The organism is Segatella sp. (assembly GCF_977051555.1).
The window spans coordinates 57,672-115,342 of sequence record NZ_CDRSSE010000003.1 but is presented as its reverse complement, the minus strand read 5'-3'; the positions used below and the strand labels follow the sequence as shown (position 1 = coordinate 115,342).

The 57,671-nt window shown below is 48.6% G+C and carries 42 protein-coding genes (2 of these 42 cut by a window edge); 21 read left to right on the top strand and 21 right to left on the bottom strand.

Annotation, left to right across the window (positions count from 1 at the left end; genetic code table 11):
* On the top strand, positions 1-445 hold the 3' portion of the coding sequence (locus ACWJAO_RS01460) for a glycosyltransferase family 2 protein (protein ID WP_449139008.1). Its footprint begins 332 nt before the window's first position; the window shows 445 of its 777 coding nt (coding positions 333-777); the start codon falls outside the window, past its left edge; its stop codon occupies positions 443-445.
* An 810-nt stretch (positions 446-1,255) separates the two neighbouring features.
* Positions 1,256-2,146, top strand: coding sequence for an Rpn family recombination-promoting nuclease/putative transposase (locus ACWJAO_RS01455; RefSeq protein WP_449139007.1), 891 nt, complete (start codon positions 1,256-1,258; stop codon positions 2,144-2,146).
* Here ACWJAO_RS01455 and ACWJAO_RS01450 read toward each other — a convergent pair.
* From ACWJAO_RS01450 to ACWJAO_RS01440, 3 genes are all read right to left on the bottom strand, one after another.
* Positions 2,143-4,428: an ATP-binding response regulator gene (locus ACWJAO_RS01450; protein WP_449139006.1), complete on the bottom strand. Its 2,286-nt coding sequence runs from the start codon at positions 4,426-4,428 to the stop codon at positions 2,143-2,145. The genes ACWJAO_RS01455 and ACWJAO_RS01450 overlap by 4 nt on opposite strands.
* 162 nt (positions 4,429-4,590) lie before the next feature.
* Positions 4,591-4,803, bottom strand: coding sequence for a hypothetical protein (locus ACWJAO_RS01445; protein WP_287819491.1), 213 nt, complete (start codon positions 4,801-4,803; stop codon positions 4,591-4,593).
* 245 nt (positions 4,804-5,048) lie between these two features.
* Positions 5,049-6,422 (bottom strand): sigma-54-dependent transcriptional regulator, encoded by a 1,374-nt coding sequence (locus ACWJAO_RS01440; protein WP_449139005.1) that lies wholly within the window; start codon positions 6,420-6,422, stop codon positions 5,049-5,051.
* Between the two features lie 300 nt (positions 6,423-6,722).
* On the opposite strand from ACWJAO_RS01440, the gene ACWJAO_RS01435 reads away from it, so the two are divergent.
* The 3 genes from ACWJAO_RS01435 to ACWJAO_RS01425 are packed head-to-tail and all read left to right on the top strand — an operon-like array spanning position 6,723 to position 9,556.
* Complete coding sequence (locus ACWJAO_RS01435; protein ID WP_264901576.1) at positions 6,723-7,286, top strand: serine O-acetyltransferase; 564 nt, start codon at positions 6,723-6,725, stop codon at positions 7,284-7,286.
* Between the two features lie 5 nt (positions 7,287-7,291).
* Positions 7,292-8,728, top strand: coding sequence for a lipopolysaccharide biosynthesis protein (locus ACWJAO_RS01430; protein WP_449139004.1), 1,437 nt, complete (start codon positions 7,292-7,294; stop codon positions 8,726-8,728).
* Positions 8,729-8,734: 6 nt separating this feature from the next.
* Complete coding sequence (locus tag ACWJAO_RS01425; RefSeq protein WP_449139003.1) at positions 8,735-9,556, top strand: LicD family protein; 822 nt, start codon at positions 8,735-8,737, stop codon at positions 9,554-9,556.
* Positions 9,557-9,584: 28 nt separating this feature from the next.
* Here the strand turns inward: ACWJAO_RS01425 and ACWJAO_RS01420 are convergent, their stop codons facing one another.
* The 4 genes from ACWJAO_RS01420 to ACWJAO_RS01405 are packed head-to-tail and all read right to left on the bottom strand — an operon-like array spanning position 9,585 to position 13,750.
* Positions 9,585-10,502, bottom strand: a complete 918-nt coding sequence (locus ACWJAO_RS01420) for a hypothetical protein (protein WP_449139002.1) — start codon at positions 10,500-10,502, stop codon at positions 9,585-9,587.
* 16 nt (positions 10,503-10,518) lie between these two features.
* Positions 10,519-11,604, bottom strand: a complete 1,086-nt coding sequence (locus tag ACWJAO_RS01415; protein WP_449139001.1) for an NAD-dependent epimerase/dehydratase family protein — start codon at positions 11,602-11,604, stop codon at positions 10,519-10,521.
* A 16-nt stretch (positions 11,605-11,620) separates the two neighbouring features.
* Positions 11,621-12,340: an IspD/TarI family cytidylyltransferase gene (locus ACWJAO_RS01410; protein ID WP_449139000.1), complete on the bottom strand. Its 720-nt coding sequence runs from the start codon at positions 12,338-12,340 to the stop codon at positions 11,621-11,623.
* 51 nt (positions 12,341-12,391) lie between these two features.
* Positions 12,392-13,750, bottom strand: a complete 1,359-nt coding sequence (locus tag ACWJAO_RS01405; RefSeq protein WP_449138999.1) for a DUF6080 domain-containing protein — start codon at positions 13,748-13,750, stop codon at positions 12,392-12,394.
* Positions 13,751-13,942: 192 nt separating this feature from the next.
* Between ACWJAO_RS01405 and ACWJAO_RS01400 the strand changes: the two genes are divergently transcribed.
* Positions 13,943-14,968 (top strand): hemolysin activation protein, encoded by a 1,026-nt coding sequence (locus ACWJAO_RS01400; protein WP_449138998.1) that lies wholly within the window; start codon positions 13,943-13,945, stop codon positions 14,966-14,968.
* A gap of 71 nt (positions 14,969-15,039) precedes the next feature.
* Here the strand turns inward: ACWJAO_RS01400 and ACWJAO_RS01395 are convergent, their stop codons facing one another.
* From ACWJAO_RS01395 to ACWJAO_RS01385, 3 genes are read right to left on the bottom strand one after another with little or no spacing between them, the layout of a single operon-like run.
* Positions 15,040-16,518: a DUF6080 domain-containing protein gene (locus ACWJAO_RS01395; protein ID WP_449138997.1), complete on the bottom strand. Its 1,479-nt coding sequence runs from the start codon at positions 16,516-16,518 to the stop codon at positions 15,040-15,042.
* A 29-nt stretch (positions 16,519-16,547) separates the two neighbouring features.
* On the bottom strand, positions 16,548-16,985 hold the full coding sequence (locus ACWJAO_RS01390; RefSeq protein WP_153080216.1) for a GtrA family protein: 438 nt from the start codon (positions 16,983-16,985) through the stop codon (positions 16,548-16,550).
* Between the two features lie 51 nt (positions 16,986-17,036).
* Complete coding sequence (locus ACWJAO_RS01385; protein ID WP_449138996.1) at positions 17,037-18,017, bottom strand: acyltransferase family protein; 981 nt, start codon at positions 18,015-18,017, stop codon at positions 17,037-17,039.
* 872 nt (positions 18,018-18,889) lie between these two features.
* Here ACWJAO_RS01385 and ACWJAO_RS01380 point away from each other — a divergent pair.
* The 3 genes from ACWJAO_RS01380 to ACWJAO_RS01370 all read left to right on the top strand — a co-directional run bounded on the left by ACWJAO_RS01380 (position 18,890) and on the right by ACWJAO_RS01370 (position 24,888).
* A complete protein-coding gene (locus tag ACWJAO_RS01380) occupies positions 18,890-22,549 on the top strand; it encodes a GLUG motif-containing protein (RefSeq protein ID WP_449138995.1) in 3,660 nt (1,219 codons plus the stop codon).
* Positions 22,550-22,566: 17 nt separating this feature from the next.
* A complete protein-coding gene (locus ACWJAO_RS01375) occupies positions 22,567-22,755 on the top strand; it encodes a hypothetical protein (protein WP_449138994.1) in 189 nt (62 codons plus the stop codon).
* Between the two features lie 711 nt (positions 22,756-23,466).
* The gene (locus ACWJAO_RS01370; RefSeq protein WP_449138993.1) at positions 23,467-24,888 is read left to right on the top strand and encodes an ATP-binding protein; all 1,422 of its coding nucleotides are present in this window, start codon (positions 23,467-23,469) and stop codon (positions 24,886-24,888) included.
* Between the two features lie 21 nt (positions 24,889-24,909).
* Here the strand turns inward: ACWJAO_RS01370 and ACWJAO_RS01365 are convergent, their stop codons facing one another.
* From ACWJAO_RS01365 to ACWJAO_RS01330, 8 genes are all read right to left on the bottom strand, one after another.
* Entirely contained in the window at positions 24,910-25,566 is a 657-nt protein-coding gene (locus ACWJAO_RS01365) for a haloacid dehalogenase-like hydrolase (RefSeq protein WP_449138992.1), read from the bottom strand.
* A 4-nt stretch (positions 25,567-25,570) separates the two neighbouring features.
* Positions 25,571-26,476 (bottom strand): decaprenyl-phosphate phosphoribosyltransferase, encoded by a 906-nt coding sequence (locus ACWJAO_RS01360; protein ID WP_449138991.1) that lies wholly within the window; start codon positions 26,474-26,476, stop codon positions 25,571-25,573.
* A gap of 30 nt (positions 26,477-26,506) precedes the next feature.
* On the bottom strand, positions 26,507-27,517 hold the full coding sequence (locus ACWJAO_RS01355) for an acyltransferase family protein (protein ID WP_449138990.1): 1,011 nt from the start codon (positions 27,515-27,517) through the stop codon (positions 26,507-26,509).
* A gap of 176 nt (positions 27,518-27,693) precedes the next feature.
* Positions 27,694-28,839, bottom strand: a complete 1,146-nt coding sequence (locus ACWJAO_RS01350; RefSeq protein ID WP_449138989.1) for an acyltransferase family protein — start codon at positions 28,837-28,839, stop codon at positions 27,694-27,696.
* Positions 28,840-28,841: 2 nt separating this feature from the next.
* Positions 28,842-30,749 carry a phosphoethanolamine transferase gene (locus ACWJAO_RS01345; protein ID WP_449138988.1) on the bottom strand — a complete coding sequence of 636 codons (1,908 nt, stop codon included), beginning with the start codon at positions 30,747-30,749 and terminating at the stop codon, positions 28,842-28,844.
* A gap of 55 nt (positions 30,750-30,804) precedes the next feature.
* On the bottom strand, positions 30,805-31,392 hold the full coding sequence (gene nadD, locus ACWJAO_RS01340) for a nicotinate (nicotinamide) nucleotide adenylyltransferase (protein WP_449138987.1): 588 nt from the start codon (positions 31,390-31,392) through the stop codon (positions 30,805-30,807).
* A gap of 103 nt (positions 31,393-31,495) precedes the next feature.
* On the bottom strand, positions 31,496-32,071 hold the full coding sequence (gmk, locus tag ACWJAO_RS01335) for a guanylate kinase (protein WP_449138986.1): 576 nt from the start codon (positions 32,069-32,071) through the stop codon (positions 31,496-31,498).
* A gap of 114 nt (positions 32,072-32,185) precedes the next feature.
* Positions 32,186-33,064 (bottom strand): YicC/YloC family endoribonuclease, encoded by an 879-nt coding sequence (locus tag ACWJAO_RS01330; protein ID WP_296081667.1) that lies wholly within the window; start codon positions 33,062-33,064, stop codon positions 32,186-32,188.
* Between the two features lie 91 nt (positions 33,065-33,155).
* Between ACWJAO_RS01330 and tsaB the strand changes: the two genes are divergently transcribed.
* From tsaB to rseP, 6 genes are all read left to right on the top strand, one after another.
* The gene (gene tsaB / locus ACWJAO_RS01325) at positions 33,156-33,848 is read left to right on the top strand and encodes a tRNA (adenosine(37)-N6)-threonylcarbamoyltransferase complex dimerization subunit type 1 TsaB (protein ID WP_153113532.1); all 693 of its coding nucleotides are present in this window, start codon (positions 33,156-33,158) and stop codon (positions 33,846-33,848) included.
* A 29-nt stretch (positions 33,849-33,877) separates the two neighbouring features.
* Entirely contained in the window at positions 33,878-34,477 is a 600-nt protein-coding gene (locus ACWJAO_RS01320; protein ID WP_449138985.1) for a DUF4290 domain-containing protein, read from the top strand.
* Positions 34,478-34,507: 30 nt separating this feature from the next.
* Positions 34,508-35,818 carry a UDP-N-acetylglucosamine 1-carboxyvinyltransferase gene (murA, locus tag ACWJAO_RS01315; protein WP_200756311.1) on the top strand — a complete coding sequence of 437 codons (1,311 nt, stop codon included), beginning with the start codon at positions 34,508-34,510 and terminating at the stop codon, positions 35,816-35,818.
* A 38-nt stretch (positions 35,819-35,856) separates the two neighbouring features.
* Complete coding sequence (rimM, locus tag ACWJAO_RS01310) at positions 35,857-36,378, top strand: ribosome maturation factor RimM (protein ID WP_117586415.1); 522 nt, start codon at positions 35,857-35,859, stop codon at positions 36,376-36,378.
* Positions 36,379-36,443: 65 nt separating this feature from the next.
* Positions 36,444-37,604 (top strand): 1-deoxy-D-xylulose-5-phosphate reductoisomerase, encoded by a 1,161-nt coding sequence (locus tag ACWJAO_RS01305; RefSeq protein WP_449138984.1) that lies wholly within the window; start codon positions 36,444-36,446, stop codon positions 37,602-37,604.
* A 103-nt stretch (positions 37,605-37,707) separates the two neighbouring features.
* On the top strand, positions 37,708-39,090 hold the full coding sequence (rseP, locus tag ACWJAO_RS01300) for an RIP metalloprotease RseP (protein ID WP_449138983.1): 1,383 nt from the start codon (positions 37,708-37,710) through the stop codon (positions 39,088-39,090).
* Positions 39,091-39,442: 352 nt separating this feature from the next.
* On the opposite strand, the gene ACWJAO_RS01295 is transcribed toward rseP, so the two are convergent.
* The 3 genes from ACWJAO_RS01295 to recG all read right to left on the bottom strand — a co-directional run bounded on the left by ACWJAO_RS01295 (position 39,443) and on the right by recG (position 43,171).
* Positions 39,443-40,393: a peptidoglycan DD-metalloendopeptidase family protein gene (locus tag ACWJAO_RS01295; RefSeq protein ID WP_449138982.1), complete on the bottom strand. Its 951-nt coding sequence runs from the start codon at positions 40,391-40,393 to the stop codon at positions 39,443-39,445.
* Positions 40,394-40,629: 236 nt separating this feature from the next.
* Positions 40,630-40,950, bottom strand: coding sequence for a hypothetical protein (locus ACWJAO_RS01290; protein ID WP_294848912.1), 321 nt, complete (start codon positions 40,948-40,950; stop codon positions 40,630-40,632).
* A gap of 124 nt (positions 40,951-41,074) precedes the next feature.
* On the bottom strand, positions 41,075-43,171 hold the full coding sequence (recG, locus tag ACWJAO_RS01285; RefSeq protein WP_449138981.1) for an ATP-dependent DNA helicase RecG: 2,097 nt from the start codon (positions 43,169-43,171) through the stop codon (positions 41,075-41,077).
* Between the two features lie 991 nt (positions 43,172-44,162).
* Here recG and ACWJAO_RS01280 point away from each other — a divergent pair.
* The 6 genes from ACWJAO_RS01280 to ACWJAO_RS01255 form a co-directional block, all read left to right on the top strand.
* A complete protein-coding gene (locus tag ACWJAO_RS01280; protein ID WP_449139014.1) occupies positions 44,163-47,627 on the top strand; it encodes an MGH1-like glycoside hydrolase domain-containing protein in 3,465 nt (1,154 codons plus the stop codon).
* A 13-nt stretch (positions 47,628-47,640) separates the two neighbouring features.
* A complete protein-coding gene (locus tag ACWJAO_RS01275) occupies positions 47,641-50,154 on the top strand; it encodes a family 78 glycoside hydrolase catalytic domain (RefSeq protein WP_449138980.1) in 2,514 nt (837 codons plus the stop codon).
* Complete coding sequence (locus tag ACWJAO_RS01270) at positions 50,084-51,421, top strand: alpha/beta hydrolase family protein (RefSeq protein ID WP_449138979.1); 1,338 nt, start codon at positions 50,084-50,086, stop codon at positions 51,419-51,421. The genes ACWJAO_RS01275 and ACWJAO_RS01270 overlap by 71 nt, the downstream gene beginning before the upstream one ends.
* A gap of 133 nt (positions 51,422-51,554) precedes the next feature.
* Positions 51,555-54,035, top strand: a complete 2,481-nt coding sequence (locus tag ACWJAO_RS01265) for a glycoside hydrolase family 95 protein (RefSeq protein WP_449138978.1) — start codon at positions 51,555-51,557, stop codon at positions 54,033-54,035.
* A 43-nt stretch (positions 54,036-54,078) separates the two neighbouring features.
* Positions 54,079-55,551 carry a glycoside hydrolase family 140 protein gene (locus ACWJAO_RS01260; protein WP_449138977.1) on the top strand — a complete coding sequence of 491 codons (1,473 nt, stop codon included), beginning with the start codon at positions 54,079-54,081 and terminating at the stop codon, positions 55,549-55,551.
* Positions 55,552-55,591: 40 nt separating this feature from the next.
* Positions 55,592-57,671 carry the 5' portion of a family 78 glycoside hydrolase catalytic domain gene (locus tag ACWJAO_RS01255; RefSeq protein ID WP_449138976.1) on the top strand. It continues 1,907 nt past the right edge of the window, so only the first 2,080 of its 3,987 coding nucleotides appear in the window; its start codon is at positions 55,592-55,594; its stop codon lies off the right edge, out of view.

Below are 57,671 nucleotides of genomic sequence, written 5' to 3'. Positions count from 1 at the left end.
CTGCGTAGGCGAAGGAGAAGTATTGCCCGGCGTGCTTTACGGCGATACTGATATCGTAAACGAGATGGGTTACTTTCTGCGTCACCGCCGCCTGGCTCCACCTAAGAAACTCACATGGCGTTCATTCATCTGGGGCATGCTGGTATGTCACCAGTCATTCTATGCCCGCACAGACATAGCCCGTGAGATTCATTACGATCTGCACTACCGTTATTCGGCAGATGTAGACTGGTGCATCCGCATCATGCGAGAGTCAGCTCGCCGCAAGTTACCGTTGCGCAATGTCCATGCCGTCCTCACCTATTTTCTGGATGGTGGCATGACCACGCAGAACCATCAAGCCTCCCTGAAGGAGCGTTTCCAGGTGATGCGCACCCATTACGGCCTTCTTCCCACCCTGGCAGTTCATGCCTGGTTTGTGATAAGAGGGGTTGTAAAGAGATAGATAGAAGAAAAATCCGTTTGGCGTTCTGGCTTTTTTCTAACGCCTATAGAGAATGTGATATTTTTCTTACGTCTTACTTACTTCCAAAGCGTGAAAAATAAAGACAAAAATAAAGGGCGTATCCTTTATGGGTGCGCCCTAATTTGTTAAACAAACTCAGTGTTTTATATTGTAGAAAAGTCCTCTTTATTAACTGTTCTTTTGCACGCAAGCGCATGCAGCAGAATACTGATATGGTTCAGTCAGCTACCTTAGATGGTTCTGTCAGCGAGTCACGACGTCTCGATAAATCGACGGATACGACTCCGTTAGCCTACGTTGTTGAATCCCTAACCCGATGCTGTCGAATCCTTAACCTTGTCCAGCCGTCTGCGTAACCCAGTTCAGCCATATCTGTAACCTGACACAGCCACATCAGTTGGTAAACGAAAGCACATCATTTTTTCACCTCATTTGAGCGATCAATGACTACCAGAGAGAATTATCCTTTTTTGATGACTACCAGAGCCAATAATAGGTACCATCAGAGCCAATAATGTGCCTTCTAATATGCCCGAATGACTACCAGGGCGAATCTTAAAAATACAAAATACTGAATATCAAGCAGTTAGGTGCCGATTTTTCTTCCCTACATTATACCAAGTATATTATATATATACATTTACATCTTTTACATTATACGTAATACGGGAGGAAAAAGATTTTTTTATCAACATTTCAGTTCATTTTGCATGAAAAAATGTCTAAAACTCTTGTGCGAATGGAAATAAAGTCGTAACTTTGCGCTATAGAATTTTAAAACAGATGGTTATGAAGTACTTAGATCCTAAGGCAGACCTCACGTTCAAGAAGATATTCGGTAATCATCCAGCAAGACTGATCAGCCTTCTGAATGCCCTCCTGCCACTCAGCGAAGAGGAGCAGATACACGAGATTGAGTATCTGCCTACAGAACTTGTGCCCGAAAATAATAGCTACAGATATGCTATTGCAAACATACTCTGTACAGATACCAAAGGCAACAAATTATGTGTTGTAATACGAATGGAATGGTCTAAATTTTTCGAACAACGAGTACAATTCCTTGCATCAGAACTCTATGTGGATCCGGCAATAAAGCAAGTGAAGTACTTTGCCCAATATCCTACATATTCACTCAATCTGATAAGTGAAACCTTTAAATATAACACTCCAGATTTCATCCACAACTATCGCATTGTGTACGGCAAAGATACCCATCAAGTGATTAATGGTCTACACTTCACTTTTATCGAACTTCCAAAATTCAATCCTCAACCCATCGCCAACAATCGTATGATGGTACTGTGGCTTAGATTCCTCACGGAAATCGATGAAGACACCAAGGAGATTCCTTCCGACCTGCTCAATGATCCGGAGATTGGAAAAGCCGTAGAGGAGCTGGAGATATCCGGCTTTACAGATGCCGAACTCCGTGCCTACGACAAATTCTGGGATTCCGTAAGTGTTGAAAGAACCCTCCTAGATGACAGATACCAGAAAGGTATAGAGAAAGGCAGAGCTGAAGGCATAGAAGAAGGAATGGAAAAAGGCATGGAAAAAGGCATGAACCAGCGTAGTCTTGAGATTGCCAGGAATATGCTGGAAAAGGGAATGGATGCATCGACAGTCTTGGAAATAACAGGACTGTCGATGGATGAGATACAACAGCTGATAGGCTAGAGGAGAGACTGCAGGTCGGTGATGACGGACTGGGTGTAGGCTCTTATCTGAGATGCTGACAGATCGCTGATATGCTCGGGAGCGAGGGCGGCGATGTGCTGGCGGGACTCCATCTCTATCATCGTGGCGATTGGGAGGAGCTTGTGGGCTGTCTTGCCGATGGCTTCTATTGATAACTCGCCTTCTGTTGCCTGCTGGAGGTTCTGGAGATGGGATGACAACTCCTGTTTTACGGTGCTGAGTATCTCGGCTTCTGCCTCCGGATCGCCTTCTGCAAAGGTCAGAAGGGGTGCAAAGCGGGAATTCTTCTCTGTTTTCTCTGTCATATCCTCTGTTTCTGATGCTGTATCCTCCAACCCGAGGATTTCCTTCAGTTTCTCTGTACTGAACGGCTTGAAGAGGCAATCGTCGAAACCGGCTTCTTTCAGCTCTCTGATGATGCTGGCATCGTGGGCGGTCATCGCTACTACCTTCATGTGGCTGTGGTTGATGTGCTGAATCATCCTGATGCCGTTCATCTCGGGCATTTCGATGTCCATCATCATCAGCGATGGATGCTCGTTGTGGAGCACGGTGAGGGCTTCGGCTACATGCAGACAGGCGAAGACTTGCCAACTGTCGCCTACCAGTTTCTTCAGCATCTCCTGAAGCAGACGGAGCTGCAACGGGTCGTCATCGAGCAACAGTATCTTGTGGTTTTCGAAATGGGGCTTGGCTGGGGCGAGCGGCTTCTGCTCTTCTGCCTCTTCTGCTGCAGGAGCGGTGCCTAAGGCTAGCGGAATGGTGACGGTGAAGGTGCTGCCCTTGCCCTTGACAGATTCCAGACGCAGGGTGCCCTGGAGCAGATTGACCAGTTCCTGCGTGATGTTCAGTCCGAGACCGGTGCCCTCGATGCCCTGGGCACTCTTCAGACGGGTGAATGCCTGGAACACCTTCTGGCGCTCTTCGGTGGTCATGCCCTTGCCGGTATCACTGACCGAGAAGGTGAGGAGGTGCTGGGGACTGATGGATGCCTGGATGGTGACGCTGCCCCGGTCGGTATACTTGATGGCATTGCTCACCAGGTTGTTGAGTATCTGACGGATACGGAAGGCATCGGCACGGTAGTAGGTCTGCGGACAGCTGATGCCATCGAGCTCCAGATGCAGTTCCAGTCCCTTCTCCTGGCTCAGGATCTGCATCTCTCCGGCACACTGGCGGAACATGTCGGCAGGCGAGAAATCTACAGGGTTCAGCTTCATCAGTCCGTTTTCCAACTGGTGATAATCGAGCAGGGCGGCAACGAGCCGGGAGAGATGGGTGGCAGAACCCTTGATGCTGTTGAGGCAGGAGATGCCCTGCGGGTTGTCGATATAATCCTTCATCAGGTCGATGAAGCCCGAGATGCTGGCAGCCGGAGCCTTGATGTCGTGGGTGATGGTGAGGAGCAGTCGTTCGCGCTGGTTCATGATGCGCCTGATTTCCTCGTTAGCTTCTTCGAGATTCTCGCGGTAGATGCGTTCCTTCTGCGTATCGCGGTAGATGTAATAGACGAGGATGACGGCGGCTGTGATGGCTACGATGGCAAGCAGACCTATCTGCCAGAGCAGATTCTGGCGCGCCTGCATCGCCTGGTTGATAGCCTGCTGCATCGCCTGACGTTCGCGCTGGTGGATATCGTTGAGCTGCTGGGAGGAGCGCAGGGCGAGGCGGGCATTGGTTATCTGCAGGTCTCTCACCTCGCGGTTGATGGCATCGTGGTTATCGTGCGTAGACTGCTTCTCCTTGCGGTCAATCTGTTCCAGGATATCGGCTACGTTTCCGGCTAAGTTGACCGGGGTAGAGAGAGTATCGGTGACAGCCTGGTTGCTGTCGCGTCTGATGCTGAGCGTTTCGGCATGTTCCTTCTTGAAGGCATCGGCAAGGCGGCGGAAGAAGCCCTTGCGGGTTTTCATCACCTCTACGGTGGTGTTCTTTGCCACATGAGTCTTGGGTGCCTTGGAATGCACGACAACGGAATCTTCGCCACTGTTGAGGCTGTTCATCTTCTCGTGCAGATAGTTGTGGGCTGACTTGCCCTGCATGGCGCGGGTAAGCTGCTGCAGATTGGTCTGTTCCTCCTTGAGCAGGTTGGACATGGTGCTGTCGGCTGCCTGTCGCTTTTCGATATAGTCGCGGGTTGCCTGGTTGATAGCGAGCACGGTTGTGGTGTTGCGGTATACCAGCCCTATCGCCAGAATCAGTACGATGGCGACGATGATGTAACCCAGGGCTACCTTGAAAGGAACGTTTGTTTGCTGCATCTTCTTATCTTTTAATGTTTTGAGTCTTTTTGCTATTTGCGTGCAAAGTTAATCAAAAATGCGATATAAACCAACGAAAACAGGAGATAAATGCCAAAATCTGGTCATCTATCTCCTGTTTCATTGAAAGCGACGCGTAATTACTATTTTCTGAAGGTGAATTTACTCTGCTACGGTTGAATCCACTGGTGTTGCAGCTGTAGTGTCTGTAGGAGTCTCTGCTGGAGTCTCAGCTGGTGTTGCTGTTGTGTCGGCTGGAGCTACTGTGTCTACTGGTTCTGAACCTGCAACGTTTACCATTCTGTTACCTGCAAATACATTGCTAACTGATACCATTGCTACTGCTGCGATAACTGCAAATACTAACTTTTTCATAATTCTTTTGTTTTTTAATTGTGAATATTATTGTTTATTAATTCTCTTGCTGAAACTCATTTGTGAGTTCGCTAAATAATATCACAATAGGCGTGCCAAAAAATGATGAATTTGGCTAAGTATCTGATAATCAGAAGAGATGATGTTTTATGCCAGAAACGGGGTGTGGGGAAAGTGGGGAAAAGGTGTAGAAAAATTCCCCAATATAGTGTGGAATATATTGGGGAATCGGGGTGTGGCATGTTCTACTCCATGCCGTATTTCTTCATCTTGTTGTAGAGAGTCTTGCGGTCGATGGCAAGCAGTTGGGCAGCCTTGCTCTTGTTGCCGTGGGTGGCTCTCAGGGCAGCGGCGATGCTTTCCTGTTCCGACTGTTCGCTGTGCAGCTGCATATTGATAGGTCGGGCTGTGGAGGTCTGTGCCATCGTCTTCTCCAGTTCCTGGGCACCGATATACTTGCCACGGGTGAGCAGGGTGGCGCGCTTCATCACATTGTTCAGTTCGCGCAGGTTGCCCGGCCAGTCGTATGAGGCAATGATTTCGGAGGCTTTGGCATCCAGTCCGAGCACATTCTTACCCAGTTCCTGGTTGGCGTGCTTGATAAAGAGGTTGGCAAAGAGGAAGATGTCGGCACCTCTGTCCTTGAGGGCAGGCATGTAGATGGTAAACTCGTTGATGCGGTGATAGAGGTCCTCTCTGAACTTGCCTTCGGCTACCGCCTGCGCCAGATTCTCGTTGGTGGCACAGATGAGTCGGATATCCACATCTATCTCCTGCGTGCTGCCCAGCGGACGGATTTTCCTCTCCTGCAAGGCTCTGAGGAGCTGCACCTGTACTTCGTAGTTGAGGTTTCCCATCTCATCGAGGAAAACCGTTCCACCGTTAGCTATCTCGAAGGCACCCTTCTTATCCTGTTCGGCTCCGGTAAAGGCACCCTTCTTATATCCGAAGAATTCAGATGCCGCCACCTCCTTAGGAATGGCGCCGCAGTCGATGGCATAGAAAGGCTTGTCCTTGCGCAGACTCTGTTCGTGGATGCTGCGCGCCACATATTCCTTTCCGGTGCCGCTGGCTCCGAGAATGAGCACTGACATCGGGGTAGGGGCAACGAGCGAAACGAACTCGTAGAGCTGTTTAGAAGCCTCGCTTTCACCTTTTATATATCTAGGCACCTCCGTAGCGCCCTGCTGCTCTTCTTGGGGCGCATTCTGCCTGGCGGCAGATTCCGCACGCTGAGGGGCAGAAACCGCAGAAGCAGCTGACTGGATAGCCTCACGGATTTTCTCTAAGAGGATTTCGGGATGGAAGGGTTTAGCCACGTAATCGGTAGCACCCGATTTCATGGCACATACGGCATTCTGAACCTCTGCATAGCTAGTCATTACGATAAAAGGCAGGTGGGCATCGGTCTTTCTGATATGTTGGAGCAATACCAGTCCGTCATGGTCGGGCAGACGCAAGTCGGAAAGAACCAGATGGAATGCATCACCGGCTCCCATCGCTTTGATGGCAGCGCCTACAGATGTTACCCTTTCTACATCGAATCCTTTCTTTTTGAGCCAAGTCTGTATCATTGTTCCGAATGCCAAATCGTCTTCTACAATCAATATCCTCTTCATGATGTTCTGTTTTATCCTCTTCTATAATATCGTTATATATAACTTTGTGCAAAGGTACGGAAAAGTTGTATGGAAAGCTATTTAATTCACATTATTTAGCAATAAAACCGACTAAAATTCTACAAACCCTGTTCTATTATCTTATTTTTAGTGAAAAGAACAATTGTTTTCGGATAAAAGCATGCTAGTTGCTTTATTTTTTGTATCTTTGCATAAGAAAAGCTGCACTCGGCAATTTGAAAGCAAGCTTTCATTGCACTCGTTTGCATTTTCTTTGCAAGATAAATAAGATTTAGAGTCATGAATCCGATAGTACAAACCATCATATTGTCAGCTTCGGCGGTGCGCATGTTGCCGCATATCGCTCTGTATCTGCTCCATAAGAAGGAGATAGATGCCGACCTGCTGAAGGTGCAGGACAGGAAGCCTACGGTGCTCAACCTGATTAAGGCATGCACCCGCGAAAGGAGTTTCCGCAATCTGTTTTATTACCGCCTGGGCGAATACCGTTCGGTTTTCATCAGCTGGCTGTTGCCTCCCGAGCGTACGATGACCATCTGGTGCCCGCATATCGGGAAGGGTGCGCATCTGGAGCACAGCTATGCCACCTATCTCAACGCAGAAAGCATAGGTGATGACTTCTACTGTCTGCAGATGGTGACGCTGGGCAACGGCAAGGGCGGCAGACCTACCATCGGGAATGACGTGAAGATTTATACCGGAGCAACGGTCTTCGGCGGCATCCATATCGGCAACCACGTGACGATAGGAGCCGGTGCCGTGGTATTCCAGGATATTCCCGACGGGGCAACCGTGGTAGGGAATCCGGGGAGAATAGTAAAACAGGAAGATAAAAAAGATTAGAAGATATGGCAGAAACACTGAAGGAGAAAACAGCCAAGGGACTTTTCTGGGGGGCAATGAACAATGGAGCGATGCAGGTTATCGGACTGGTATTCGGCATCATCCTGGGACGATTGCTGTCGAAGGAAGACTACGGAATGATGGCGATGATCAATGTGTTCCCGCTGATAGCAATTGCACTCCAGAACAGCGGATTCGCTTCTGCCATCGGTAACCTGAAGCATCCTACCTCCAATGATTACAACTCCGTGTTCTGGTTTAACATCATCGTGGGCGGTTCTCTTTATGTCATCCTTTTCCTCTGTGCCCCTTTCATTGCAGATTTCTATCATGACGACCGGCTTATCGCATTGTGCAGGCTGGCTTTCGTCACGATTCTCTTTTCCAGTCTGGGTACGGCTCAGGCTGCTTTCCTCTTCAAGAACATGATGGTGAAGCAGCAGGCGAAGGCGAGTATCACGGCGGTGCTGCTGTCGAGTAGCGTGGGTGTGCTGATGGCATGGAATGGCTTTGCCTACTGGTCACTGGCAACCCAGGGAGTGGTCTATGTGGGACTGAATACCCTGCTGGTATGGCATTATTCCACCTGGCGACCTTCGCTTAAAATAGATTTCACGCCCGTGAAGACGATGTTTCCGTTCAGCTTCAAGATAGCTGCTACAACCATCGCCACCAAAATCAACGACAACGTGATGAATATTCTTTTGGGACGTTTCTACAACAATGCCATTACGGGTAGCTACAACCAGGCTTACCAGTGGAACTCGAAGTGTTATCTGCTGCTGCAGGGCATGCTGAATCCGGTTATCCAGCCAACGCTGGTGAATCTCTCTGACGACAAGGAGCGCCAACTGATGGCTTTCAGAAAGATGGTGAGGTTTATCTGCTTCCTTTCCTTCCCCCTGCTGTTCGGACTGGGACTCGTTTCCAATGAGTTCATCATCATCACGCTGACCGAGAAATGGCAGTCGAGCGCAGAACTGCTGCGCATGCTGTGCGTGGGCGGTTCGGTGATGCCGCTATATACGCTGTTTTCCAACGTGGTAATCAGCAAGGGAAAATCTGGTGCCTATTTCTGGTGTACGGTATCGCTGAGTGTTACCCAGATCGTGCTGATGCTGTTTCTCTGGCCTTACGGCATCCGTCTGATGGTATCGGTCTACGTGGTATTGACCATCATCTGGATGTTTGTATGGTATGCGCTGGCTTACCGCTATATCAGTTACCGTCCGCTCGACTTTCTGAAAGATACCTGTCCGTTCCTGCTGGCGGCTCTGGGCGTGATGAGCCTCACCTATCTGGCAACGGCGGGCATTACCAATCTGGCATGTCTGCTCCTGGCAAGGGTCGTGATGGCTGCCGTATTATATTTCGTGGTCATGAAGATAGCCCGGGTTGCGATATTGGACGAGTGTATCCGTTTTGTATTAAAGAAAAAATAGAAGAATATGATGGAAAATCAGACAAGACAATATAGTAATGAGGAGCTGAGAGCCCGGTTCAATCCCGAAGGTTCCCAGCTGTGGAAGCATCAGCAGCGGATGGTAGAGCTGCTGCTGGCTTTTGATGCCATCTGCAAGCGCCATCACATCCGCTACTGGCTGATAGGCGGCACACTGATAGGTGCAGCCCGCCATCAGGGGTTCATTCCCTGGGATGATGACATGGATGTGCAGATGCTGCGGGAGGATTATCTGAAGATGATAGAGATTCTGCCCCGGGAACTGGACGAGACGATGGCGCTGCAATGCAGACAGACGGATGAAAACTATTTCTTCCAGTATGCCAAGTTGAGAGACCGCCGTTCGGTGCTGGATGAGAACAACGGTTATGACCGGATTTTCAAGGAGCGGGGCATCTACATAGACATCTTTCCTATCGACAAGCATCCCAAATGGCTGCAGCGGCTGTCGATGCAGACCATCGGACACACTTATAAGATATTGAAGCGGAAGAACCTGAAGGATGAGGTGATTATCGGCAAGGTGATGCGCTGGGTGCATCTGAATGAACGGGTGATTTATCCGGTGATGAGGGGAATTGCCCATCTGACCGGTGGTGCCTATCTGGATGCTTTCGGCGTGCCTTTTGTCGTAGAGCGCCATCTGGAAGACATCTTCCCGCTGACTACCCTGGAGTTTGAGGGGCATCAGATGCCTGTACCGGGCAACTACGACAAGGTGCTGACCGACCAGTATGGCGACTATATGCAGTTGCCGGATCTGGACAAGGTGAATCTGCACGTCGGCAAGTTAGAGTTTAAATCATGAACCCGTTATAAATGGAAAATTCCAGCAACTAAAGCGATTGCTTGAGTTGCTGGAATTTTTGTTGGCAGTGCTGCTTATAGCTGTAGCCGAACCATTTGCGCTGGTATTTTCTATAGGTATAGATGGCGCAGAATCTGAGGGAATCGAAGAGGGAATGTCTGCCCACCTCATAGATGGTAGGCGGAATCCTGACAAAATACAGGTCGGCCACCGTATCGAAAGCCGAGAAAGCCTTTACCCCCGGCAGACTCAGCAGCCATTCCTCAGCCATGAACCGGTTGTGCAGCTTGGTATCTTCGTCTAGGGCAGGGAGCGTTCTGAAATAAGAAGCCTTCGCCCACCAGAAGTTGCCGGCATACATCTTGTTCTTGAAAGGCGGGAAGAGATAGCTTCCGTAGGTATCATATCCCGCTTCCAGGGTGTTGACAGCCACTTTCCACTGGTTCATCAGGAAATATTCCATCATTCTTCTCCATGCCACGATCTTATCCACGAACCCCCTGAATTCCCTGTCTTCCTGATGCAGGGTAGTCTGATAGGTGATTCCCTTGGTATGGAAATAGTAGAAGAGGAAGTCTTCGTGCTGCGATTTCTCATACATATAATCGAGTGCCGGAAATTCGAATCGCTGTGGATTGGTGGTCTTGGAAACAAATTCTATCTTATCTGCCGAGTATTGTCGCAGGATATCTTCCAGTTCCATGATATCTTCGTTGTTTCTGGCGATGCAGCTGATATAGAGCCGGTTGCTAGCCCCGAGCAGTCCGCTGTCGGCGAGATGCTGCATCTGTTCCCTTACCATCTCTTTCCAGTTGGCGTCGCAGAAGATATGGTAGATGCCGTAGATGGGAGTAGAACAGGCTGGAGTATGGTTCCAGGACGACAGGTCCTTGCGTTCGTATATTCCCAATGTACTCTTGTATATTCTCTTTAGAATGGATGTCATGATGCTGATGGATGCTTTAATGAGATGCTGATGATGCTTTCAAGGAATTGATGAGACGCTGGAACATGGTTTTCATGTCGTATCTTGGCGTCCAGCCGAGCTGATGCACCTTGCTGCAGGACAGACGGAGCCGGGTCATCGGAGAATAGCCCATGCCTTCCTTCAGTTGGATAACCGGCTGGATATCCGGATTGAAAGTGTTGCAGAGGAACTTCGCCATATCGATGATGGAAATATAGGTTGACTCGTTGGCAACATTGTATGCCTCGCCGTCTTCACCCTTCAGCAGGATGAAAAGGATTGCCTCGATGGCATCAACCGTGTAGCAATAGCAGCGGCTCAGTTCACCGGTGGTATGGAGAACGATGTCTTCTCCGGCAATGATGTTGCGGGCAAACTGTGCGAAAACGCGGTTGTCATCTGCCGTAACTCCTGCTCCGAAGGTCTGGGCGAGGCGGGCTGTCTTGACATGCACCCCATATTCCTTGGCATAGGCATGGCAGAGACATTCGGCTGCTCTCTTGGCTACGGGATAGCTGCTGCGGGTATCTGAAAGATGGATGTAGCCCTGCTCTTCCTCGCTGAGCGGATGGGAATCATCATAGATGCTTCCATATACCTCCAGAGATGAAACATTGACGATAGAGGCGGTGTGCTGGCGGAGGGCGAAACGCAGGAGCTGCGCTGTGCCGTCGAAATCGGTCATCATGGTTTCTACCGGCTTGCTGACGAAGTATTGGGATGCCGTAGGACTGGCAAAATGCACCAGATAATCGATATGAACCTCCTGTGGCATTTCCTCTGTCTTGCTGAAATCATGCTTCAGAATCACGATGTTCTTGCCCAAAACCTCTGCAGAATGGGCATCTTCCTGAGGATGACCTAGTACCTGCTGCGCCTTTTCTTCGTTTCTTACGAAGCAGACGATGGTCAGGTTCAGTCCGTGCTGTCTGTCGAGTTCTTCCAGGCAATGAACCATGCAGGAGCCCAGCAAGCCCGTAGCTCCCGTAATGCCGATGGTCTTGTTTCTCAGTTGTCCGTAAAGCGGAAAGCTTTTGGCAAAGTCTTTCCAGTCTTCCTGTTCTATTTCGTTATGTTTCATTTCTTCTCTATCTTTATCAGAAACCGAAAATCTGCTGGTTCTCATGTACCATTACCATGGCACGGAACACAAAGAAATCGGTTGGCGTTGTAATCTTGATGTTCTCCATCGGACCGATGATGGTACCGAGTTTATAGCCGTAGTGGCTCATCATCGTGCAGGAATCGATGAAGTTGTGTCTGCCTTCTTCTATCGCCTTGCGGTGTGAAGAAAGGATATCTTTCAGTCGGAAACTCTGTGGTGCTCTGGCAATCAGAGAATTGTCTCGTTCCGGAATTTCCAGCGAGTTGTCTTCCTGCTTTACGATGAAAGTCTCTGTGGCTGGTATGCAGGTGATGCAGGAGCCGCATTCTTCCACCTTTCGGATATTGTCTGTAATGGTTTCCTCGGTGATGAGTGGGCGTACGCCGTCATGAATGAGCACGTTGGCATCTCTGCCGCCGGCAAATTCCTCGGTAGCACAGAGTCCGTGATAGATGGAATCCTGTCCGCTGTTGCCGCCAGGAACAATCTTCACCACCTTGCTGATTTCGAACTTGCGTATCATCTTCTCCAGGAAAGGAATCCATGATTCGATGCAGGCTACGACGATGCCATCTATCTCCGGATGATTGTCGAACAATTCCAGAGTATAGATGATGATAGGTTTGCCGTTCAGTTCCAGAAACTGCTTAGGTCTTGACTTGGTGTGCATTCTGAGGCCGGAGCCTCCTGCAAAGATGACTGCTATGTTCATAAGATTCCTTTTTTAGAGAGTTATTATAAAGAATGGGGCTTTGGGAGCCGCTTATTTCATGATCTGGGTTGCCTGGTCTGACATGTAGGTGAACAGCCAGTAGCCATTCCATGCCCAGAGATACAGGGTGAGTAACCAGCAGGAATATCTCAGGATGACCTGTCTGCCCGGTGTGAGCGACTTCATCAGATAGGCGATGGCAATAGGAATGATGAATATCCAGTGGCAAGCCATGATATACATCTCGTTCAGACCGAATCCCATCACGAAGTGGATGACGATGTCTAATCCCAGCCAGCTCAGTACCATGAGGAAGAACTTATGGCGGATGCCAACCACGATGCCGATGATGAACAGCAGCGAGATGATGGCTTCGATGACATAATTGAATGCATAGTTATACTTCACGATGGTAGGGCGGTTTACGCACATATCGTCGAGGAGATAAGAATCGTGGAGCTGGATGGATTCTCCCATCATGTTGTGAATCAGGGCATCGGTTCTGGAAGTTGACGTATCGGTCCATTTCCAGAATCCCTCCTGCTTCATCGGTTCTCCAGTATGTGCCATAACCCAGGCATGATGGATGGAATCCTTACGCTGCTGTTCCGGGTCCTTGGCATGTGCCTTTACCTCAATCTGCTTGTCTACATGGAATTGGGGTTCCCTTACTTCTGTATAGATAAGATAGGCAGTAGTTAACAGCAGGATGGCTGGCAGAATCATTGCCACGAGATTCTTAGGGGCAAAGACCTTCCTGCCGTTGGTAAACCAGGCTGCCAGATAGGTCTTGGCTATGTTGCTGAGGGTGACTCCTCCGGTCAGGAAACTGAGGATGCCGATTGTCCAGGCAGACAGTTGGCGTCTCTCCTTCATCGCCATGCCCGCCAGATACAGCGTCATGGTCAGCATGAGGAGCGACCAGCAGAAGTGGTCGGGTACCAGCATGGAAACCATCACCATACCGAAGGAATAGAGCATGGTGGAGAAAAGGATGCAGTCTTTCTTCTTCAGTTCGATGATTTCCCGGAAGATGCGGTATACGAAGATGAAGGAATAGAAGGCGCTTGCAATGAGCAGGATAGCCATGAATACCATTGCATAGTTTGTATCGCCCGAAGATATCAGTTCCTTGTTGATGAGATAGAAAGGATAGAGGATGACAGCAAAGAGCGGATGGCGCGGAATCTCGAAATAGAGTTTGCCATTCGACATAAAGATATACGACCATGCATCAAAGCCGGATACATGGAAGGTTTTGGCGAACAACTGCCAGAAACTGACATGGTGCGCTCTGAGGAAAAGGTTGCCGTATTTGTAGAAAAACAACCCGTTGAGCAGCACGAATACCAGTAGAGCCACGAGGCCCGGTATCCTTTCTTCTTTCTTTATTTTAAAAATATTCTTCATTGTCTTATTCTTATTTTGGGTGCAAAGTTAGTGTAAAAAATTGATTGTGAGAAGAAAAATGAGGAAATATTTCGTTTTGTCTGGTTTTTGTGGCGGTTTTATTTGGCGTTGTCTTCTTTTTAAGTTATCTTTGTGGCAAAAAAGGAAATGACAGTTTCCGATGATTGTGTATCGTTAACGAATATCATAAATATGAAACAGCCTGCTAAGATTGATGTCGCCGTATTGATGCTCTTCTTCAATCGTCCCGACAATTTTCAGAAAGTGTTCGACGAGGTGAAGAAGGCTCGTCCTGCCAAGTTGTTCCTTTATCAGGATGGAGCAAGGGGCGAACGTGACGTGCCGGGTATCGAGGCTTGCCGGCAGATTGCATCAGATGAGAATATTGATTGGGAGTGTGAGGTTTACCGCTCTTATCAGACAAAAAACCAGGGATGCGACCCATCGGAGTATCTCTCCCAGAAATGGGCTTTCTCGATGGTGGACAAGTGCATCGTATTGGAAGATGACGATGTGCCGAGCCAGTCGTTCTTCCCTTTCTGTAAGGAGATGCTCGACCGCTATGAGCACGATGAACGCATCGCCATGATTGCCGGATTCAATGAGGATGAGATAACGCCCGACTGCGAGGACAGCTATTTCTTTACCTCTATCTTCGCTATTTGGGGATGGGCTTCCTGGCGGCGCGTGGTGGATAAATGGGAGGGTGATTATGCCTTCCTGCGCGACAAGCAGGCTATGCAGCGTCTGCAGTCGCTGGTGAAGCAACGTGGATACCGCAAGGATTTCATTCCGATGTGCTGGGATCATGCCCATAGCGGCAAGGAGTTTTATGAGAGTATCTTCTGGGCTTCGATGCTGCTGAATTCCAGTCTGGCTATCATGCCATCCAGAAATCTCATCAATAATCTGGGTCTCTCTGCAGATTCTACCCATTTTGCGGGCAGCATGAAGACCACCCCGAAGGCTTACCGCCGTATCTTCACCATGAAGCGCCATGAGCTGGAGTTCCCGCTGAAACATCCTAAATATGTGGTGGAAAACGTAGATTTCAAAGAAAGGTTGTACAAGACCAATGCCTGGGGACACCCGCTCATCAAGATGTCGCGCTCTCTGGAGGAACTGCTGTTGAACTTGCGCTATGGCAATTTCTCAGGTATCTTCAAGGCAATGGGACGCCGCTGGCGCAAAATGCTGGGAAGTGATAAGCACGTTTAATCGCAGACTTAAAATAAATAAGCACGCCTGCTCTCTGACTTGAATGAGAGTGGGCGTGCTTATTCTTTTATTTAGCAGAAATATCCGATAATCAGGATTCCGTTATATATCAGCAGGAACAGTCCTATGGTGAGCAACAGACTCTTCAGACAGAGGCTGTAGCGCTGCTGCCTGGTTTCTTTCAGAAGGAAACCGATGGCGATAGGAATGGCGTATATCCAATGACCTGCCATGATATATACCTCGTTGAGGCCGAATCCGAGTCCGATATGCAGCAGCATGTCGAGACCGAAATACGACATCACCAGCCAGAGATACCTGCTCTTTCTGCCAGCCCAGATGCCGGCAAGGAACAGGATGATGATGAGTGCCTCTACGATATAGTTGAAGGCATAGCGGTAGTTGACGAACATCGGGCGGTGGCGCAATTCATCCTGCAGCACGTAATCCTGATGCAGCTGGATAGATTCGCCCATCAGGTTCTCTACGATAGACAGGGTTCGGGAACTGGTGGCATCGGTCCAGTTCATGAATTCACCTTTCATGATAGGTGCACCTTGCTTAGGTCCTATTTTCTTTCTGGCTTCATTGCGTGCCAGTTGCTTTGCCTTCTGTATGCTGTCGTTTTTGTTTTTCTGTGCTATTTCTTCAGGCGTAATGATCTTCAGACCTCTTTGGATGGAATCTTTTGTCAGCGAATCCTTTATCTGTTTGAGCTGTGCCATACGCTCCTGTCGGGCTTCCTTTTCGGCAGTCTTCTTGGCTTTCATCTCCTTCCGTGCCATCTCGACAGGCCATACGAAGGTGCGGTATTCCCATCGGCAGAATCCCCATAGCAGGGCAGCTGGCAGGATGACCGCCAGAAGGAGATATTTAGGGCGGAAGAAACGCTTTCTGTTGACAAAGAGGGCTGAAAAGAAGATTTTCAGACCATTGTTGAGTGATGTGCCGGCTGTCAGAACGAAATATACCACCGTTTGCCATATCTTGAGCGGGTGGTTATGTTTGATTCTGCGTCCGGAGACGTAGAGCGCCAGAATGAGCAGCAGCATGGAGATGACGAAGTGGTCGGGCACGATGCAGGTTACCATGACGTAGCCGAAGGAGAAGAACAGCAAGGTGAGAATAGACGATGCTGCCTTGTCCAGCTCCAGCACTTCGCGAAAGATTCTCTGCAGGAAAAGGGTGGCATAGATGCCGCAGAACATCTGGATGATTACTGCGATGAAAAGGGCACAGTTGTAGCCTGTGAGTTTCATCAGTCCCATATTGATGAGGTAAGGGATATACATGTAAAAGGCGAGCAGCGGGTGGCGGTATACATTATATGCCGCACTCCAATCGCTTAATACCCAATAGGTTAAAGGGTCGAAGCCGGATACGCAGAATTGGCGGATGAAGTTCTTGTAATAGTCATCCGTAACGAGGGTAAAGGTACCGGCATAGCGGGCTATCACCACACCATTCAGTATGGCTAGTGTCAGGAAAATGCCCAATGCGAGCCATCTTTCCTCTTTCTTGATTTTAAAAATATCGAATATCTTTTTCATATCTTTCTTTTATCGTGTTTTGGAATCCCTTATTTCTTCAGAAAGAATCTCACCAGAAGGAAGTTTACCGGGATGCAGATGCAGAGGGTGGGTATCATAGCCAGCTGTTTGGCTAGACCCAAGCCTACGAAGAGGTTGAGACAGAGGGTCTGCATCGAGTAGTTGACGATGTGGGAGAGGGTGAATCCTGCTCCGCGCTTGGCATTCGCCTTTACCTTGAAGGTATAGCGGGTGCTGGCGATGAAATTGAAGATGAAACTCACGATATAGGCGATGGTGTTGGCTGTGGTAGCCAGGCTGTGGTCGCCCATGTTGGGGATAAAATGGGTCAGTGCCGGCATCATAGCCAGGTAGATGACATATTGCAGCACCGTAGCCAGTCCGCCTACGATTCCGAATCTGATGACTTCGCCCAGCTTCTCCCGCTTGGCATCATCCATATTATTTATCTTGTTCTTGATATTCATGTTGCAAAAGTACTTCAAAATCTACAAATTACCAAATAATCCTGGTATTATTTATCTCAGCATCTTTCCTTTTCCGAAGAGATAAGCCAGATGGGTCTTCTCCATCATCTTTGCGATGCCGATGCTTCCGGCTATGGCGATGAAGATGGTAACGAGGGCGAAGATAATCTCGCTCCTGTCCCAGCCAAAGAAGGGATGATAAAACTTGGCTGCCATCGTAAAGATGGGGTGGAAGAGGTAGATAGGCAGCGTGTTGCGACCTATATATAATAAGGTGTCTTCTGTTTTTCGGATGCAGGCTTTATCCTGTAAGCGGATGATGAGGCTGTGAATCCACATCAGGGATGAAATGCAGCACCAGCAGGAAAAGACGATGGCGAGCGTTCCCCAGTCGTACCATTCTTCCATGCCCAGAAGTAGCAGCCAGAGAAGTAGGGCTGCTGGGGAAGGGCGGAATATCCTGTCAAAGCCGATATGGCATTGTCTGAGCACAACGCCGATGAAATAATAGGTGGCGGCACTCGGCGAAAGAGCAGGTGTCTTGGACAGGAGCAGGAGTAGGGTGGCGAAGATAAAGAGGCTTGTAGTGGTACTCATCGTCGTTTCCCCTTGTCTGAGTTTCCCCCAGGTTGCTCCCTTGAAACTGACGTAATAGAGAATGCCGCAGATAATCATGGTCTGGATGAACCAATAGGGACCGATGGAAGTAACGAATATCTTTTCACAAATCTGCGCGAGGGATAGTTCCGTGATGCCATCTCTTACGGGCATGAAATAGGAAAGTACAGAAAATCCGGTAACCATGATGACGTAAGGCAAGGCGAGACACATCAGGTACCTTCCCATCTCCTTTGGGCTTTTCTCGATATTGACAAGATAGCCTGTGATAATGAGGAAGGTAGGCATCATGAACGAGAGGATGCCTGCCTTGAGCTGGGGGTATGCGTTGCCGAAGCTCACGATATGAATCAATATCATGAGAATGATGAGGATGGCTCTTATCCAGTCGATGTCTGTATTCCTTTGTTTCATAATGAATATCTTCAAAATCTTTATTTGTTGATGTTACAATTGGGGGCAAATTTACAAAAAATATTCTTTTCCTCAAAATCTTTTTGCCTGAAATCCCCCAGATTCTCAAAATCTTTTTGAAACGGACCTTCAGTTTGTACTTAAATTATATGCAAAATAGAGTAAGCAATATGCTGTAAATCAGCGAGTTGATATACTTGATACGGCGTTTCGCCGTACATGGGTAGTTGAGCAGTATTCTTGGAGGTGTATATAAATACCATAAAAGATACATAATCTTTACAATTATATCTTTCTAAAGGGTGCGATAAAATGATTCATTACAGGCTTCACTAAGGTTATATCTAGGGACTGTAGAACGAACATGCTGCCCCTTTTTTCGTATTATTGGCATCACGCAAAACGGACTTTTAGGATACTCTGAGTGACGGAAGAGAGTGACTATCCGGCTACAAATGCAGCTTTGGATGATTGAAAGCAGAAATTGTTAATTTTTGAAAAATACAAGAGAAAAGAGACATTTTTATCGGGAATAGCCCCTTTCAGGTGTCGCATTCCCCCACCAATGCGACACCTAAATGATAGCAATGCGACACCTAGGCAGGGGAATGCGACACCTTTTTCCAAATATTTTTTGTATATTTGCTCCATGATTGCGAGATTGGAGCCATGCCGGAATGCTGTTCGGCATACCTGTTCATCATACAGGCAAGCCTCTTATGTTTCCAGGAATCATCTTCGTTCTGATGATCCAATGGGCATGATGGCGAAGCCTATCCCATCATAGAGGAAAGCTCCTTATCTTTGCGATAAACAGGCAAGCAGATATATAAGACAAAATATTAACATTTATCATTTATAACAAAAAGTGTATGAAAAAGAAACAATTACACAAATCGAATCGGCTCGTCACGATGCTGCTGCTCGTGATGGCTATCCTCATGCCTTATGGGGGGGCATGGGCGCAAACAGCTAGTCAACCGTCAGAGGGTGACGGAAGTACAGACCATCCTTACATCATCACCAAAGCTGAGGAGTTGGCGTGGTTCCGCGATCAGGTGAATGGCGGAAATAAAAAAATCTGCGCTAAGATTGCAGATAATGTTGAGGTCATAGACCTAAAGAACTTCTGTCATGCGGCTGATGCCTCTAAAAAGATAGACGAACAGAGTTGGGTGCCTATTGGAAATTATAATAAACTATACGTAGGCACTTTCGACGGAAATGGCAAGACCATCACCAACCTTTATATCAATGCAAGCCAAGAGAATATGGGACTTTTCGGTTATACCTTTGAAGGTACAATCAAGAACCTAACCTTTGAGTATGCGAATGTGACAAATACGAACAATTACGCAGGAGTTTTAGTTGGTAAGGCATTTTGGGGAAGTACCCTTCAAAATATCAAAATATCAAATACTTGCCAGATAAAAGGAGGTAAATATACTGGCGGTATTGCAGGTTATCTTGATGGTAACGCCTACAACTGTGTGAACTACGCCACGGTACAAGGAATACAATATATCGGCGGTCTTTGCGGCTACTACAGTAGAACAGGTAATTCTATGACCGCCTGTGCCAACTATGGAAATGTAACTGCATCAAGTCTGGGTGTCGGTGGCTTAGTTGGCTATTTCGATAGCGGAACAATCCAAGATTGCGCCAATTATGGAGATGTAAAAGGTACAGATCGTATTGCTGGCATGGCTGGTTCTGTAAACAAAGGCAAGATACAGAACGTGTTCAGCTATGGCAACATCAGTGTCACAAACAAAATACAAAATGTAGGCATGTTTTTTGGCTATTCTAGTTCTGGGGCTACTGAAGGCATGGTGGCATACTATAGTGGCGCAAAGCTGACTGTAAACGGTCAAGAACAAACTGTAAAAGCCTTCGGAAATGGCAAGCCTTCAGAAGATAACGCAACAGGAATTACAGAAACCAAGCTGAAGAGCGGTGTTGTTGCCTATCAGCTCCAGCAAAACGCTTCGAGCAAAGCAAAATGGGGACAAAATCTGGCTAATGATGGAGACATCTATCCTGTCATTGGTTCGGAGCATCAGGTTTATGCTACTGAAGATTTGCTTGTAAATTGCAAAACCTATGAGGTGGTGACGGGTAGTTTCACCAACAATACCACCAGTTCCGCAATAATGTATCAACACGGAACGACAATTCACCATGCTGCTACAGACGCTACTTGCACCGAAGCAGCAACCAAGGAATATTGGCAATGCCAGGACTGCCAAAGGACATATTCCGACAGCCAATTGACCAAGGAATTGACTGATGTAACGAACGCAGAGCATCCTGCCCTTGGACACGACAACAATGAGGATGGCTATTGCAAGCGTTGCCAGCATTATGTGGCTGTCAAGCCTTCAGAGGAAAATGGGGTGTACCTGATAGCCAAACCTTGCCATTTGGCGTGGTTCCGTGACTATGTGAACGGAACTATCGTGGACGAAGGCGGAGTAGCTGGAACTACTCACCCTTCGGCATCTGCCATGCTGACTGCGGATATCGACCTAAAGAACTACTGCCATGCGGCAGAAGACGGCAAGGAACTCTTGAGCTGGATTCCGATAGGCTATGTCAATAATAGCTGGAAGGGAAATATGGACGGTCAGGGACATACCATCTCACATCTCTATATCAAGACAGCACAAAACTATGTGGGGCTTTTTGGCTATACTGACGGTGCGACTATCCAAGACCTTATCTTTGACAATGCCAAGGTGGAGAATGTGAACACAACAGGCACGAATACATCTTACACCGGTATCTTGGCAGGATATGCATACGCATACCCGGATTCTCCAGCACATATAAAGGGCATTAAAACCACAAAGAATTGTACTGTAATAGGACAAGAAGATACTGGCGGTATTGTTGGATTTGCCAAAATAAATCTCGAAAACTGCGAGAATCACTCCAGCGTGAAGGGCACAAAGTCTGTTGGCGGAATTGCAGGTCATAGCACTGAAATAAACATCAGGCGCAGCATCAATTATGGAACCGTTGAAAACAATAATAACTATATTGGTGGAATCATAGGGTATGCTTATGGAACAAGTATCGAAGATTGCGCCAACTATGGCAAGATATCAAGCACAGGTTTGTATACCGGTGGCATAGCAGGACAAACGGTGGCTAACAGCAATATCCAGAATGTATTCAGTTATGGAGATGTGACGAATAATAAGAATACAAATCTTAATTCAGGAATCATTATAGGTTATGTAGACGGTACACTAACCGCAAAGGGCATTACAGCTTACAACAAGGAGGCATTGCTGAACAACTCATCTGAGAACATCAAAATAGTTGGTAAGGGAAATCTGACTTTCGAAGACGGAAAGGTTGAAGCTGACGTGGTCAAGGCATTCACCAAACAGCAGATAAAGAGCGGTGAGGTGGCATGGCTGCTGAATGGCTCTACATCTACCTCTGCAGAAGGAAGCACCTTGGCATGGTATCAGAAGTTGGGCGAAAATGCTTATCCTGTACTGACAGCTGCTGAGGGCAATACAGTATATAATGGATCATTCCGTTACTGCGATGGAACGACTTCCTCATATAGCAACAGTTCTTCTGATAGTGAATTGATTCACGTAGCATCTGCCACTTTAACTAGCCCAGAGTTCGACTCCGACAAGCACATCTATCACATGGGCTGCCGCAACGAAGGCTGCACTCTTCATAAGTATTTCGCTGATGCAGATGGAACACTGGAGGCTAAGGCAGAAGATGGCAAGTTCTATGTCAAGGAACTGAACCTTACCGATGATGCTTCTACAGCCATCAACACCCAGGCTGAGTTCACGGTGAAGAACCTTCAGTATAGCCGTCAGCTCAATGAGAGACAGACGGGTTATGTAACACTCTGCCTTCCTTTCGATATCAATGTTGCTGATGTTACTGGTGCAGAGAAATGCTATCCGGTAGGAGATATGATGATTCACATGCCTACAAATGATGCAAGTGTATTGAAATTCGTTCTTATGCTCGATGAGCAGTCTATCATCAAGGCTGGTACACCAATGATTGTTAAGCTTGGTGCAGAGGGAACAGCTCAGAATTTGGTTGTAACGGCACAGAATGTAGAGTATAACGCAGCTCCAACAGCCAAGTCGCTGACTCTGAGAGACTGGGATGGTAAGAGTGGCTTTATGACTATCTGCCATGAACTGGAAAGTGCCTCAATAGGTGGTGTTTATACAACTACTCCTATGGCAGAGGGAAGCTACAGTTTCCGTGAAGATGGTAAGTTTGGTATCCACACCGGTGATTTGTCTCCTTATCGCATGTATCTGAACGTCCAGCCATCGCAGTCGGCTTCTTCACGTACCATGCTGTTTAGCATCGGTTTGCCAGACGACAGTTCTACTACAGGTATCCGCATCATCAGCTTAGGAGATGGCAAACAGACTGGTTCATCAGCCATCTATACGTTAGAGGGCCAGCGCGTAATGGGAACACCTCGCAAGGGCATCTATATCAAGAATGGTAAGAAATTTAGTGTTAAATAATTAATCAACAAGGAATTATGAAAAAGAAAGAATATATATCACCTGCAATTCAGGTATTTGAAATAAATACTCCTTGCATCCTGGCAGGAAGTGGAGAAGAAACCGGTGGAGGAAGTACCGGAGGTGGAATATCGCAAGAAGAATGGGATAGTTGGGGACCAGGCTTCGGTTCGAATGATCCGAACTACCCAGGTCAGGGAGTGTAATTTTACGCTTCTGATACTAATATAAGTAAGGGCTGCAAATGGTAACAATACCGCTTGCAGCCCTTTTGGGATATGATACGGATGCAGACTGAGACGGAAATTATATGTTTTATGTTGTCAGCCAAGCAACTCAAGTGGTTCAATCAAGCAACTCAAGTAGTTCAGTAAGACAATTCAGGTAGTTCAGTCAGCGAGTTCAGACGTCTCAGTTAGCTTACGCAGACGTCTCGATAAGCTTACGGATACGTCTCCGTTAGCTTACGCAGTAATATCTGTAACCCGATGCAGACATATTCGTAACCCAGCGCAGCCATATTCGTAACCCAGCGCAGCCATATCCGTAACCCAGCGCAGCCATATTCGTAACCCGATGCAGCCATATCAGTAACCCGATACAGCCTGTAGTTTCCTATATTTAGTTTACTACCTACTCACTAAAGCTTTTACCCTTACAGGCGCGATATTTCCTTATCGCCACGGCTATCACCGAATGCTTTTATCTCGTATTGGGAGCGGGCGAAAGGATAAAATAGAAAGGTATCTACAAGATATTCTATAGCCAAATCGAAGGGAAATGGCTCGATTTGGCTATAGTATAACCTATTCTTTAGCCAAATCGAGTTAAAATTCATCGATTTGGCTAAAGAATCCTTGCTTTTCTCGAATAATTATCTTATATTTGCACCATTATTAAAGTTAGATTAAAAAGGTATGGAGCAAATTATCGGACGAAAGAAAGAAATCGGGCTGTTGACAGAATATTATCATTCTGGCAAAGCTGAGTTTGTGGCTGTATATGGCAGGCGTCGTATCGGCAAGACTTATCTTGTGAGAAATCTCTTCCGTGATAAGTTCGCCTTTGATATGTCTGGGTCTATAGAGGCACCAGCTGAGGCGCAACTCTCTAATTTCGGGTTTGCGCTGAGAGAATATGGAGATTCCCAACAGTCTATTCCTCAGAATTGGACAGAGGCTTTTGAGGCTTTGAAACAGTTGTTAAAGGCAAAAATGAAAGGAGAACGACTCGTTGTTTTTATCGATGAACTACCCTGCTTGGATACACCGAAATCTGGTTTCCAACAGGCTTTTGAGCACTTTTGGAACGGATGGGCTGCTTACCAAAGTGAAATCATGCTTATCGTTTGTGGCAGTGCCACGTCATGGATGATAGCCAATCTGATAGATAGTCATGGTGGGCTTCATAATAGGATAACGCACGAGATGTATCTTGCTCCTTTTACTCTTCGTGAGACGGAACTGATGCTGCAAGCTTATGGATTCTCATGGACTCGCATTTCTATCCTTCAGATATATAGCATCCTGGGTGGTGTGCCTTATTATCTCAGTTTGTTGGATAAAAAGCAAGGTGTGGAAGGGAATGTCGACAGATTGTTTTTCTCATCCCACGCTGAGCTGAAGCGAGAATATGGAAGACTTTATTCGTCCTTGTTTAGAAATTCTGAGGTCTATATGCGTGTCATAGAGGCACTTGCATCATGTAGACAAGGTATGACTCGAAAGGAAATCACGGAGAAATTGAAGCTGAAATCGGGTGGAACCTTGACAAAGGTTCTTAGTGAATTGATAAATTGCGATTTCGTAAGAGGGTATAATACCAGGGATAAGAAGATAAAGCAGAAAGATCAAATCTTTCAGCTCACCGACCTCTATACATTATTTTATATGACGTTTTGCCATCCTGGTACGACGGACACGGGATATTGGACTCACTTGATGGGCAAACCTCGTCAAAATACTTGGTATGGATTGGCTTTTGAGCGAGTTTGCATGTTGCATATTCCTCAAATCAAGCATTTCTTAGGTATAGACCAAATCCATACCGAGTATTATTCTTGGCGAAGTAAGGTTTCAAAGCCAGCTGCGCAAATCGACTTGCTGATAGAACGTGCCGATAATCTCGTGAATCTATGTGAAATCAAGTATTCGCAGATGCCTTACACGATCACTAAGGAGGAGGATATGCGCATTCGTAATCGTATGGCTGATTTCGTGGCAGAAACAGGGATAAAAAGTGGCATTATCCCAACGATGATTACTACTTTTGGCGTACGCCTTACACAGTATGCGGCCTTGGCTCAAGTACAAATCACAATGGACGACCTGTTCACTTGATTTTGGGCTAATAACCACGTTTTATCTAAAAGGCTTGTAATGTTCTTTGTCGGCGAAGGCAAGCATTTCCTGATCGCCACGGCTATCACCGAATGCTTCTATCTCGTATTGGGAGCGGTCGAAGGGAACGGATGCAGGAGAGGAGGTGGATGCTGGAGAGAAGGTGGATGTGGGTGCTGAAAGTGCCTCTGTGATGCGATGCACCTTTTCTGCGCCATAACAGTTGTTGCTCTTGAATTTGCCGGTAAGTCTGCCGTCAATCACTTCTATCTGGGTGCCTAAAACCTTAACTCCATCTAGGCCGCGAACTTTAAAGAACGGGCGAACCCAGTTGTCGATGCTGGCACTCACGATGAAAACCTGAGCACCGGCAACCAGGGCTTCGTGTACCAGCGTAACACCCTTGGGGCGCAACAGATGCTGGTATTCTTCGGCAAAATCGCGGCAGAGCGCATCAAACTTCTCTATACGCATGCCTGCAAAAAGATGGGTGAAGATGAGTTGCTTCGCCTTCCAGTTGGGAAAGAGATGCAGCTTCATCAGTACCAGGAGCGGACTGTACATCAGGAAAACCATCAGAAAGCGACCGGTACCTTTGGCATATCTGATGAATTCCAGCAGGGTATCGCTTGTTGTCAGCGTTCCGTCGAAATCGAAACAATATAATTTTTTCTTCATTTTCTTATACGATATAAATAAGGATCAGGAAAGAGAGCAGCCAGGCAAGCACGATAAACTGGGTGATGCGGTCGCGCAGGATAATCTTCGTAGGGTCACCACTCTTCTGGTCTACCACGGCTATCTGGATGTATCTCAGCAAACCAACCAGCACAAAGACACTCGTAAGATAGAGATTCTCGGTATGGAAATTCTCAATCACCTCCGGACTCACCGTATACATGATGTAACATACCAGGGTTACGGAAGCCGTAATCGTAATAGCCTGGTTGATGAAGGTGAGGTTGTAGCGGCTGGTATTCTTGCGGGGAGCCTCGCCCGTCTTCTCCATGCGCAGCACATCATCGCGGCGCTTGGCAAAACTCATGAAGAGGGTGATGAGGAAGGTCATCAGCACAATCCACTTACTGAGTACGATGCCCGTTGCTACACCACCTGCCAGCAGACGAAGTACGAAACCGAAGGCCACGATACACACATCGATGATGGCATATTGCTTGAATTTGGCGCAGTAGCCGAGATTCAGAAGCCAATAGAAGATGATGATTCCCATCGTTTCCCATGATTCTAGCAGACAGCATACACCCATAGAAAGGGCAAACATCAGGAACATCAGTCCGTATGCCTGCTTGATGCTGACCGCCCCCGATGCTATCGGACGATGGCACTTGACAGGGTGGCGGCGGTCGGCCTCCACATCATAGATATCGTTGAAACAATAGATGCTAGATGCAGCAAAACTGTAGGCGAAGAAAGTAATCAGACCCGCCAGCAGAGCATCTGCATGCAACAAGGCGCCGCCAAAGAACAGCGGTAAGAAGATAAAGCCATTCTTGATCCATTGCTTCGGGCGAACCAGTCGCAGCAGCGCTGCAAAACCTTTACTGTCTTCCAATTTATTCTCGTTCATAAAACTCCTATTTTCTTAATAAATTCTTTTTTACTTGATAAACTTAGCTAACTCTTTAGAAATCCATCCGGCTATCTTGCTCAGAATCCACGCTGCAGGCAGGGTGATGCCTATGCAGATGAAGAAGGTAGGCCAATAGCCCAAGTGATGCGGTTCTATGTATTTCAGCACGAAGTGGATATGGAGCAGATAACACTCCAGACTCAGCGCTCCCACAAACATGAAACCCCTGTTAAACCAGCCCGGTGTGCGGCGGAAGATGCGGTTCAGCAGCAGAATGCTGGTGATGGTGAGCGGGATATAGAGCATGCGCTCCAGGAAGAGCGGAAACATGCCGTGCTTCTCCTGTTCCAGGAAGATGCTCGCCAGCAGCGTCATCAGGAACATGAGCCATATCATCCATATCGAAGCACCGTCGAGCGTCTGTTTCTGTCTTACCATCTCACCCATATTGATGCCGATGAAGAAGATAGGCACGCGGCTCCAGAATATCTCCAGATGTCCTACTGCCTGATGTATCGGGGTGACATATTGTACCAGGATGCACCACATGATCATCACCACCGGCAGCCAGCGGTAGATAGGATGGCGCTTGATGAGTTCCATATAGGCAGGGGCAAAGAGATAGAGCATCATCGTAGCCGGGATGTACCAGAAGTTGAGCTCATCATGCAGCCAGAAGCCCCAGTTGATGGTTATCTCGCCAAAGAGATAGATCCAGTTCCAGGTGCTTCCGCCCTGGAAAGCCGGGATATAGAAGAGGCAGGCGATGATGAGCCAGGTAGGGTAGATGCGCAGATAACGGCGGATGAAGAAATGTTTGGCAGAAGGATTCTTCATCCACGAGAACCAGAGACCTATTCCGCTGAGAAAGAGGAACATGTCTACACCGACATTGCCCATTCTGCGAAGCCCGTAAAAGGCATCTTCTCTAGGCAATGCTACATGAAAGAGGATGATGAACAGCATGGCTGCTCCCATCAACTCGCCGCGAAACCGGCTGATATTCGCCAGTTCTATATCTTTTATCTTCCAATTCATGCTGGGTTATCTTTTTTATTTATTATGGGGGACAGGCGATGGAATCGCCTGGAACGGGGGCGCGCTTGCTGCTTTCTTTCTTGCTGCTTGCTTCTTCTTCGTTCTTTCTTCTTTCTTCCTTTTCCCTTTGTTCTTGCTTTTTCCTTTGTCCTTCCTTCTTCCTATTGAAGAGAGGGTTAGGGCTTCGGGTTTGGAATCTTCTTCATCAGTTGGGTGAAGAGCCATGCCAGGCAGATGCTCGATATGATGTAGAGGAGCAGACCGGCATAGATGTCGCCCTGACGGCTGATAGGGATGAATATCTTGCGGGTGATAGGATGGGTTACGAAGAGGGCGGCTGATATGCTGCCCATCCACTCTAATACCTTATATAAGCCTGATAACCAGCTGATATTCTGGAGTAGGTCGGCTACCAATACGCTCAGCAGACAGAAGAAGAAAGGCACGAAGGTCCAGCCAACCATGCTGCCGCTCAGACTGAAGATAAGCGACAGACAGAAGATGCAGCCAAAGAAGTTGGTGATAGGCGAATGGAACGTCATGAGTATCTTTTCGCCATATCTGGCATAGAGTATGCCCAGACCGAATGGCAGCATGCCACCCATAAAGTTGTAGCGGTAGCGGTTCATCACTTCACTCTCCGGATTGTCAAAGCCCAGGATGAGTTGAATGACGATGCAGATGGCCATCAATCCTACGATCCATCCCCAATAGCGGCGATAGAGCAGCAGACGGTAGATGATGTAAAGTTGCAGCATCAGACCGAAGAACCAGTACGGACCCGGCCAGATGATGTTGTCCGGATTCTCCAGCACATTGTTGAACATGCCCAACATCGATATGATATCCAGCACCTGATAGTGGTGAGGACCCTGCGTGATGTAGTCAACCATCGTGAATGCCACGAAACCTACTATCATCATCTTGAAGAGTTTCAGATAGTGATAGCGGATAAAGTGGAGCGGTTCGCGCCAGTTGATGCTTCCTGTAAGTTTCTTGCCCGATATGTTATACATTCTGGTCTGCTGTTCGGTAGAGAGATGAGGTTTTGCCTCGTATTTCATCACCAGTCCGTAAGCACTCAGGAAGAGGAATACGGGCACACCGTAATGGCCGAAGAACGAGAGCAGGTGTACAGGCAGGTTGAGGTCCATACTGACCATCACCTGGTTCAGCCAGTCAACATTGTGCTGAAAGTACTGATACTCGTTCTCCTTGACGATAGGGCCCAGCCAATGGCAGTAGTTATGCATGAAGATGCCGATGATGGCGAGTCCTCTCAGGGCATTGCATGCCGGGCGTGATAGAATAGCACTATTCATAATCAGTTTCTCCTTTCTTTCTTTTTTACCTTTTTACTTTCTTCCTTTTTTATCTTTTCCAGATGCGCATCACGAAGTTTGTCGTAATCGGCAGAGTTTTTGAGGATACGTGGTCGCATCTCGTCATATTTCGGACTCAGGATGTTATATTCCTCCTTATAGGTAGGAGTCTCAATGCCAGCCAGATACAGCAGGAGATGAGGCAGGGCATCGGTCATGAAGCGCTTATCCTTGGCCTTGCGTATCTGACGGTAGATATCGCGATGGTTCCTGATATATTTTGACGAACAGTATATCCAGAACGGAATTTCAAACTCATAGTGAGCCAGCGGCCAGTCGATTTCAGCAGAATGGTTACGGCAGATGAAGCCACGGTTCTCTTCGTAGCATTCTTCGCCGTGGTCGGGCACGTAGATGACGATGGCATCCTGCTTCTGGAAACGCTTTACAATCTGGGCTACGATAGAGTCGTTGTAGAGGGTGGCGTTATCGTAATGACTCAGCATCTTGCGCTGGGCATTGGTCAGTTCAGGGCGCTTGTCTTCATAACTGCTTGCCCAGAACCGGGCTTGCTTCGTGCGGTAACGCTGCTTATAGTTTACATGCTGTCCCATCAGGTGGAAGATGGTGAGGTTGTGCTCCTTCTGGAAGTTCTTCAGACTGTCATCATAATCCTTCAGCAGTCCGTCGTCCAGGTCGTGGAGCTGGGTGTTGCGGTGGTCAAACTGGAACTTGCTCAACTCCGGGTTGTTCAGGAAGAAACCGCCGCTGAAGTCGTAAACCGCCTCCTTTGCCTGTGGCAGGAATTCGTTGGTGATGAAGGTTACGTTGTAGCCTGCCTTGCGGAACACTTCAGGGAAGAGCGGATAGTCGCACCATTCGCCTTTCTCGCCTACCACATGGGTAGAGAGCATGTTCTTGAAAACGAAACTGGTCAGGTTCCAGCAGGTTACCACATCGGTAAACTTGGTGAGCTTGCGCGATTTCTCCAGGGCTACCTGTTGTGGAGTGGTATCCATGAAATAGCCGTACTGCTGGGAATGATGGCGGCCGAAGCTTTCGCCGATAATCAGTACGATGTTTGGCGAGCGGTAGCTGCAGCTGTCAACCTTTACCTCGTGGGCAGCATGAATGAGTTGGGTAATCTGATGCGCAGCCAGCTGGTTGGCATAGATACTGAATTGGAGTCGGTAGATTGGCAGATAGAGTACAGCATGATCCTTCTCTGTCAGGATATGCTCTACTTCGCCTATCGTTCTACCATTCATGAGTTTATGGTAAGCCATCTTGTTGTGCCAGGAGGTACAGCATCCTGTGATGAGGATGATGAGGCATAGGATTCCGAAGCTGGCAGGCATGGCTGCAGTCATGCGGGGGATAGCCATCAACCGTTTCTTGACTGAAGCCAACTCCAGAACGGTAATGATGAAAACGTATAGCTTGATGAGCTGCTTGCGGAAGATGGCGATGAGAATCTGGATGAGAGCCAGAAGCAGAATCCAGCCCACACTACTGAAGAGAACCTCGACAGAGATGAGGGCTGAGAGGAAACTGCTAGCCTCCGAACTGTTGGTCTCGCCCACCAGCATCAGCATAGAAGGGTTGAGCGTAGAGCCGAAATTCACGTAGCAATAGGTGTCGGCGGCAGCTGTACTATATAATATAAGGTATAGTACGGCACGCAGACCCCAGCGCACCTTCTTGGGGAAGATGGCGACAACGGCACACACAACATAGAGGTCGACAAAGAGTTCCAGGAACAGATTGTCGTATAAAGTGCCCTTGGCTGGTGTAGTCACGATAGAACTGATCATGCCCAGCAGGTACATGAACACAAAGAAGTTGGCATTTCTGCGAATCGGCGCAGAAGCCACGTTCAGACACTTCTTAATGATTTCTTTCCAACTCATTTTTTGCTGTTTGTTGTTTAAATATGATTTTAAGCGATTTCGGAGAGAGGGATGGCTAGAGCTGCCTGTAGTTTCTGACAGCCAGTTGTTCGATGCATTCCGGCACCATTCCCCTGATGCTTTCCTCCTCTTTGATACGCTTTCTGATTTCCGTGCTGCTGATGTTGAGCAGTGGAGTTTCTACGATGGTAACGCCATCCGGCACATTGCCAATGCTGGCTCCCTGACGCGGATAAACCACGATGGGATAGTGGGCTAGGATGTCGTCGTGGTGATACCACTTGTCGAAAGCTGCCCAGTTGTCGCCACCAATCAGCAGGGTGAACTCATTTTCCGGGTAATCCTTGCTGATGGCTTGCAGCGTATGCCAGGTATAAGATGGCTTAGGCAGGCGGAACTCATAGTCGCATGCCTTCAGTTGTGGCTCGTGCTCCAGCGCCTTCTCTACCATTTCCAGGCGCAGGTGGTCATCGAGCAAGTCGGTAGCGGTCTTCTTGAATGGGTTCATTGGAGAGACCATGAACCACACCTCGTCCAGGCAGGCCTTCTCGCAAAGGCTCTTCGCCAATGAGATATGGCCCGTATGGATGGGGTTGAAGCTACCGCCAAAGATTCCTACCTTCTTACTTTGAACTTTGAACATAGAACTTTGAACTTTATGATTAGCAAAGCGAGCTGTATTTGTCTTTGGGCCAGGCGATGGAATCGCCTGGGACGGGGGCTCTGCTTTGGGCTTTTGGCTTTTGCTATTCTGCGTCTAAAAAGGCCTTGACGAGCTGGTAAACCTCCTGCTGAGCCTTCTCCAGGTCATCGTTAACGACCACGTGGTCAAACTGAGGGGCAAAGGTCAGCTCATAGCTTGCCTTGGCAAGGCGCTGCTCGATAACCTCAGGCGCATCAGTTTTTCTGCCAACCAGACGGCGGCGCAATTCCTCTACCGAAGGAGGCTGGACAAAGATGCTCAAGGCACGTTCGCCATAAAACTTCTTGATGTTCACACCACCCTTCACGTCTACATCGAAAATCACCGACTCGCCCTTGGCAAGTTGGTTTTCTACCTGTGACTTCAGGGTGCCGTAGAATCTGTTCTGGTAAACCTCCTCATACTCCAGGAACTCGTCAGCCTCAATCTTAGCCTTGAATTCCTCTGGAGAGAGGAAGAAATACTCTACGCCATTCTGTTCTGTACCGCGAGGAGCACGAGAGGTGCAGCTGATAGAGAAAGCCAGCTTCAATTCCGGGTGCTCTTTCATCAGCCAGTTTACTATTGTGCTCTTACCGCTGCCCGATGGGGCGCTGAAAATTAATAATCCGTTCTTCATTTTTTTCTTCTTTTCTTTGTTTGCTGTTTTTGATGGGGGCTTTGGACAGGCGATGGAATCGCCTGGAACGGGGGCGAGAGGGGTGCCTGCCTCTTGTTTAGAGGGCATTCTGCTTTAGAGGGCATTCAGCACCTGCTCCTTGATCTGCTCCAGTTCGTCCTTCATCTTCACCACGATGTTCTGCATCTCTGCCTGGTTGCTCTTAGAGCCGGTGGTGTTGATTTCGCGTCCCATTTCCTGTGCGATGAAACCGAGTTTCTTGCCTACACCATGACCTTCCTCATTCATGGTCTCGCGGAAATACTTCAGGTGGTTGGCAAGGCGCTGCTTTTCCTCGCTGATGTCGAGCTTCTCGATGTAGTAGATGAGTTCCTGCTCCAGGCGGTTCTTGTCGTAATCCACATTCGGAATCTGCTGCAGACCGCTGACGATGTTCTGTCTGATCTTCTCCACGCGAGCCTTCTCGTATGGTTCGATGCTGGCAAGGAGAGTCTGGATATTATCCACCTTCTCTGTGAATTTCTTCTGGAGAGCAGCTCCTTCCTGCTTGCGGAAGGCTACGAGATGGTCTACAGCCTCGCAAATTGCATTTTTTGCCACTTCCCACTCCTCATCGCTCAATTCTTCCACATCCGTCTTCGTTGTTACATCAGGAAGACGCAACAAAGTGCTGTACCAGTCGGTTGGCTCAGGAATGCCTGTTTCAGCCGAAATCTTCTTGATTTGCTGGTAATAATTCTGTACAAGCGCCGCGTTGATAGGAGTGGCATCCGTAGTAGCATCCTTATCAATCCAGATGGCGAAGTCAACCTTGCCTCTTTCCAAATGTTTAGAGATATACTGACGGATTTCCATCTCCTTCTCTCTATAGAGCGGAGCAATACGAGTAGAGAGGTCAAGAGTCTTGCTATTTAATGACTTTATCTCTACATTAATCTTCTTTGTTTTAAAGGCCGCGGTAGCTTTTCCGAAGCCTGTCATTGACTGTATCATATAATCTTTCGCGTTAAATTTCTGCAAAAGTACAAAAAAAAGCGAGAAAATGAGTATATTTGCACCTTATTTAAGAATATATTTTTAAATTATGTCGTGTATTTTGAATATTGAGACGAGTACGGACGTGTGCTCAGTGGCAATTAGTGATAGTGGACAGGTGATTTTCAACCAGGAAGATCACACAGGTCCTAACCATGCTATTAAGTTGGGTGTGTTTGTGGATGAGGCTCTTGATTTCCTCGATTCTCATGGTCTTCCACTGGAGGCTGTGGCGGTAAGTTGTGGTCCGGGTTCCTATACCGGATTGCGAATCGGAGTGAGTATGGCGAAGGGCATCTGTTATGGTCGCGGTGTGAAACTCATCGCTGTTCCGACACTCGAACTGATGGCTGTGCCTGTATTGCTTGGCGAACATCCTGAGGAGGAAGACGCCCTCATCGTACCTATGCTCGACGCCCGCCGCATGGAGGTATATGCCGAAGTGCTCGACCGCGCCCTGAAGGTGGTTCGCCCTATCCAGGCTGATATTGTGGATGCTGATACCTACAAGGAATATCTGGACCAGCATCATGTGTACTTCTTCGGAAATGGCGCTGCCAAGTGTATGGAGACCATCAACCACCCGAATGCTCACCTCGTAGAGGGCATTGAGCCTTTGGCTAAGAATATGGCTCCGTTGGCAGAGAAGCGTTTTGTAGAGGGCAAATTCGAAGATGTGGCATATTTCGTGCCTTTCTATCTCAAGGATTTCGTGGCTAAGATGCCTAAGAAACTGCTCTAGAATTATTGATTATATAAAATATTGTAAGAATGAATATAGAAGGATTAGACTATAATACCCAGAGAGCTAAGCTCATTCTGCCTGAATATGGCCGTGAGATTCAGCAGATGGTAGACCATTGTCTGACGCTTACCGACCGTGAAGAGCGCCAGCGTTGTGCAGAGACCATTATCGCCGTCATGGACCGTATGTTCCCAGAAAACAGAGGGGTAGAAGACCATGAGCAGAAGCTTTGGGACCAGCTTGCCATCATGAGCAATTTCCAGCTCGACATCGATTTCCCTTATGATGTATCGGATGCTGAGAAGATAGCAACCAAGCCGGAGCCTTTGCCATATCCTATGCAGCGCATCCCGGTGCGCCATTATGGAGCTATGCTCTTCGAGATTTTCGAAAAGCTGAAGACAATGGAACCAAGTGAGGAGCGCGATAAACTCGTGGAGCTTACTGCCAACCAGATGCATCGCGACCTGGTAACCTGGAGCCATGGTTCCAGCGATGTTGCCAAGGTAGCTTCCGATCTGGCACGCTTTACCGATGGCAACATCCAGCTCGATCTCGATACCTTCGTTTTCGAGAAGATTGAGGCACAGCCTAAGAATGTAAATAATAATAAGAAGAAAAAGTAATCCACATTATTATATATAGTAGACAAGCTTATGGAGTCTTTCATCATAGAGGGCGGTCATCCGCTCAAAGGTACTATCACACCTCAGGGTGCCAAGAACGAGGCCCTGCAGGTTATCTGTACCACAATCCTTACCGACGAGCCTGTGCGCATCACCAACGTGCCGGACATCCTGGATGTGAACAACCTGATTAAGTTGCTCCAGGAGATAGGTGTCAAGGTAACCAAGCACAGCCGTCACGATTATACATTCCAAAGTGATGAGTTGAAACTCGATTATCTCGACAGTCTGGAGTTCGTGAAGAAATGTTCTTCTCTTCGTGGTAGTGTGCTCATGATAGGTCCGCTGCTCGGAAGATGTGGCAAGGCTACCATAGCTCAGCCGGGTGGCGATAAGATAGGACGTCGCCGTCTGGATACCCACTTTCTGGGCTTCAAGTATCTGGGCGCCAACTTCGTTCACGATGACGAGCGTAATGTTTATCAGATACAGGCAAAGAAGCTGAAGGGCTGCTATATGTTGCTCGATGAGGCTTCGGTTACCGGTACCGCCAATATCATCATGGCATCTGTTTTGGCAAAGGGCACTACCACCATTTACAATGCAGCTTGTGAACCATATATCCAGCAGCTCTGCCATCTGCTCAATGCGATGGGCGCCCAGATCAGCGGCATCGCCAGCAACCTGCTCACCATCGTGGGTGTGGATAAACTGCATGGTGCCGAGCATCGCATCCTGCCCGATATGATTGAGGTAGGTTCGTTTATCGGCATGGCGGCAATGTGTGGCGAGGGTGTACGCATCAAGAATGTGTCTGTCAAGGATTTGGGTATTATCCCTGATGCATTCCGCCGTCTGGGTGTGAAGATAAAGATAGAGAACGATGACCTTGTGATTCCTGAGCAGAAGCATTATGTCATCGATTCGTTTATTGACGGCACCATCATGACGCTTGCCGATGCCCCTTGGCCAGGACTCACGCCAGACCTTCTCTCCGTGCTCCTCGTAGTGGCTACCCAGGCTCGCGGCAGCGTTCTCTTCCATCAGAAGATGTTCGAGAGCCGCCTCTTCTTCGTGGATAAACTGATTGATATGGGTGCACAGATCATTCTCTGCGACCCTCACCGTGCGGTGGTGGTAGGTCATGACCATAAGATTAAGTTGCGTGCCGGCAGGATGACCAGTCCTGATATCCGTGCCGGTATTGCCCTGCTGATTGCTGCCATGAGTGCCAACGGTACCAGCCGCATCGCTAATATCGCCCAGATAGACCGCGGTTACGAGGATATCGAACATCGCCTCAATGCGCTGGGAGCCAAGATAACCCGTGTCAGTGATTAATCAATGTTGAATGTTGAATGTTAAGTGTTAAATGTTGAATGATTAGACGCGACGAAGTATATAAGATAGGCAAGTTGGGAAAACCTCATGGCGTGAAGGGCGAGATAACTTTCGCCATAACCGATGATGTTTTCGACCGTGTAGATGCCGAGTACCTGGTGCTCGACATCGATGGCATCCTCGTGCCTTTCTATTTAGAGGAATACCGTTTTAAGAACGATGAGAATGTGCTCGTGAAGTTTGAGGATATCGATACTCAGGAGCAGGCACGCAACTATACCGGTTGCGAGGTTTTCTTCCCACGTCATCTCTCTGACAGTGATGAGGAGAACATGAGTTGGGCAGAAATCATCGGTTTCCACCTGGTAGATGCCGTAAGCGGCAAGGTGGTAGGAACTATCGATCATGTAGACGATTCCACCCTCAACCTTCTTTTCGAGGTAACAACCGATGCAGGTGATGAAATCCTCATTCCTGCCAGCAACGACCTCATCGAAGAGGTGAGTGCTGAAAAGAAAGAAATCAGAATGGCGATTCCGGAGGGATTGCTAGACTTGTAAAGTGAAGAGTGAAGAATTCAACGGCTTTACTAATCATAAAGTTCAAAGTTCAAATTTCAAAGTAAATGAAGAAACAACAGATATGTATTCTCGGTTCTACGGGAAGTATCGGTACACAGGCGCTTGATGTCATCGAGCAGCACAGTGACCTTTACGAGGTGTATTGCCTCACCGCCAACAACCGGGTAAAGGAACTTGCCGAGCAGGCTCGCAAGTTTCATCCGGCAGCTGTGGTCATAGCCAATGAGGCTCGCTACGAGGAGCTGAAGGATATGCTCAGTGATGAGCCTGATATCAAGGTTTATGCCGGTGCTCAGGCGCTTTGCGATATCGTAGAGGCTGAGCCTATCGATATGGTGCTGGCTTCTATGGTTGGCTTCTCGGGCCTGGAACCAACCATCCATGCCATCAAGGCGCGTAAGAAGATATGTCTTGCCAACAAGGAAACGCTGGTGGTAGCGGGTGAGCTGATTTGCAATCTTGCACAGGAATATCATGTGCCTATCCTCCCTGTTGACAGCGAGCATAGTGCCATCTTCCAGAGTCTGGTGGGCGAGGGAGATAACGAAGTGGAGAAGATTCTCCTGACCTGTTCGGGTGGTCCTTTCCGCAACTATACCCACGAGCAGTTGGAGAAGGTGACTGCTGCCGATGCCCTCAAGCATCCTACCTGGGATATGGGCGCCAAGATTACCATCGATTCGGCTTCGCTCATGAACAAGGGCTTCGAGGTGACAGAGGCTAAATGGCTCTTCGGTGTTCCGGCTGATAAGATTGAGGTGCTTATCCATCCGCAGAGTGTTGTGCATAGTGCCGTTCAGTTTGTTGATGGTGCTGTCAAGGCTCAGTTGGGTGTGCCAGATATGCGTCTGCCTATCCAGTATGCCTTCTCTTTCCCTCAGCGTCTGCATCTGAATGGTGATCGTCTCGACCTCTTCAAGACGCAGGATTTGCAGTTCTTTAAGCCTGACTATCAGAAGTTCAAGTGTCTCCAGCTCGCTTTCGATGCCATCAGAAAGGGTGGTAATATGTCGTGTATCGTGAATGCAGCCAACGAGATTGTGAATGCCGGCTTCCGTAAGGGCGAGTGTGGCTTCCTTCAGATGGCTGATATCATCGAAGAGACGATGGCGAAGGCAACTTTCGACAGTAATCCCGACCTCGATGTCTATCTGCAGACCGATGCTGAGGCTCGCAGGATAGCCACGGAGCTGATGGGCAAGTAATAGTTTATAGTTAATAGTTTATAGTTAATAGTTTAAAATGAGCGCAGAACGTAGGACTCATCATAAAGTTCAAAGTTCCAAGTTCAAAGTTCAATGTAAATAAATGGAAGTATTTTTGATCAAAGCGTTGCAGCTGATGCTGTCGCTTTCCATCTTAGTGTTGCTCCATGAGGGCGGACACTTCTTCTTCTCCAAGCTCTTCGGTGTAAGAGTGGAGAAGTTCTATCTGTTCTTCGACCCTTGGTTCCATCTCTTCGAGTTCAAACCGAAGAATTCGGATACTACCTATGGTTTGGGATGGTTGCCGCTCGGAGGATATTGCAAGATTTCGGGTATGATAGATGAAAGTTTCGATACCGAACAGATGAAACAGCCGGAACAGCCATACGAGTTTCGCAGCAAACCTGCCTGGCAGCGCCTGCTCATCATGGTAGGTGGCGTACTGGTCAACTTCGTACTGGCACTCTTCATCTATTCCATGATTCTGTTCCATTGGGGCGACAATTATGTGGCAACCCGCGATATGAGTTATGGTATGAAGTTCAATACCGAGGCGAAGGCATTGGGCTTCCAGGACAAGGATATCCTGGTAAGCACCGACCTGGGTGAGTTCAAGACCTTTGATGGCGATTTGTATCGTAATCTCTCAGAGGCTAAGCAGGTCAATATCATCCGTCAGGGCAAACCGATGACCCTTAATCTGCCTGGCGATCTCGACATGCTCAGTATGATCAAGAGCAGTCCTCGCTTCGTAGATATGTATGTGCCGCTGCAGATTGATAGTGTGATGAAGGATTCTCCTGCCAGCAAACTCGGTTTGACAAAGGGTGATAAGATTCTTGCTATTAATAATAAAAAGGTAGTCTCTTTCAACGAATTTCAGATAGAATTGGGCAGAGTAGAGGATGTGCTTGCTTCGGCTGAGACGCCGCAGGATAGTGCCAGAGCACTGACTGCTCAGGTTACTTATCTTAAGGCTTCTGGCGATACCGTCAAGTCGAGTGTTCTCCTGCAGTCTACTGAAGAGGGTGTGAAGTTTGGTTTCTACAATCATCCTGTCATGCTCGATTATAAGATGACTCATGTCAACTATGGTTTCTTCGAGAGTTTCCCTGCCGGCATCAAATACGGTTGGAATGTCTTGGCAGGTTATGTGGGCGATATGAAGTATGTCTTCTCTAAGGAAGGCGCCAAGAGTCTGGGTGGTTTCGGTGCGCTGGGCAGTCTCTTCCCATCTGTATGGGATTGGCATGCATTCTGGCTTATGACAGCGTTCCTGAGCATCATTCTTGCCTTCATGAACATTCTTCCTATTCCTGCTCTTGATGGCGGTCATGTGTTCTTCCTTCTCTATGAGATTATCACAGGTCGCAAGCCGGGCGATAAGTTCATGGAGCGTGCTGAGTATATTGGTTTCGGCATACTGATTCTTCTGCTTGTCGTTGCCAACCTGAACGATGTTTTGCGACTCTTCGGCATTATGTAATGCCGGAGAATGCGAAATAAAGGTATAAAAAAGAGAGGGTGTGTCATAGTTTGGATAATAGTTGGCGCATAACAGTTGGTCACCGCTTGCACATCACCTGTTGTGCAAGCGCACATCAGCTGCTATGCAAGCGCACAACAGCTGTTGTGCGACCGGAGATACTGACTGTCTCAACAACATATACTAGCTCTTCCAACAACATATACTAGCTCTTTCAACAACTTATACTAGCTCTTACAGCAACTTATACTAGCTCTTACAGCAACAACATATTAGTAGTATTCCAACAAAAAGAGGGTGAATCATTAACTAATGATACACCCTTTTTTTGAGTTTATTCTTTTTATACGTATTATACGTATCTGATAATCTGTCCTACGCTAACCTTCTTGTCTTTGCGGTAGCCGTTGAGTCTGCAGATCTGCTCTACAGTTACGCCACGCTTTTCAGCGATAGAACTAAGCGTTTCGCCTGGCTTCACCTTGTGGTAGAGCTTCTCGCCGCCAGCAGGCAGTTCGTTGTATCTTCCCACTTCGCCGCCGTTAACCTGCTCTCTGGTGTAACCACCATAGCCAACCTTGCCGCGGGCAGCATTGGCATCAGCTGATTCGCTTTCGTAGGTATCACGGTTAAAGCTGTAGAAGTCGCCTGTAACGTCCTGGTTGCGGAAATCGAAGAAGAGTGCTGGGTTCAGAGCCACACCACAGAGACGGGTCTCAAAGTGGAGATGCGAACCGGTACTTCTACCCGTATTACCACCCAAGCCAATCACATCGCCGGCTCTTACCTCTTCGCCCTCAGTAACGAGCTGCTTAGAGAGGTGACCATAGATAGTCTCCAAACCATTGTTGTGACGAATCACGATGTACTTACCGTAACCACCACCTTCATATCTTACGATGCGAACTCTGCCTGAAAAGGCTGAGCGGATTGAGTCGCCAATATAAACCTTGATGTCCATACCTTTATGTTGGCGGCCAAAGCTAGCACGGTAACCGAAGTTACTTGTGACAACGCGACTAGGAGTTGGCATGCAGAAATGACGGAGATCGATGCGGAAGTGCTCAGGCAAGGTTGTAGCCCTGTGAGCGTACTTGTTAGAGAAGTCCTCATACAGCTCGGCTGCAGGGTTCTCTCTGTCTTCAATCATTCGATAATGCGACACAGCGAGTGTGTCGAGCGATTTCATTCTCTGGTCTACAGGTGCCTGTCTTGCCAACAAATCTTGTCCGCAAACGGGAGAAGCTGTTAGCGCCAACAATGCAACGACCGAAATTTTCTTTATACTCTTTTTAAAACTCATACTACTTTTTCTATTTTCTTTTTTTAGGTTCGTGTCAACAGCGCAGAATCATACAAAAAATTCTGCAAAAACCACTAAGGCAAATGCCTTCATGTTGCGGTTTTGTTATATAGACGTTGCAAATGTAACAAAAAAACTTCAAAAAACCAAAGTTGTTAAAGCCAAAAGGGCGATATTTAACGCCCTAGCTTTATTTTTAACTTACATTAGGAAAATAAGATGCAAGGAGTTGACTTTTAGCACGTTTCATGCTTTTGTAGCATTCTCAACAGAGCCACGGCAGGAGAATGCCCCATGAAAATATACTTTTTTACCTCCGGACTGGTGAATCTGAGGCATTCCTGATAAGCGCGGTAGAGGTCGTTGAGATTAATGGTAAATTCCTTACCCGATGACTCTCTGATACCGATAATCATCTTTGCCGTTACATGCAGTTTGACATATCTGATGCCTGTTGCGCTTTCTATTTCCGTAATGTTTTCGAGAATGGCTCTCATTTCTTCCAGGGATATTTCTGGTCGCGGCTCCCTGATAGCCGGCTTTCTTCTTCTATCCATAATTATACTTTTTAGTTTGGGGACAGGCGATGGAATCGCCTGGAACGGGGGTGAGGCTGCTTGATAGCTGAAGCCACCTTTTAGCCTTGCTTTCTGATAGCAGGAACTGCTCTTGCTTGTTGCTTTAGCTGATGGCTGCCCAGTTGATATGGGTTTTCTTCAATTCCCTGAGGCGATTCCAGAGCAGGGCGTTATGAGGAGCATTGCATTCGGGATCGTTGTCGATGATTTCCTGTGCTTCTGTGCGCGCCAGTTGTACCAGCTGACCGTCTCTGGCAATATTCGCTATCTTCAGGTCGAAAGCCATGCCGCTCTGCTGCGTTCCCTCCAGGTCGCCGGGACCACGGAGTTTCAAGTCGGCCTCGGCGATACGGAAACCGTCGTTCGTATCGCACATGATATCAATGCGTTTGCGGGTTTCTTCCGAAAGCTTATAGTTGGTTACCAGAATACAGTAGCTCTGGTCGCTGCCTCTTCCTACACGGCCTCGCAGCTGGTGCAACTGGGAGAGACCGAAGCGCTGTGCATCCAGGATAACCATCACAGAAGCATTGGGCACATTTACACCTACTTCTATTACGGTGGTGGCAACGAGAATCTGTGTTTCGCCCTTTACAAACTGCTCCATCTCTACCTCCTTTTCGGCAGATTTCATCTTGCCATGAATCTTACTCAATTTGAATTCCGGGAATGCCTGTTTCAGCGTTTCGTAACCTTCTTCCAGGTTCTTCAGGTCGCTCTTCTCACTCTCTTTGATCAGCGGGAAGACGATGTATACCTGTCTGCCGAGATTGATCTGGCGGCGGATGCTCTGATAGAGGCTGGTAAGTTGGGTATCAAACTTATGTAGCGTCTGTATCGGTTTTCTGCCCGGTGGCAGTTCATCAATCACGCTCACGTCCAGATCGCCATAAATAGTCATGGCGAGGGTACGGGGGATAGGAGTGGCTGTCATCACGAGGATATGAGGCGGATTCTCGCTCTTGTTCCACAGCTTGGCTCTCTGTGCCACACCGAAACGATGCTGCTCATCGATGACGGCTACGCCTAATCTTCTGAAAACCACAGGGTCTTCGAGGATGGCATGGGTGCCTACCAGAATCTGGATGTCGCCCGTAGCCAGGTCGGCAAGAATCTTCTCTCTCTTCTTTCCTTTTACGATGCCCGTGAGCAGTTCCACCCGGATGTCCATTCCTTGGAGAAAATCACTGATGGTCTGCAGATGCTGCTCGGCAAGGATTTCGGTTGGTGCCATCATACATGCCTGATAATCATTGTCCAGCGCAATGAGCATGGTCATGAGAGCCACGAGCGTCTTGCCTGAACCCACATCACCTTGCAGAAGACGGTTCATCTGTCTGCCGCTGCACATATCGGCTCTGATTTCATGCATCACCCGTTTCTGTGCGCCCGTCAGTTCGAAAGGCAGATGATCGGTGTAGAATCCGTTGAAGATGTCGGCGATGCGGTTGAAGACATAGCCTCTGAACTTGCGGCGCTGGTCGGTGGCATACCTTAATATGTTAAGTTGCACATAGAAGAGTTCCTCAAATTTCAGGCGCACCTGAGCCTTCTGCATCTCCTGATGGGAATGCGGATAATGAATCATGCGGATGGCTGCATCGCGCGAAACCAGATGCAGACGGTCTACGATATGGTTTGGCAGCGTTTCGGGAAGAGGAGGAAGGATGGTGACCAGCTGCTTGGTCATCTTCTCTATGGAACGTGAGGTGTAGCCGCGCTTCCTCAGGTTCTCGGTAAGCGAGTAGTAGGGCTGCATGCCCATCTCTGAAATCTGGAGATTGGTGGCATCGTCCATGTCGGGATGGGTAAACTGGAATCTGCCGTTGAAGACGGTTGGCTTTCCGAAAACGAGATATTCGGTTCCCACCTTATAGGTCTTCATGATGTATTGGGTGCCGCGATACCAGATGAGGTCTGCCACACCGTAGCCGTCTGAGAAATGGGCTACCAGCAGCTTGTTGCGCTTACCGGTATCTATCTCATCGTAGCTGAGTATCCTGCCTTTGAGCTGTACAAAGGGCATGTCGGCATTGAGTTCGCTGATGTGGAAAACCTTGGAGCGGTCTACATATTTATATGGATAGTATTCCAGCAGGTCACTATAAGAGTTGATGCCGAGCTCCTTGCTCAGTATCTCTTTCTTCTTGGGTCCTACCCCCGGCAGGAACATGATGTCTTGGTCTAGAATACTATTCATACTGATGCAAAAGTACAACATTCAGATAAAACAGCCAAAATGTTTAACTTATTTTTAAATAGTGACGTTACAAAACGGAGCATCTTGCGTCTTTATTCTATAATAATCAGAAACAAACTCTAGAACAATGATAAAGATAAAGGATAAACTGTTCATCATCTTATGGTTGCTGTCCTTGGGCTTTGCCGTCCAGGCACAGGATCTTTATGTATCAACCTCTTTCCACGAGCCGGCAACCGACGGCTTGCGGTTCATCTATAGTAGGGATGCCGTCCATTGGGACAGTATTCCTGGCACCTTCCTGGCTCCTAAAGTAGGCAAGCAGAAAGTGATGCGCGACCCTTCCATCATCCGTACCCCTGACGGTGTGTTCCATCTGGTATGGACCAGCAGCTGGCGGGGCGACCGTGGCTTTGGTTATGCCGAGAGTCGCGACCTGATGCATTGGAGCGAACCGAAATTCATCGAGGTGATGGACGATCCTACTACCGTGAATGTATGGGCACCGGAGTTCTTCTGGGATGAAGACCGCCAGCAGGCAATGGTGGTATGGGCATCGTGTGTGCCTAGCCAGCACTTCGCCCTGGGCATCGAAGAAGAGAAGAACAATCACCGCCTCTACTATTCCGTAACCAAGGATTTCAAGACATGGACCAAGGGCAAGCTCCTGATAGATCCGGGATTCAGTTGCATAGATGCCACTCTGCTGAAGCGTGGCAAGAACGATTATGTGATGGTATTGAAGGATAATACCCGTAATGCCCGCAATATCAAGGTGGCTTTTGCCAAGAACCCGATGGGTCCGTGGAGCAAGGCTTCAGAACCGTTCACCGGCAATTTCATGGAAGGACCAACCACTGTCAAACTGCCTAAGAACAGTCCGCTGGGAAATGGTTATCTCATTTATTACGACCGTTACCGTCTCTATGATTTCGGTGCCCATTTCACCAAGGACTTCGTTCATTTCACCGATGTGAGTCAGCAGGTGAGTATGCCGAAGAATCATAAGCACGGCACCATCTTCCGTGCTCCTGAACGCATCGTGAAAGCTTTGCTGGAACAGGACCGCATCCACTATACTGGAACCACGATGGCAGATCCGTCGCGTCATGATGGTGCCTTGTCGCCAGTGGTAGGAGTCCACAATATCCAGACGCTCCGTGCCAACCGCGAGCATCCTTCCCAGGCAAATGGCGGAGGCTGGACCTATAACCATCAGCCGATGATGGCGTATTGGAACGGCAAGTTCTACATGCATTTCCTGAGTGATCCTGCCGAGGAGCATGTACCCCCATCGAGAACCCTGATGCAGGTTTCTGAGGACGGATACAACTGGAGCCAGCCACAGATTCTCTTTCCTGAATATGATGTGCCAGCCGGTTTCAAGAAGGCGAAATACCAGCCGAAACCGGAACTGCAATATCCTGATGTCTACAAGCAGAAACCGCTGAAGGCTATCATGCACCAGCGTGTGGGCTGGTATGTATCCAAGAGCGGCATCCTCCTGGCTACCGGAAACTATGGTGTGGCTTTGGACAGAAAGGACGACCCGAACGATGGTAACGGCATCGGCCGTGTGGTGAGAGAGGTGAAGAAAGACGGTTCGCTCGGACCTATCTATTTCATCTATTACAACCACGGGTTCAATGAAAAGAATACCGCTTATCCTAATTATAAGAAAGCATCCAAGGCGGTAAGAGCGGCTTGCGAGGAAATCCTTGCCAACCCACGTTACCGCATGCAATGGGTGGAAGAGGCAGATAGAGGCGAAAAACTGATACCTGTCAACAACGGCTACAAGGCTTATTGCGACTATACCCTGCCGGATGGCAGAATAGCCAGTCTGTGGAAGCATGCCCTCACCTCGCTGAGTCTGGATGGCGGTAATACCTATACCACGACCAACCGTGCCCTGGGATTCGTCAACAGCAATGCCAAGATTTGGGGACAGCGGTTGACCGACGGCAGCTATGCCACCGTCTACAACCCTTCAGAATACCGCTGGCCGCTGGGCATCTCGCTGAGTGGTGACGGTCTGGAATACAAGACACTGAATCTGATTTGTGGCGAAGTACCACCGATGAGATATGGTGGCAACTATAAGAGTCGCGGTCCGCAGTATGTCCGTGGCATTCAGGAAGGCAATGGCATTCCTAAGGATTCGGATATGTGGGTGAGCTATTCCATGAACAAGGAAGATATCTGGGTGGCGCATGTACCCGTTCCGGTCAAGACCGTGGCTACTGCCCATGCCGATGATGATTTCGCCCAATATCAGAAACTCGGCGATCTCAAGACTTGGAATATCTATTCTCCGCTGATGGCACCGGTTTCGCTCCGTCAGGAGTGGCTCGAACTGAAGGATGAAGATCCGTTTGACTATGCCTGTGTAGAGCGCAAGATTCCTGTTTCTTCCTATCTGAAAGCATCCTTCGATGTGCAGGCTGCACAGACCCACAACGGTTCCCTGCAGATTGAATTCCTTGATGAGAAGGGCATCGCCTGCACTCGTATCGAACTGAATAACGAAGGAATGATCCGTGTGAAGAACGGAGCGAGATATGGTAATGTGATGCCTTATCAGACTGACCAGACCTATCGCTTCGAGGCAACATTGGATACCAAGCACCGCCAGCTCAACCTCACAGTGAGCACCCTCGATGCTGAGGGCAAGGCATTGCAGAGCAAGAGCACCAGGCGCATCTTCTTTGCACCGGTGCATCAGATCGAGCGCATCCGTTTCCGTACCGGCGACCTCCGTACCTTCCCGACCATCGACACTCCTGCCGACTGGTTCGGTACTTTGGAGCATGCTGGTGATACCGATACCACTGCCCTCTACCGCATCGCTCATGTCAAGACCGTGAGTCTGGATGCTGATGCCGGTTCGGCTGTGCTCAAGACCGCAGATTACAAGCATTATGTAGACGATTTCAATGCGATGGAGCCGGAGGTTCTCCATACTTCAGCCATTCCGAATGCGCAGGCATGGGACTGGATGAAGCAGAATGTGCCCCTTTTCGACTGTCCGCAGCGCAACTTCGAGGAAATGTATTATTTCCGCTGGTGGACGCTCCGCAAGCATATCGAAAATACACCTGTAGGCTATGCGATGACCGAGTTTCTCGTGCCTCGCAGCTATGCCGACAAGTACAATCTCATCGCCTCTGGAGTGGGTCATCATATCCACGAGAGTCGTTGGATCCGCGATGGCAAGTATCTCGACGGCATCCTGAATACCTGGTATCATGGCAATGGTGGCAAGCCGATGGCTAAGATTAATTTCTATAGCAGTTGGATGCCTGCTTCAATCTGGGAGCGCTATCTCGTAGACGGCAACCGGAAGGAGTTTAAGTCGTTGCTGAACGACCTGGACAAGGAGTATCAGCTGTGGGATAACCACCGCTGGGGCAACGGACTCTACTGGCAGTATGACGTGCGTGATGCGATGGAAGAGACCATCAGTGGCGGCAGAAGAGAAAAGAATGCCCGTCCTAGCATCAACAGTTATATGTATGGCAATGCGATGGGCATCGCCCAGATGGCAAAAATCATCGGCTATCAGGATCTGGCAAGGAAGTATGAGGCTAAGGCTGATACCCTGAAGCATCTGGTAGAAACCCAGCTCTGGGATGCCGACCAGCAGTTCTTCGAGGTGTATAAGCCGAATGCCGACGAGTCAAAGGAGGTAGCCAAGAAGAGAAGTTACCAGCCTAGTGGCGATGCTGCGGTATCGGCAAAGGTGCGCGAGGCAATCGGTTTCCTGCCTTGGTATTTCAATCTTCCTGCCGATGAAGCTAAGTTTGCTGAGGCATGGAAGCAGGCTGCCGACAGCAAGGGCTTCTCTGCTCCTTACGGACAGACCACCGCAGAGCGCCGCCATCCTCAGTTCCGCTCTCATGGAGTAGGAAAGTGTGAGTGGGATGGTGCCATCTGGCCTTTCGCTACCGCCCAGACCCTGACAGCGATGGCGAATTTCATCAACAATTATCAGGTGAAGCCGTCTGCCCTCGCAGCTTCTGCTAAGGGTAGTCTCGATATGGACAGCCTTTATTTCAATGAGATGGAGAAGTATGTACAGAGTCAGAGCATGCGTGGCAAACCTTACATCGGTGAGTATCTTGATGAAACCACTGGTTACTGGTTGAAGGGCGATCAGGAGCGCAGCAGATATTACAATCATTCTACCTTCTGCGATCTCATCATCACCGGCATCGTGGGTCTTCGTCCTCGTGCCGATCAGACCATCGAGGTGCGTCCTATCATCCCAGCCGGCAAATGGCAGTACTTCTGTCTTGACAAGGTGCGTTATCATGGTCACGATCTCACCATCCTCTACGACCAGGACGGCTCCCGCTATCATGTGGGCAAGGGTCTGCAGGTATGGGTAGATGGCAAGTTGGCGGGTCAGCGTGATACGCTCGGCAAACTCGTAGTGAAGGATGCATTTAAATAATGTAGAATAAGATATGAAACAGAGAAAATATTTATTGATACTGATAGGACTTTTGAGCATGATGCAGATTCATGCTCAAAAGTCTGTTGCTTTTAAGACGACCGGTGAAGCACCTCAGCCACAATGGATTGGTGCGATAACCGATGAGGATGCGCATATCCCGAGTAACCGCGATTATGTAGGAACAGGAACGGTGAATGCCAAGGGAAAACCAGACTGGAAGGCTACGGCTCCATTGTCAAGACAAAGCATCTGGCTGAAGAAAGAAATGAAACTCCCGGCTGATGTCCGCAAGGCAACGATGAAGATTGTGGGACTGGGTTTCTATGAACTCAGCATCAATCAGCAGAAGGTAACGGATGCCGTTTTCGCCCCTCTGTGGAGTGATTACGACAAGACCGTCTTTTACAATACTTACGATGTGACTGCGTTGTTGAAGAAAGGTAAGAACCTGCTCTCGGTATTATTGGGCAACGGATTCTATAATGAGCAGGGTGGAAGATACACCAAGATGAAGGTTTCCTATGGTCCTCCTACGCTCTACTGTTCGCTCGAAATCGAACTGAAGAATGGCAGAACCGTCTGCATCATCAGCGACGGTTCGTGGAAATATTCGCCTAGCAGCATCACCTTCAACAGTATCTATGGTGGCGAAGACGAGGATGCCCGCATCACGCCTTCCTGGAAACCGGTGGTGATACAGAAGGGACCTCGTGGCATCCTGCGCCAGCAGATGGCACAGCCGGTGAAGATGATGGAATACTTTGGTGTGAAGAGCCGTCATCAGCTCACTCCTCAGGAAATCGCCAAGGCTTCCAATGCCAAACATCCTATTCCGGTAGGAACCTTTGTGCTAGATATGGGACAGAATCTTGCCGGTTTCCCACAGATCAAGGTCAGTGGAAAGGCAGGACAGCAGGTGCGGCTCTATCTCTCAGAAACCCTGACTGCACAGGGAACCTGCAATCAGAAACAGTCGGGTAGTCCTTACTATCTTACTTATACGCTCAGCGGAAAGGGCGAGAAGTCGGCTGACGGCAAGCGTATCGAGACCTGGCATCCGCATTTCACTTATTATGGTTATCGCTATATCCAGGTAGAAGGTGCCGTGATGAAGGGTGATGAGAATCCTGATGGCAAGCCAGTGATAGAGGATATCCAATCGTGCTTCGTCTATACTTCTGCTGCGAAGATTGGCAGTTTCGAGTGCTCTAATCCGATGTTCAACCGTGCTTATCAGATAATCGACCGTGCCATCCGAAGCAACTGGCAGGCAGTATGGACCGACTGTCCTCATCGTGAGAAACTTGGTTGGCTGGAGCAGGATTGGCTCAATGGCGAGGGATTGGTATACAACTACGACTGTCGTTCGATGATAGAGCAGACGATGCAGAATATCGCCGATGCCCAGCATACCAATGGTGCAGTTCCTACCACCGCTCCTGAGTATATCTACTTCAAGGGCAAGTGGCTCGACCCGTTTGCTGAATCTCCAGAGTGGGGCGGTGCCCTGGTAGCGCTTCCATTCCTTTATCAGCAGCATTACGGCGACGACCGGATGGTGAAGAAATATGCACCGCAGATGTTCCGCTATGTGGATTATCTCCAGAGCAAGGACAGTTGCCGGATACTGAAACAGGGTTTGGGTGACTGGTATGATTACGGAAAAGGCCGTTCGGGCTTCTCTCAGAATACCCCGATGCCGCTGGTAGCTACAGCCCATTATTATCAGTGGGTGAAACTGACACAGAAGGCAGCGGCAATGAGCGGAAAGACAGCCGAAGCCAACCGCTATGCCATCCTGGCTTCTGAAATCCTGCAGGCTTTCCAAAAGGAATTCCTGCATGTTGAGAAGGCTGCATCTTCAGAGAAATCTTCTTCGGATGCTGTCGTAAAGGATGCGGTAGAAAAGGTATATTACGGTTCGGGAAGTCAGGCTTCCAATGCCATTCCGTTGGTGCTGGGCATGGTTCCGTCGCAGTATCGCAAGCAGGTTCTCCAGCATCTGGTAGATGATATTCATGCGCATCACGACCGCCTGACAACCGGTGATGTGGGCAACCGCTACCTCTTTCAGGCATTGCTCGAAAACGGGTATGCTGACCTCTGGTACAAGATGCTGGCGCATGATGATGTGCCGGGCTACGGCTTCCAGATCAAGAAGGGAATGACCACGCTCACCGAACAATGGAATCCGGAGATGGGTGCTTCGATGAACCATTTCATGATGGCGCATATCAACAACCATTTCCTGCCGGATATTGTGGGCATCCGCATAGAGCAGGGCAGACTCATCATCGCTCCTCGGCCGATGGGCGACCTGACCTGGGCTAAGGGAAGTACCCAGCTCAGCAATGGCAAACAGATTGCCGTGGCTTGGAAGAAACAGGCAGATGGCAGAATCGAGGTAACGGTAGATACCGATAATGATGTTGAATATGAAATCAAGATAGATTATGATGAAACAGAACATAATGATGGCACTTATCGTGGCAAGCATGTCTTTGTCGGCAAGTGCGCAAAATAACGGAAACCAGCCAAAGACTGTCGCTCAGAACAGTTATCAGGACCATTTTACCCGCAGTCTTCACGATGTGATGCAGGATGTATCTCAGCGTTGGGGCGTCCGCTTCAAATATAATGTAGATACCATCGGCAAGCAGTTGCCTTATGCCGATTTCCGCATCAAACCCTATTCGTTGGAGGAAACCCTGACGAATATCTGTAAGTATTTCGACTTCAACTGGTGGAAGCAGAATGGTAATGTCTATAAGATCAAGCCTTATGAATATCCCCGTCGCCATACCGAAGAGGGTGAGCAGATGCTTGCTTATCTCAAGACGCTCTACCAGAACCGGGAGCAGTTTGAAACACGCAAGGACTCGGTACGAAAGGAGGTGCGCCGCATCCTGGGCATCGACCGCTATATGGATTCCCTGGTTCACAAGAAGCCGATTCTCGGAAAGGTACGCAGGTATGATGGTTATACGGTTCAAAATATCTGCATCGAGACCTTGCCTGGCGAGCATGTCTTCGGTTCCATCTATACACCTGCCAAGAAGGGAAAGCATCCGTTGATCATCTGTCCTGATGGTCATTTCGGAGGTGGCAGATATCGTGCCGATGAGCAGCAGCGCCTCGGAACCTTGGCAAGAATGGGGGCTATCTGTGTAGATTTCGACCTGTATGGCTGGGGACAGAGTGAGGCTGAGTATGGTAAGAATTCGCATCAGACCGACCGCGCCCATGTGATTCAGGCTCTGAATGCAGAGGTATTGCTCGATTATATGTGGAACCATCGCAAGGATGTGGATAAGACGCGCATCGGAGCGAATGGTGGCAGTGGTGGCGGTACGCATACAGTCCTGCTGACGGTACTCGACGACCGTATCACGGCAGCAGCCCCAACGGTGAATCTTGCTTCTCATTTTGATGGTGGTTGTCCTTGCGAGAGTGGCAAACCTATCCAGTTGGCGGGTCATGGTACGTGCAATGCCGAGTTGATGGCATTCTTTGCCCCTAAGCCGTTGTTGGTAGTGAGCGATGGTGGCGATTGGACTGCCTCTGTTCCAACCCTCGAGTATCCGTATCTGCAGTATATATATAATATGTATGGTGCCAAGGAACAGGTAACCAACGTGCATCTGCCTCAGGAGCGTCACGATTATGGTGTCAACAAGCGCCAGGCAAACTACGATTTCTTCATCCGTGTCTTCGGTTTGGATTGCAGCAAGTTGGATGAAAGTAAAGTGAAGGTTGAAAAACCGGAAGTTTTGCAATCAGTCATCAGATAATCAGACAGAAGATAATAAATCAGACCTCATGTCGTTTTTTTAATGACGTGAGGTCTTTTTTGTCTTCTCTGACGACAAAGGCGGCTCTTCTGCGTCTATAAAATAATAGTTTAATCGATTAAAACAAAAACAAATGAAAATCTTAAGAACCATCCCAATATGCTGTCTGGCTTGCCTCTCTTTGCAGGCTACAGCACAAGCGTATAAGCTCTGGTACGACAAGCCGGCGCTGGTCTGGACCGATGCCTTACCTTTGGGTAATGGACGGTTGGGCGCCATGGTATATGGCATCCCTGCCACCGAACGCCTGCAGTTGAATGAGGAAACCATCTGGGCAGGACAGCCTAACAAGAATGCCAACCCTCATGCCAAGGCTGCTCTTCCTGTTGTGCAGAACCTCATTTGGCAGGGCGAATACCGTAAGGCGCAGGATATGTGTACCGAGAAAATCATGTCGAATACCAACTTCGGAATGCCTTACGAACCTTTCGGCGATGTCTATATTTCGGCTCCTGGGATGGATGACTATTCCCAGTATTATCGTGAACTGAGTCTGGATTCAGCCCGCTGTCTTACCCGTTGGACTGCCCATGGCGTCACCTATCAGCGCGAGGTCATCACCTCTTTTGCCGATAACGTAGTGATGGTAAGATTTACCGCCAACAAGCCTCATAGCATCACCTTCAATGCCAACTTCACTTCTCCTCACGATGATGTCATCATCCGTACCGATGGCGAGGAAGCTACCCTCGAAGGAGTGGCTGCCAAGCACGAAGGTCTGAAGGGAAAGGTGAGATTCATGGGTAGAATGGCGGCGCAGATCAAGGGCGGCGAGGCTGTGAAAAACTGTCGCGATGGTGTGGTCAGCGTGAAGAATGCCGATGAAACCGTACTCTATATCTCCATCGCCACCAACTTCGTGAACTACAAGGATATCACTGGCAATGAGGTGGAGCGCAGCAAGCAGGCTCTCCATACTGCCATGGCAAAGGATGCCAGAGAGCAGATGGCGCAGCATGTGGCTAAGTTCCAGAGCATGATGCATCGCAACTCGCTCTGGTTGGGTGCAGACAAGTATCAGAATCTGCCAACCGATGAGCGCCTTATCCGTTTTGCCAAGCAGGATGACAACTATCTCGTAGCCACCTATTATGCCTTCGGCAGATATCTCCTGATATGCAGTTCGCAGCCTGGCACACAGCCAGCTAATCTGCAGGGCATCTGGAATGATAAGATGTTCCCATCATGGGACTGCAAGTATACCACCAACATCAATATGGAGATGAACTACTGGCCATCAGAGATGACCAACCTCTCCGATCTCAACGAACCGCTCTTCCGGTTGATTCGTGAAGTGAGCGAAACCGGAAAGGAATCGGCTCAGACCATGTATGGAAAGAACGGATGGGTCTTGCATCACAATACCGATATCTGGCGAGTAACCGGTGGTATTGACAAGGCAGCATCAGGCATGTGGATGACCGGTGGTGCCTGGGTTTCATCCCACCTCTGGCAACATTATCTCTATAGTGGCGACAAGGAATTCCTGCGTAAGGCTTATCCGATTATGAAGGGTGCAGCCACTTTCCTCGATGAGATGCTGATACCGGAACCAGAGCATGGATGGCTCGTAATTTCGCCAGCTGTGAGTCCGGAAAATACGCATCCTTCGAAGGATGGAAAGATAGCCATGAGTTATGGCACCACGATGGATAATGAATTGCTCCACGAACTCTTCTCTTCTGTCATCAGAGCGAGTGAGATTCTGGGAGAAGATGCCGGATATGCGGCTCATCTGAAGGAAGTGTTAGGAAAAATGGCTCCGATGCAGATTGGTAAGTGGGGACAGTTGCAGGAATGGATCAAGGATTGGGATGATCCTGAGGATACCCATCGCCATGTGAGTCATCTCTATGCGCTCTATCCAGGCAATCAGATTACACCGGAGAAGACACCGGAACTCTTCGATGCTGCCCGTACTTCGCTGATACATCGTGGCGACCCAAGTACCGGCTGGTCAATGGGATGGAAGGTTTGTCTCTGGGCTCGTCTGCTGGATGGCAACCACGCCTATAAGCTGATTCATAACCAGTTGACCCTGACCGATGACCATTTCCTTGCCTATGGATTGAACAAGAAGAAGGGTGGAACCTATCGTAATCTCTTCGATGCGCATCCACCATTCCAGATAGACGGCAACTTCGGCTGTACCGCCGGTATCGCCGAGATGCTGATGCAGAGTCATGACGGATGTGTCAATATCCTGCCGGCTCTTCCTGATGCCTGGAAGGCTGAAGGAAAGATACAGGAGCTCCGTACGAGAGGTGGTTTCCTCATCGAGGAACTGGCATGGAAGAATGGCAGAATCACTTCGCTCAAGATCCGTTCTACTCTCGGTGGCAACCTTCGTCTCCGTCTGCCGGCAGGTAACCGGTTGAAGGGCATCAAGGGTATGAAATCTGCCAAGGGTAAGAATCCGAATCCGCTTTTCTCAGCCTTCGAACAGCCACAGATGCAGAACCATTCAGAAGTGAAACTCAACAAGGTAGTGTTGCCAAAGGCAAATACCTATGACATCACTACACGAAAGGGAGAGACCATTCGATTGATTTAAAAACATGGGTCTTAACTCCTTAACATCAAAACTCCTTTAGAAAATGAAAAAAATAATGATAACATTGGCGCTGGCTTGCGGAATCTTTACCGCAGCCTCTGCCGCAAAAAACGAAAAGCCTTGGGCTAATGGTAAATTACAGGTTTCTGCCAACCAGCGATTCCTGCAGTTTGAAAACGGGCAGCCGTTCTTCATGTTGGGTGATACCGGCTGGCTTCTTCCGGAACGTCTGGATAGAGCCGAGGCACAGTATTATCTTCAGAAATGCCGTGTAGCGGGATTCAATACCGTTCTCATCCAGGTGATGGACGGCACACCTTCTTTTAATATCTATGGTCAGCAGTCGCTCCCTGCCGGTTGGGATTTGTCGAAGGCTGACCCGGCAGGTGTTTACAGCTATTGGGATCATCTCGACTACATCATCAAACTTGCCGAACTGAACGGCATCTACATCGGCATGGTTACCATCTGGGGGTCTCAGGTAAAGGCTGAGAATATCAATGCACTGCAGGCTAAGGCATACGGAAAGTTCCTTGCCAACCGCTATAAGAATTCGCCAAATATCATCTGGGTGATGGGTGGCGATATCCAGGGCGATATTCATCCTGAGGTGTGGGAGTCGCTCGCTACCAGCATCAAGAGCATCGACCACAACCATCTCATGACCTATCATCCTCGTGGCAGATATACTTCTGCCAAATGGTGGAGTAAGGCGAAATGGCTCGATTTCCATACCTTCCAGAGCGGTCATCGCAAGTATGGTCAGCGTATGGGCAACAAGGATTATCCTATCCCGGACAATACCGAGGAGGATAACTGGATGTATGTGGATTCTACCTGGGCATACAAGCCTATCAAACCTGTGCTCGATGCCGAACCGAGCTACGAGGATATTCCGAAGGGCTTGCACGATCCTAACGAAGAGCGCTGGCAGGATTATGACGTTCGCCGCTATGCCTATTGGAGTGTCTTTGCCGGTTCCTGCGGCCATACCTATGGTCATAATGCCATCATGCAGATGTTGAAACCGGGCTATCCTACCAGTTATGGAAGTGATGGAGCCGAGAAGCCTTGGTATGTGGCACTCAACGACCCTGGATTCAACCAGATGAAGCATCTCAAGAACCTGATGCTCTCGCTGCCATACTTTGAACGTGTGCCTGACCAGAGCATTATTGCCGGTGAGAATGGCGAAAGATATAACCGTCTGCTGGCTACCCGAGGCAACGATTATCTGCTGGTTTACAATTACAACTGTGTTCCGATGAAACTCGACCTCCGCAAGGTTTCGGGCAGCGGAAAGAACGTATGGTGGATGGATGCTGCCAACGGACAGCTGGAATACATCGGAGAGTTTGACAACAAGGTCATCACCTTCGCTCCTCAGAAGGCTACCCGTGGCATCAGCGATGGTGTTTTCATCGCCATTGATGCCAGCAAGGACTATCTGAAGAAAGACCAGAAAATGATAGAAGACCAGAGTCTGGCTGGTAAGAAAAGAGATTTGAATGAATAATCCAGGGATTATAAATCCCCTGGAACTTAACGCTGATTGAATGAAGAATAATATATTGATAGGTGCATTGCTGACGGTATCGCTGTCGGCTGCACTTCCGCTTTCCGCTGCCAGTCATGTTGACGTGGTGAAGATGCGGACGGAGAACCGGGTGAATCCTTTGGGAATCGGAACTTCAACCCCTCGCTTCTCCTGGCAGATAACCTCTGACAGGAAGGGCGTGGTGCAGACGAGTTATCAGATTCTGGTGGCTTCTTCCCGGGAGAAACTGGATAGAAACGAGGCTGATTTATGGGATAGCGGTGAGCAAAAGAGCGATGAACAGCTGTGGATTCCTTATCAGGGCAAGGCGCTGCTGAGTGGTGCTCAAGCTTACTGGAAGGTGCGTATCACTACCAATAAAGGCAAGTCGGAATGGACCGAACCCCAGCTCTTCACCATCGGACTGCTCGGCGAAACCAAATGGAGTGGTACCTGGATTGGCTTGGAAGACCTGCAGCCTGGAGAACAGAAAGGCATGCATACCCGATTGGCGGCACGTTATATCCGTAAGGACTTTGCCACCAAAGGCAAGGTGAAGCGGGCGGTGGCTTATGTTGCCGGACTTGGTGTATATGAGTTTTATGTCAACGGACAGCGTATGGGTGGCAGTCAGGCTTTGCAGCCAGTGCCAACCGATTATCGCAAGACCATCTACTACAATACTTTCGATGTCACTTCGCTCCTGACCGAGAAGAATGCCATCGCCATCAAACTGGGTAACGGCAGAATGTTTCCGATGCGACTGGAGAAAGCATACAAGACACCTTTCTTCGGTTATCCGAAATGCCGCATCAACGTGAAGGTGGAGTATGAGAACGGAAAGACTGAAACCTGGGCTTCCAACAACACCTGGAAGTTGAGTTTCGATGGTCCTATCCGTAGCAACAATGAGTATGATGGCGAGGAGTATGATGCCCGCAGGGAACAGGCTCTGAAGGGTTGGACCCAGGCTGGTTTCGACGACAGCCAGTGGCAGAAAGCCGAGCGCTGTGCCATTCCTGACGGTACGCTGATGGCGCAGCCGATGACGGGAATGGTTGAGAAGGAATTCGGTCATCCGGTGAGTCTGAAGCATCGCCACGATACCCTCATCGTAGATTTCGGACAGAACATGGCGGGCTGGATCGGTTTCCAGGTTCGTGGCAAACAGGGAGATACCATCCGTGTGAAATATGCCGAGAAACTGCAGGCTGACGGCAGTCTGTATCTCGACAACTTCCGCAATGCCCTCTCTGAGGATATCTATGTCTGTAATGGTAAGGAGAACGGCAAGCCTTGGCGTCCGGTCTTCTCTTATCACGGCTTCCGCTATGCTGCCATCACCGGAATGAAGAATGCCCGCAAGGAGGATTTCACGGCTTATACCGTGAGCGATGAGATGGCTACCATCGGACATATTGAGACTTCTGATACGATATTAAATAAGGTGTTGAAGAATGCATGGTGGGGCATCTACGGCAATTACAAGGGTATGCCGGTAGACTGTCCGCAGCGCAACGAGCGCCAGCCTTGGTTGGGCGACCGCACGGTGGGTTCGCTGGGTGAGAGTTTCGTTTTCGACAACGAGCGACTCTACAGCAAGTGGATGCACGATATCTGCGATGCCCAGCGTTCGGATGGAAACATCCCGGATGTGGCTCCTGCCTTCTGGAATTATTATACCGATGATGTCACCTGGCCGGCAGCCCTGCCTTTCACCTGTGATATGCTCTATCATCAGTTTGGCAACAAGCAGCCTATCATCGATTCTTATCCATCCATCAGGAAATGGATTAACCATATCCTGGCAGAATATTCGGATAAGAACGGCATCATCACCAAGGATAAATACGGCGACTGGTGCGTGCCACCGGAGAAACTGGAACTGATTCACAGTCAGGATCCGAAGCGAAAGACCGATGGCAAGCTGATAGCCACTGCTTATATGATCCGCTGTCTGCAGCTGGCAGAGCAGTTTGCTAACCTGCAAGGTTTAAAGGAAGAAGCGAAAGCTTGGACTGACCGCAGAAACGGAATGATAGAAGCCTTCAACAAGCAGTTCCTCACCAACAAGGCAGGCACTTCCCTTCGTCCGGGTC

What these genes read in the sequence shown, in the direction of transcription:
- ACWJAO_RS01420 (WP_449139002.1), bottom strand. Translation starts at nt 10,502, where the DNA reads ATGACATCCATTCTAAAGAGAATATACAAGAGTACATTGGGAATATAC.
- ACWJAO_RS01395 (WP_449138997.1), bottom strand. Translation starts at nt 16,518, where the DNA reads ATGAAAAAGATATTCGATATTTTTAAAATCAAGAAAGAGGAAAGATGG.
- ACWJAO_RS01370 (WP_449138993.1), top strand. Translation starts at nt 23,467, where the DNA reads ATGGAGCAAATTATCGGACGAAAGAAAGAAATCGGGCTGTTGACAGAA.
- ACWJAO_RS01260 (WP_449138977.1), top strand. Translation starts at nt 54,079, where the DNA reads ATGAAAAAAATAATGATAACATTGGCGCTGGCTTGCGGAATCTTTACC.
- ACWJAO_RS01345 (WP_449138988.1), bottom strand. Translation starts at nt 30,749, where the DNA reads ATGAGTTGGAAAGAAATCATTAAGAAGTGTCTGAACGTGGCTTCTGCG.
- ACWJAO_RS01410 (WP_449139000.1), bottom strand. Translation starts at nt 12,340, where the DNA reads ATGAACATAGCAGTCATCTTTGCAGGAGGCTCCGGCCTCAGAATGCAC.
- ACWJAO_RS01270 (WP_449138979.1), top strand. Translation starts at nt 50,084, where the DNA reads ATGATGAAACAGAACATAATGATGGCACTTATCGTGGCAAGCATGTCT.
- ACWJAO_RS01305 (WP_449138984.1), top strand. Translation starts at nt 36,444, where the DNA reads ATGAAGAAACAACAGATATGTATTCTCGGTTCTACGGGAAGTATCGGT.
- rimM (WP_117586415.1), top strand. Translation starts at nt 35,857, where the DNA reads ATGATTAGACGCGACGAAGTATATAAGATAGGCAAGTTGGGAAAACCT.
- tsaB (WP_153113532.1), top strand. Translation starts at nt 33,156, where the DNA reads ATGTCGTGTATTTTGAATATTGAGACGAGTACGGACGTGTGCTCAGTG.
- ACWJAO_RS01425 (WP_449139003.1), top strand. Translation starts at nt 8,735, where the DNA reads ATGATGGAAAATCAGACAAGACAATATAGTAATGAGGAGCTGAGAGCC.
- ACWJAO_RS01440 (WP_449139005.1), bottom strand. Translation starts at nt 6,422, where the DNA reads ATGAAGAGGATATTGATTGTAGAAGACGATTTGGCATTCGGAACAATG.
- ACWJAO_RS01275 (WP_449138980.1), top strand. Translation starts at nt 47,641, where the DNA reads ATGAAACAGAGAAAATATTTATTGATACTGATAGGACTTTTGAGCATG.
- ACWJAO_RS01320 (WP_449138985.1), top strand. Translation starts at nt 33,878, where the DNA reads ATGAATATAGAAGGATTAGACTATAATACCCAGAGAGCTAAGCTCATT.
- ACWJAO_RS01295 (WP_449138982.1), bottom strand. Translation starts at nt 40,393, where the DNA reads ATGAGTTTTAAAAAGAGTATAAAGAAAATTTCGGTCGTTGCATTGTTG.
- ACWJAO_RS01385 (WP_449138996.1), bottom strand. Translation starts at nt 18,017, where the DNA reads ATGAAACAAAGGAATACAGACATCGACTGGATAAGAGCCATCCTCATC.
- rseP (WP_449138983.1), top strand. Translation starts at nt 37,708, where the DNA reads ATGGAAGTATTTTTGATCAAAGCGTTGCAGCTGATGCTGTCGCTTTCC.
- ACWJAO_RS01360 (WP_449138991.1), bottom strand. Translation starts at nt 26,476, where the DNA reads ATGAACGAGAATAAATTGGAAGACAGTAAAGGTTTTGCAGCGCTGCTG.
- ACWJAO_RS01290 (WP_294848912.1), bottom strand. Translation starts at nt 40,950, where the DNA reads ATGGATAGAAGAAGAAAGCCGGCTATCAGGGAGCCGCGACCAGAAATA.
- nadD (WP_449138987.1), bottom strand. Translation starts at nt 31,392, where the DNA reads ATGTTCAAAGTTCAAAGTAAGAAGGTAGGAATCTTTGGCGGTAGCTTC.
- murA (WP_200756311.1), top strand. Translation starts at nt 34,508, where the DNA reads ATGGAGTCTTTCATCATAGAGGGCGGTCATCCGCTCAAAGGTACTATC.
- ACWJAO_RS01455 (WP_449139007.1), top strand. Translation starts at nt 1,256, where the DNA reads ATGAAGTACTTAGATCCTAAGGCAGACCTCACGTTCAAGAAGATATTC.
- ACWJAO_RS01265 (WP_449138978.1), top strand. Translation starts at nt 51,555, where the DNA reads ATGAAAATCTTAAGAACCATCCCAATATGCTGTCTGGCTTGCCTCTCT.
- ACWJAO_RS01450 (WP_449139006.1), bottom strand. Translation starts at nt 4,428, where the DNA reads ATGCAGCAAACAAACGTTCCTTTCAAGGTAGCCCTGGGTTACATCATC.
- ACWJAO_RS01405 (WP_449138999.1), bottom strand. Translation starts at nt 13,750, where the DNA reads ATGAAGAATATTTTTAAAATAAAGAAAGAAGAAAGGATACCGGGCCTC.
- ACWJAO_RS01330 (WP_296081667.1), bottom strand. Translation starts at nt 33,064, where the DNA reads ATGATACAGTCAATGACAGGCTTCGGAAAAGCTACCGCGGCCTTTAAA.
- ACWJAO_RS01365 (WP_449138992.1), bottom strand. Translation starts at nt 25,566, where the DNA reads ATGAAGAAAAAATTATATTGTTTCGATTTCGACGGAACGCTGACAACA.
- ACWJAO_RS01445 (WP_287819491.1), bottom strand. Translation starts at nt 4,803, where the DNA reads ATGAAAAAGTTAGTATTTGCAGTTATCGCAGCAGTAGCAATGGTATCA.
- ACWJAO_RS01435 (WP_264901576.1), top strand. Translation starts at nt 6,723, where the DNA reads ATGAATCCGATAGTACAAACCATCATATTGTCAGCTTCGGCGGTGCGC.
- ACWJAO_RS01400 (WP_449138998.1), top strand. Translation starts at nt 13,943, where the DNA reads ATGAAACAGCCTGCTAAGATTGATGTCGCCGTATTGATGCTCTTCTTC.
- ACWJAO_RS01390 (WP_153080216.1), bottom strand. Translation starts at nt 16,985, where the DNA reads ATGAATATCAAGAACAAGATAAATAATATGGATGATGCCAAGCGGGAG.
- recG (WP_449138981.1), bottom strand. Translation starts at nt 43,171, where the DNA reads ATGAATAGTATTCTAGACCAAGACATCATGTTCCTGCCGGGGGTAGGA.
- ACWJAO_RS01280 (WP_449139014.1), top strand. Translation starts at nt 44,163, where the DNA reads ATGCCGAAGAATCATAAGCACGGCACCATCTTCCGTGCTCCTGAACGC.
- ACWJAO_RS01430 (WP_449139004.1), top strand. Translation starts at nt 7,292, where the DNA reads ATGGCAGAAACACTGAAGGAGAAAACAGCCAAGGGACTTTTCTGGGGG.
- ACWJAO_RS01415 (WP_449139001.1), bottom strand. Translation starts at nt 11,604, where the DNA reads ATGAAACATAACGAAATAGAACAGGAAGACTGGAAAGACTTTGCCAAA.
- ACWJAO_RS01350 (WP_449138989.1), bottom strand. Translation starts at nt 28,839, where the DNA reads ATGAATAGTGCTATTCTATCACGCCCGGCATGCAATGCCCTGAGAGGA.
- gmk (WP_449138986.1), bottom strand. Translation starts at nt 32,071, where the DNA reads ATGAAGAACGGATTATTAATTTTCAGCGCCCCATCGGGCAGCGGTAAG.
- ACWJAO_RS01375 (WP_449138994.1), top strand. Translation starts at nt 22,567, where the DNA reads ATGAAAAAGAAAGAATATATATCACCTGCAATTCAGGTATTTGAAATA.
- ACWJAO_RS01380 (WP_449138995.1), top strand. Translation starts at nt 18,890, where the DNA reads ATGAAAAAGAAACAATTACACAAATCGAATCGGCTCGTCACGATGCTG.
- ACWJAO_RS01355 (WP_449138990.1), bottom strand. Translation starts at nt 27,517, where the DNA reads ATGAATTGGAAGATAAAAGATATAGAACTGGCGAATATCAGCCGGTTT.